The sequence below is a fragment of the Kitasatospora sp. NPDC127111 genome, from assembly GCF_042677465.1.
GTDB lineage: Bacteria > Actinomycetota > Actinomycetes > Streptomycetales > Streptomycetaceae > Kitasatospora.
The window spans coordinates 41,081-81,895 of record NZ_JBHXTG010000033.1 but is presented as its reverse complement, the minus strand read 5'-3'; the positions used below and the strand labels follow the sequence as shown (position 1 = coordinate 81,895).

The 40,815-nt window shown below is 73.4% G+C and carries 32 protein-coding genes and 1 riboswitch; of the genes, 18 read left to right on the top strand and 14 right to left on the bottom strand.

Annotated elements, in window-relative coordinates; genetic code table 11:
• Positions 1-257: 257 nt before the first annotated feature.
• From ACFVHB_RS21060 to ACFVHB_RS21050, 3 genes are read right to left on the bottom strand one after another with little or no spacing between them, the layout of a single operon-like run.
• Positions 258-1,346: a threonine aldolase family protein gene (locus ACFVHB_RS21060; RefSeq protein ID WP_380324178.1), complete on the bottom strand. Its 1,089-nt coding sequence runs from the start codon at positions 1,344-1,346 to the stop codon at positions 258-260.
• A complete protein-coding gene (locus tag ACFVHB_RS21055; RefSeq protein WP_380324160.1) occupies positions 1,343-2,101 on the bottom strand; it encodes an SDR family NAD(P)-dependent oxidoreductase in 759 nt (252 codons plus the stop codon). Before ACFVHB_RS21055 ends, ACFVHB_RS21060 begins: the two co-directional genes overlap by 4 nt.
• Positions 2,098-3,498, bottom strand: a complete 1,401-nt coding sequence (locus ACFVHB_RS21050; RefSeq protein WP_380324157.1) for a DUF6421 family protein — start codon at positions 3,496-3,498, stop codon at positions 2,098-2,100. The genes ACFVHB_RS21055 and ACFVHB_RS21050 overlap by 4 nt, the downstream gene beginning before the upstream one ends.
• Positions 3,499-4,010: 512 nt before the next feature.
• On the opposite strand from ACFVHB_RS21050, the gene ACFVHB_RS21045 reads away from it, so the two are divergent.
• The 5 genes from ACFVHB_RS21045 to ACFVHB_RS21025 all read left to right on the top strand — a co-directional run bounded on the left by ACFVHB_RS21045 (position 4,011) and on the right by ACFVHB_RS21025 (position 8,569).
• Positions 4,011-4,877 carry an ABC transporter substrate-binding protein gene (locus tag ACFVHB_RS21045; RefSeq protein WP_380324154.1) on the top strand — a complete coding sequence of 289 codons (867 nt, stop codon included), beginning with the start codon at positions 4,011-4,013 and terminating at the stop codon, positions 4,875-4,877.
• A gap of 11 nt (positions 4,878-4,888) precedes the next feature.
• Complete coding sequence (locus ACFVHB_RS21040; RefSeq protein ID WP_380324151.1) at positions 4,889-5,854, top strand: amino acid ABC transporter permease; 966 nt, start codon at positions 4,889-4,891, stop codon at positions 5,852-5,854.
• Positions 5,851-6,654, top strand: a complete 804-nt coding sequence (locus tag ACFVHB_RS21035) for an amino acid ABC transporter ATP-binding protein (protein WP_380324148.1) — start codon at positions 5,851-5,853, stop codon at positions 6,652-6,654. Before ACFVHB_RS21040 ends, ACFVHB_RS21035 begins: the two co-directional genes overlap by 4 nt.
• Positions 6,655-6,894: 240 nt before the next feature.
• A complete protein-coding gene (locus ACFVHB_RS21030; protein ID WP_380324145.1) occupies positions 6,895-7,479 on the top strand; it encodes a DUF5134 domain-containing protein in 585 nt (194 codons plus the stop codon).
• A 142-nt stretch (positions 7,480-7,621) separates the two neighbouring features.
• The gene (locus ACFVHB_RS21025; RefSeq protein ID WP_380324142.1) at positions 7,622-8,569 is read left to right on the top strand and encodes a M56 family metallopeptidase; all 948 of its coding nucleotides are present in this window, start codon (positions 7,622-7,624) and stop codon (positions 8,567-8,569) included.
• A gap of 30 nt (positions 8,570-8,599) precedes the next feature.
• On the opposite strand, the gene ACFVHB_RS21020 is transcribed toward ACFVHB_RS21025, so the two are convergent.
• The gene (locus ACFVHB_RS21020; RefSeq protein WP_380324139.1) at positions 8,600-9,031 is read right to left on the bottom strand and encodes a MarR family winged helix-turn-helix transcriptional regulator; all 432 of its coding nucleotides are present in this window, start codon (positions 9,029-9,031) and stop codon (positions 8,600-8,602) included.
• Between the two features lie 87 nt (positions 9,032-9,118).
• Here ACFVHB_RS21020 and ACFVHB_RS21015 point away from each other — a divergent pair, with 87 nt between their 5' ends.
• Positions 9,119-10,633 (top strand): MFS transporter, encoded by a 1,515-nt coding sequence (locus ACFVHB_RS21015; protein WP_380324136.1) that lies wholly within the window; start codon positions 9,119-9,121, stop codon positions 10,631-10,633.
• A gap of 218 nt (positions 10,634-10,851) precedes the next feature.
• Complete coding sequence (locus ACFVHB_RS21010; RefSeq protein ID WP_380324133.1) at positions 10,852-11,457, top strand: TetR/AcrR family transcriptional regulator; 606 nt, start codon at positions 10,852-10,854, stop codon at positions 11,455-11,457.
• Positions 11,458-11,512: 55 nt separating this feature from the next.
• On the opposite strand, the gene ACFVHB_RS21005 is transcribed toward ACFVHB_RS21010, so the two are convergent.
• Positions 11,513-12,379, bottom strand: a complete 867-nt coding sequence (locus ACFVHB_RS21005) for a helix-turn-helix domain-containing protein (RefSeq protein ID WP_380324130.1) — start codon at positions 12,377-12,379, stop codon at positions 11,513-11,515.
• 417 nt (positions 12,380-12,796) lie between these two features.
• Between ACFVHB_RS21005 and ACFVHB_RS21000 the strand changes: the two genes are divergently transcribed.
• On the top strand, positions 12,797-13,327 hold the full coding sequence (locus tag ACFVHB_RS21000) for an ATP-binding protein (protein WP_380324127.1): 531 nt from the start codon (positions 12,797-12,799) through the stop codon (positions 13,325-13,327).
• Between the two features lie 282 nt (positions 13,328-13,609).
• On the opposite strand, the gene ACFVHB_RS20995 is transcribed toward ACFVHB_RS21000, so the two are convergent.
• Positions 13,610-13,864, bottom strand: coding sequence for a DUF397 domain-containing protein (locus tag ACFVHB_RS20995; RefSeq protein ID WP_380324124.1), 255 nt, complete (start codon positions 13,862-13,864; stop codon positions 13,610-13,612).
• A 514-nt stretch (positions 13,865-14,378) separates the two neighbouring features.
• On the opposite strand from ACFVHB_RS20995, the gene ACFVHB_RS20990 reads away from it, so the two are divergent.
• The 3 genes from ACFVHB_RS20990 (at position 14,379) to ACFVHB_RS20980 (ending at position 18,384) form a co-directional block, all read left to right on the top strand.
• Positions 14,379-15,305, top strand: coding sequence for a hypothetical protein (locus ACFVHB_RS20990; RefSeq protein ID WP_380324121.1), 927 nt, complete (start codon positions 14,379-14,381; stop codon positions 15,303-15,305).
• A 1,255-nt stretch (positions 15,306-16,560) separates the two neighbouring features.
• Positions 16,561-16,761, top strand: a riboswitch (cyclic di-AMP (ydaO/yuaA leader).
• On the top strand, positions 16,748-18,004 hold the full coding sequence (locus ACFVHB_RS20985) for a transglycosylase family protein (protein ID WP_380324119.1): 1,257 nt from the start codon (positions 16,748-16,750) through the stop codon (positions 18,002-18,004). Its footprint overlaps the riboswitch before it by 14 nt.
• Positions 18,005-18,183: 179 nt before the next feature.
• Positions 18,184-18,384 carry a hypothetical protein gene (locus ACFVHB_RS20980; protein ID WP_380324116.1) on the top strand — a complete coding sequence of 67 codons (201 nt, stop codon included), beginning with the start codon at positions 18,184-18,186 and terminating at the stop codon, positions 18,382-18,384.
• A gap of 58 nt (positions 18,385-18,442) precedes the next feature.
• On the opposite strand, the gene ACFVHB_RS20975 is transcribed toward ACFVHB_RS20980, so the two are convergent.
• The 5 genes from ACFVHB_RS20975 to ACFVHB_RS20955 form a co-directional block, all read right to left on the bottom strand.
• Entirely contained in the window at positions 18,443-19,462 is a 1,020-nt protein-coding gene (locus ACFVHB_RS20975) for a LacI family DNA-binding transcriptional regulator (protein WP_380324113.1), read from the bottom strand.
• Positions 19,463-19,487: 25 nt separating this feature from the next.
• Positions 19,488-21,188, bottom strand: a complete 1,701-nt coding sequence (locus ACFVHB_RS20970; RefSeq protein ID WP_380324111.1) for a glycoside hydrolase family 13 protein — start codon at positions 21,186-21,188, stop codon at positions 19,488-19,490.
• A gap of 39 nt (positions 21,189-21,227) precedes the next feature.
• The gene (locus tag ACFVHB_RS20965; RefSeq protein WP_380324108.1) at positions 21,228-22,133 is read right to left on the bottom strand and encodes a sugar ABC transporter permease; all 906 of its coding nucleotides are present in this window, start codon (positions 22,131-22,133) and stop codon (positions 21,228-21,230) included.
• Positions 22,134-22,172: 39 nt separating this feature from the next.
• A complete protein-coding gene (locus ACFVHB_RS20960) occupies positions 22,173-23,177 on the bottom strand; it encodes a carbohydrate ABC transporter permease (RefSeq protein WP_380324105.1) in 1,005 nt (334 codons plus the stop codon).
• A 109-nt stretch (positions 23,178-23,286) separates the two neighbouring features.
• Positions 23,287-24,564, bottom strand: a complete 1,278-nt coding sequence (locus ACFVHB_RS20955; RefSeq protein WP_380324103.1) for an extracellular solute-binding protein — start codon at positions 24,562-24,564, stop codon at positions 23,287-23,289.
• Positions 24,565-25,078: 514 nt separating this feature from the next.
• On the opposite strand from ACFVHB_RS20955, the gene ACFVHB_RS20950 reads away from it, so the two are divergent.
• A complete protein-coding gene (locus ACFVHB_RS20950) occupies positions 25,079-27,457 on the top strand; it encodes a right-handed parallel beta-helix repeat-containing protein (protein ID WP_380324100.1) in 2,379 nt (792 codons plus the stop codon).
• A gap of 161 nt (positions 27,458-27,618) precedes the next feature.
• Here the strand turns inward: ACFVHB_RS20950 and ACFVHB_RS20945 are convergent, their stop codons facing one another.
• Together ACFVHB_RS20945 and ACFVHB_RS20940 are read right to left on the bottom strand one after the other, a co-directional pair.
• The gene (locus ACFVHB_RS20945) at positions 27,619-28,701 is read right to left on the bottom strand and encodes an aldose epimerase family protein (RefSeq protein ID WP_380324097.1); all 1,083 of its coding nucleotides are present in this window, start codon (positions 28,699-28,701) and stop codon (positions 27,619-27,621) included.
• Between the two features lie 203 nt (positions 28,702-28,904).
• Positions 28,905-31,895, bottom strand: coding sequence for an ATP-binding protein (locus ACFVHB_RS20940; RefSeq protein ID WP_380324094.1), 2,991 nt, complete (start codon positions 31,893-31,895; stop codon positions 28,905-28,907).
• Between the two features lie 295 nt (positions 31,896-32,190).
• Here ACFVHB_RS20940 and ACFVHB_RS20935 point away from each other — a divergent pair, with 295 nt between their 5' ends.
• The 3 genes from ACFVHB_RS20935 (at position 32,191) to ACFVHB_RS20925 (ending at position 35,608) form a co-directional block, all read left to right on the top strand.
• The gene (locus ACFVHB_RS20935) at positions 32,191-33,141 is read left to right on the top strand and encodes a terpene cyclase (RefSeq protein WP_380324091.1); all 951 of its coding nucleotides are present in this window, start codon (positions 32,191-32,193) and stop codon (positions 33,139-33,141) included.
• 333 nt (positions 33,142-33,474) lie between these two features.
• The gene (locus ACFVHB_RS20930) at positions 33,475-34,998 is read left to right on the top strand and encodes an aldehyde dehydrogenase family protein (protein ID WP_380324088.1); all 1,524 of its coding nucleotides are present in this window, start codon (positions 33,475-33,477) and stop codon (positions 34,996-34,998) included.
• Between the two features lie 286 nt (positions 34,999-35,284).
• Positions 35,285-35,608: a nuclear transport factor 2 family protein gene (locus ACFVHB_RS20925; RefSeq protein WP_380324085.1), complete on the top strand. Its 324-nt coding sequence runs from the start codon at positions 35,285-35,287 to the stop codon at positions 35,606-35,608.
• 25 nt (positions 35,609-35,633) lie between these two features.
• On the opposite strand, the gene ACFVHB_RS20920 is transcribed toward ACFVHB_RS20925, so the two are convergent.
• The gene (locus tag ACFVHB_RS20920) at positions 35,634-36,857 is read right to left on the bottom strand and encodes a serine hydrolase domain-containing protein (protein WP_380324082.1); all 1,224 of its coding nucleotides are present in this window, start codon (positions 36,855-36,857) and stop codon (positions 35,634-35,636) included.
• Between the two features lie 91 nt (positions 36,858-36,948).
• Here ACFVHB_RS20920 and ACFVHB_RS20915 point away from each other — a divergent pair, with 91 nt between their 5' ends.
• From ACFVHB_RS20915 to ACFVHB_RS20905, 3 genes are all read left to right on the top strand, one after another.
• Complete coding sequence (locus ACFVHB_RS20915; protein WP_380324079.1) at positions 36,949-37,458, top strand: NUDIX hydrolase; 510 nt, start codon at positions 36,949-36,951, stop codon at positions 37,456-37,458.
• A 23-nt stretch (positions 37,459-37,481) separates the two neighbouring features.
• Positions 37,482-38,390: a TetR/AcrR family transcriptional regulator gene (locus ACFVHB_RS20910; protein WP_380324076.1), complete on the top strand. Its 909-nt coding sequence runs from the start codon at positions 37,482-37,484 to the stop codon at positions 38,388-38,390.
• 226 nt (positions 38,391-38,616) lie between these two features.
• Positions 38,617-40,743: a hypothetical protein gene (locus ACFVHB_RS20905; RefSeq protein ID WP_380324074.1), complete on the top strand. Its 2,127-nt coding sequence runs from the start codon at positions 38,617-38,619 to the stop codon at positions 40,741-40,743.
• The last annotated feature ends 72 nt before the right edge of the window (positions 40,744-40,815 follow it).

The following is a 40,815-nucleotide window of genomic DNA, read 5'->3' as shown; positions in this document are numbered from 1 at the left end:
CGCTGTTGAGTTCTCAAGGAACGGACACTTCCTTCGGACCGCCTTCCAGCGGGCCCTCCGGGCGCTTCGTTCTTTCGTGTTTCCAGCTTATCAGACGTTTTCCGCCCCGTTTTCCGGAGTTTCATTCATCGGATTCGCTTTCCGCTTGCCCCCGCTCTCTCGCGGCGACTCCGGAACTGTACGGGGCTCGGCCCGCCCCGTGCAAATCGTCCCGCCCTGCCGGAGCAGGACGGGACGATCCGTGGAGCGGGCACGCGTCAGGCGCGTCCCATCTCCTCCGCGATGGCGGCAGCGAAGGCGTCGATGTCCGCCTCCGTGGTGTCGAACGAACACATCCAGCGGACCTCGCCGGTGTGCTCGTTCCAGAAGTAGAAGCGGTAACGCTTCTGCAGTCGCTCGCTGACCTCGCGCGGAAGAATCGCGAAGACCGCGTTGGCCTGCACCGGGCGGACGATCGTCACGCCGTCGATGTCGCGGACCGCCGCCTCCAGCCGGCTGGCCATGGCGTTGGCGTGACCGGCGTTGCGCAGGTAGAGGTCGCCGGCGAGCAGCGCCTCGAACTGGACCGAGACGAAGCGCATCTTCGACGCGAGCTGCATCGAGGTCTTGCGCAGGTACTTGATGTTGCGGACCCGCTCGGGGTTCAGCACCACCACGGCCTCGCCGAAGAGCAGGCCGTTCTTCGTCCCGCCGTACGACAGCACGTCGACGCCGACGTCCGTCGTGAAGGCGCGCAGCGGCACGCCCAGCGAGGCGGCGGCGTTGGCCAGGCGCGAGCCGTCCACGTGCACGAGCATGCCGTGCTGGTGGGCGTGCTCGACGATGGCCCGGATCTCCTCGACGGTGTAGAGGGTGCCGAGCTCGGTGCTCTGGGTGATCGAGACCGCGAGCGGCTGCGCACGGTGCTCGTCGCCGAAGCCCCAGGCCTGCTGGTCGATGAGCTCGGGGGTGAGCTTGCCGTCCGGGGTGGGGACGGTGAGCAGCTTGATGCCGCCCATCTTCTCGGGGGCGCCGCCCTCGTCCACGTTGATGTGGGCGGACTCGGCGGCGATCACCGCGCCCCAGCGGGGCAGCAGGGCCTGCAGGGCGACGACGTTGGCGCCGGTGCCGTTGAAGACGGGGTACGCCTCGGCCTTCTCGCCGAGGTGGCGGCGGAAGACGTCCTGCAGGTGGGTGGTGTAGTCGTCCTCGCCGTAGGCGACCTGGTGGCCGCCGTTGGCCAGGGCTATGGCGGCGAGGACCTCGGGGTGCACGCCGGCGTAGTTGTCGCTGGCGAAGCCGCGGACGGCGGGGTCGTGCCGCCGTACCGCGTCCGTGCTGGGGGTGCCGGAGGTGGGCTCGGTCATCGGGCTGTCAGCCACAGGTGCTGTCCGTTCAGGTCTGCTGCGGGGCGGTCCCAGAGGCCCGCCAGGGATGCGGCGAGGTCGGCGGTGTCCGTGAAGCCGGTGAACTTCGCGTCCGGCTTCTCGGCCCGCATCTCGGGACTGACCAACGCCTTGATCACCAGGATCGCAGCCGCGGCGGTGGGCTCGCCGTCCTCGGCGGTGGTCTCCTTCTTGAAGGAGTCCGCCATGGCGAGCGTCCAGGCCTCGGTGGCGGCCTTGGCGGCCGCGTAGGCGGCGCCGCCGGCGGTCGGCTTGTGCGCGGCGGCGGCGGAGACCATGGCGTAGCGGCCGGACTCGCTGCGGACCAGGGCCGGCTGGAAGGCCAGCGAGGTGTGCTGGAGGGTCCGCACGACGGTGTCGTGCAGGAAGTCCCAGTCGTCGATCCGGGTGTCGAAGAAGGTCTTGCTGCCGCGCCAGCCGCCGACCAGGTGGAACAGGCCGTCGACGTGGCCGTGCTCGGCCTCCAGGTGGTCGGCCCAGTCGTGCACCTCCTGCGGGTCGAGCAGGTCGATGACCTGCCCGCTGACCCGCGCACCGGGGACGGCGACCCGCACGCTGTCGAGCGCCTTGTCGAGGCGCTGCGGGTCGATGTCGGCGCCGATCACCGTGGCGCCGTCGGCGGCGAGGCGGCGCAGGACGGCCTGGCCGGCCGGGCCGCTCGCTCCGGCGACGGCGATGACCTTGCCGGTGAGCGGCTTGTCGGTGGTGGTGGTCACGCGGCGACTCCCTTGATGCCGTTACCGGTGATGCCGGTGGTGGAGGCGATGACGCCGCTCAGCTTCTTGTTGAGGGCCTCGAAGAACATGCTCAGCGGGAACTCGTCCGGCAGCACCGCGTCGCACAGGGCCTTGTTCAGGGCCTTGCCGTCGGTGATGTCGAGCGGCAGCGCCTCGGGGCCCTTGGCCCAGGTGGAGGCCGGGTGCGGGGTGAGGTAGCGGGAGACCAGCTGGTAGGCGGCGATCCAGTGGGCCGGCTTCGGGCGGTCGATGCCCTCCCGGTAGAGGGTCTCGATCTCGCCGCAGAGCGCGTTGGTGACCTGCGGGGCGCGCTCCCAGTCGATGCTGAGGCGGTTGTCGCGCCAGCGCAGCGCGTCGTGCTTGTGCAGGTAGGCGAAGAGCAGCTGGCCGCCGAGGCCGTCGTAGTTGCGCACGCGGTCACCGCTGACCGGGAAGCGGAACATCCGGTCGAAGAGGATCGCGTACTGGACGTCGCGGGCGTGCTTGTTGCCCTCGGCCTCGAGCTTCACGGCCTCCTTGAAGGTCGTGAGGTCGCAGCGGAGCTCCTCCAGGCCGTACATCCAGAACGGGCTGCGCTGCTTGATCATGAAGGGGTCGAACGGCAGGTCGCCGTGGCTGTGGGTGCGGTCGTGCACGAGGTCCCACAGCACGAAGGTCTCCTGCGCGCGGTGCTGGTCCTGCAGCAGGCCCTCGGCGTCGGCCGGGATCTCCAGGCCGAGCTGCTGGACGGCGCTGGTGCTGACGGCGCGGAAGCGCGCGGCCTCGCGGTCGCAGAAGATGCCGCCCCAGGTGAAACGCTCCGGCGCCTTGCGCACGGCCACGGTCTCGGGGAAGAGGACGGCGGAGTTGGTGTCGTAGCCGGCCGTGAAGTCGGTGAAGGTGATCGGCACGAACATCGGGTTGTCGAAGCGGGTGCGCTCCAGCTCGGCCAGCCAGTCCGGCCAGACGACCTTCAGCAGGACGGCTTCCAGGTTGCGGTCCGGGTTGCCGTTCTGGGTGTACATCGGGAAGACGACCAGGTGCTCGAGGCCGTCCTCGCGCTGGTCGGCGGGCTGGAAGGCGAGCAGCGAGTCCAGGAAGTCGGGCTCCCGGTAGCCGGTGTCCGCCCACTTGGCCAGGTCCGCGTCGACGGCGGTGAGGTACTCGGCGTCATGCGGGAACAGCGGGGCGAGCTCCGCGACGGCGCCGCGGACGGTGGCGACCAGCGGGTCGACCGTGTGCCGCTGCACGGTGGCGAGGTCGATCGAGCCGTCCTTGGACTGGAGGGGGCGCAGGGCCTCGACGGCTTCCTTCAGGCGCAGCCAGGCCGGGTGGCCGGCGAGGTCGGAGACCGGAGCGTCGGCCGCCACAGCGAGCTTTGGCGAAAGATTCTGCATCGGGGACTCACTTCGACAGGAGGGTTTTCAACGAGACCACCATAAGTACGAAAGGTTCTCCTGTTCAAGGGGGGGCCGGCCGACAGATCTCCCGTGATCGGGGCCGACGACAGGACAACGGGCGGTGAACGACGGCCCAACGGCCGCGCCGGCGGCCGGATGTCCGACATGTGGACTGCTGTCTGGATGTTCTGGACAGACGCACCGTGGGGATGCGAACCTCCCGCCATGCTCCCGGCGGTGAACCTGGTGGCCCGGTGCCACGTCGACCTGCTCCGGGCGCCCTCGTGTTGTCACGCCTGCGGTGGTGCGCGCGGCCTCTGCCGCCGCTGCCGCTGATCCGGCTCGGGGGTGCCGCGGACGCGGCCCCGTACGCCGACCATGCCGCCTGTGTTCCGGCGCCGCCACCGGGGGGAAGTGACCCGCCTGGGTGCGGCCCCTCCCGGGCCCGGCCCGCGCCCCGCGCCGTTCCCTTCCCGCCCTGCCCGGTCCCTCCCTCCAGGAGCCCCGTCATGACCTCTCTCCGCAAGCCGTTCGCCGCTCTGCTGGTCGCCGCCGCCGCGCTGACCGCGTGCGCCCCGCAGGACAGCGCCTCCGACGCCGGTGCGACCGCGTCGGGGACGGCCGGCGGCTGCGCGCCGGGCGCGCTGGCCACCCGTACGGCGGGGACGCTGACCGTCGGCACCGACAAGCCGGCGTACGACCCGTGGTTCTCCGAGGACGCGCCGGAGAACGGGAAGGGCTTCGAGTCGGCGGTGGCGTACGCGGTGGCCGAGCGGCTGGGGTACCCGAAGGAGAAGGTGACCTGGGTGGTCGCGCCGTTCGGCAAGGCCACCGCTCCGGGGGCCAAGGACTTCGACTTCGACGTCAACCAGGTCTCGATCAGCGCCGAGCGCAAGCAGGCGGTGGACTTCTCCTCCGGCTACTACGACGTGCGGCAGGCGGTGATCGCGCTGAAGAGCTCCAAGGCGGCCTCCGCCAGGAGCATCGCCGACCTGAAGGGCGCCAAGCTGGGCGCCCAGGTCGGCACCACCAGCCTGGACGTGGTGACCGGCACGATCAGGCCGACCGTCCAGCCGGCCGTCTTCGACTCGAACGACCTGGCGAAGGCCGCCCTGAAGAACGGCCAGATCGAGGCCCTGGTGGTGGACCTGCCGACGGCGTTCTACATCACCGGCGCCGAGGTGACGGACGCCCAGGTGGTCGGCCAGTTCGAGGGCGCGGCGCAGGGCGAGCAGTTCGGGCTGGTGCTGGACAAGGGGTCCCGGCTCACCGGGTGCGTCAGCCGGGCGGTGGACGCGCTGCGGGCCGACGGCACGCTGGCGCGGCTGGAGAAGCAGTGGCTGTCCGACGCCGTCGCGGCGCCCGTGCTGAAGTGAGCGATCCCGCGATGAGCACGGATCCCGTGACGGGCACCGGCCCCACGACGAGTGCGGACCTCGCGAAGGGCACTGCCCCCGCGACGAGCACCCGCCCCCGGGCGGCGCTGCGCGAGGACGGGCCGGACGACGGCTACCGCCCGTCCGGGCGCCGGCTGGCGCACGAGGCGTACCGGCGGCGCCGGGCCCGCCGCTCGGCGCTGATCGCCGGGGTGTCGACCCTGGTGACGGCGGTGGCGCTGTACCTGGTGGTGGTCAACTCCCCCGGTTGGGAGGCGACCCGGAAGACGTTCTTCAACGCCGAGTACGCCCGCCAGGCGCTGCCCGAGGTGCTGAAGGGGCTGCGGATCAACCTGGAGCTGATGGTCGGTTGCGGCTCGCTGATCCTGGTCCTCGGCCTGTTGCTGGCGGTGCTGCGGACGCTGCGCGGGCCGGTGTTCCTGCCGGTGCGGCTGCTGGCCACGGCGTACGTGGACTTCTTCCTCGGCGTGCCGATGATCATCTGCCTGCTCGCCATGATCACCGGGGTGCCGGCGCTGCGCCTGACCGGCGTGACCACCGACCCGCTGCTGCTCGGCGGCGCCGCGCTGGTGCTGACGTACTCGGCGTACGTCTCCGAGGTGTTCCGCGCCGGCATCGAGTCGGTGCACCCGAGCCAGCGGGCGGCGGCCCGTTCGCTGGGGCTGAGCAACGCGCAGGCGATGCGGTACGTGGTGCTGCCGCAGGCGGTCCGCCGGGTGGTGCCGCCGTTGCTGAACAACCTGGTCAGCCTGCAGAAGGACACCGGCCTGGTGTCGATCGGCGGGGTGATCGACGCGGTGTACGCGGCGAAGATCATCACCGGCCGGTCGTTCAACTTCACCCCGTACGTGGTGGCGGCGCTGGTCTTCATCGTGCTGACCGTCCCGCTCACCCGGTTCACCGACTGGCTGACCCGGCGGATGAACCGGCGTCAGCACCAGGGAGGTGCGGTGTGACGACCTACGGAACGACGACCACCGGGGCGGCCGGCGGGGCGGCGGCCCGCCCCGACGTGCTGCGGCTGGAGTCGGTGCGCAAGACCTTCGGCGGCCAGGTGGTGCTGCGCGACGTGGGCCTCGCGGTGCCCGAGCACTCGGTGACGGCGCTGATCGGGGCGTCCGGCTCCGGCAAGTCCACGCTGCTGCGGTGCGCCAACCTGCTGGAGCGGATCGACGACGGCGCGGTCTACCTGGACGGCGAGGAGATCACCGACCCGCGCACCGACGAGGACGCCGTCCGGCGCCGGATCGGCGTGGTGTTCCAGTCGTACAACCTGTTCCCGCACATGACGGTGCTGGAGAACGTCACGCTCGCGCCGCGCCGGGTGCACGGCGTCCCCCGGGCCGAGGCCGAGGCCGCGGCCCTGGCGCTGCTGGAGCGGCTCGGCCTGGCGGCGAAGGCGAGGGAGTACCCGGACCGGCTCTCCGGCGGCCAGCAGCAGCGCGTCGCCATCGCCCGGGCGCTGGCCACCGGGCCGCGGCTGCTGCTGCTCGACGAGATCACCGCGGCGCTGGACCCGGTCCTGGTGGGCGAGGTGCTCGCGGTGGTGCGGGACCTCAAGGAGCAGGGCATGACGATGGTCATCTCCACCCACGAGATGGGCTTCGCCCGGGAGGTGGCCGACCAGGTGTGCTTCCTGGACGCCGGCGTGGTGCTCGAACAGGGCCCGCCGGAGCAGGTGTTCGGCGATCCGCGGCACGAGCGGACCAGGCACTTCCTGAGCCGGGTGGTCGCCTCCGGGCGGCTCAACCCGTAGGGCCCGTCCGGCGGCTGCCGGACGGGCCCGGCCCCGGAAGCCCGCGGAACCCGCGGCTCGGTAGGCCCGGGGCCCCCTCGGCCCGCGGCTCCGTAGGCCCGCGACCCGGTGCACGGGTGCCCACCGGAGGGGTTCACTCCGATGGGCACCACCGTGCGCCCCCGTGCGCGCCCTGCTGCGCGCGGCCCCGAGCGGTGATCGTGGACGGTACGCCCGTCCGCGCCGCCCGGGAGGCCGCCGTTGCACGGACCAGTCCTGGTCAGCTGGCTGCTGGCCGCCCTCACCGCGGCCGTCGGCGGCTACTGCCTCAGCCGGCTGCGCCGCTCCCCGTGCACCGACCACGCCCCGGGCCGCGGGGCCACGTCCCCGCACGCCCACGAGTCGGACGCCGCCGAGGCGTTGATGGGGTTCGGGATGGCGGCGATGGCCGTCTCCGGGAGCACCGTGCCGGCCGCCGTCTGGGCCTGGTTGTTCGGCGCCCCGGCCGTGGTCTTCCTGCTGGCCGCGGCCAGCGGTCCGGCCCACCGGGCGCACCGGCTGCACCACGCCGTGGGCGGGCTCGCGATGACCTACACGGCGCTGGCGATGGGCGCCGGATCCGGGCACGGCCACCACCACCCGGCCGGCGCGGGGGCCCCGCTGCTGACCGGCGCGCTGCTGCTGTACTTCGGCGGCTACTCGCTCTGGACGGGGGTCCGGCTGCTGGGCGCCCCGGGCGGCGGCGCGCCGGCCGCCGCGGGCCTGCCGCCGGCCACCGCGGGGCTGCCGCGGGCCTGCCGGCTGTCGATGGGCATCGGCATGTTCGCGATGCTCCTGACGATGTGACGGGGGCCGGTTTCGCACGGTGCGTGGCGTTGGTCACTGGGTGCCCGAAAGTGGCCGAAAGCCGTTCCACCGGGCGGCCCCACCGCTTAGGTTGGCAGGGAGCGCGCTGCCGCGTTCCGTGCGTACTCGGGGAGCCCATGCCATGACGGCCCTGCTCGGCCTGCTGCTGCTCGGACTGCTGCTCTCGACCGTGGCGCCCCGGCTGCTGGCCCGGGCCCGCTGGGTCGAGCGTGAACCCGTGCTGGCCCTGCTGGTCTGGCAGTGCCTGGTGGTGGCCGTGCTGCTGTGCTGCGCACTGAGCCTGGTCCTGGCCGCCTCGGCCGCCCTGCCGGAGCTGCGGGCGCTGCTGTTCTCCGGTGCGCCGCACGGCGTGGAGGCCGCGTACGGGTTGCAGGGCGCCGAGGGCTGGGGGCGGCTGTGCGCCGCGGTGCTGGCGGCGGGCGGGCTGCAGACCGTGCTGGCGCTGACCCGCGAGGTCCGCTCGGCGAAGGCGCTGCGTGACCGGCGTCATGCCCAACTGGCACGCCGAGCACCCGAATTGCCGGAGTCGATCGGCAGCCTGCGGAGCCGCCGGGAGCGGCTGGTGGTGCTGGAGAACGTCCGCCCGGAGGCGTGGTCGCTGCCGGGGCACAACTCCCGTCTGGTGGTCACCACCGGGGCCCTCCAGCAGTTGACGGACCGCGAACTGGCGGCGGTCCTGAGCCATGAGCGCGGGCACGTCCGGGCCCGGCACCACTGGCTGTCGCAGTGCTCCCAGGCGCTCGCCTCGGGCTTCCCCGGGGTCGGCGTCTTCAGCGCCTTCCGGGACCAGGTGGGCGAGCTGGTGGAGCTGGCCGCGGACGACCGGGCGGCGCGCCGGCACGGGCGGCACACGACCGCCCTCGCGCTGGCCGAACTCAACCTGGGGAGCGGGGTGTTCGGCTCCTGCCCGCCCGGTCAGGCGCAGTCGCCGAAGCGGGTGGACCGGCTGCTCGCCGGACGGCCGCGGCTGCCGGTGACGCACCGGCTGCGGCTCACCGTGGCGGCGCTGGCCGCCCCGGCCGCCGCCGTCCTGCTGGCCGCCGCGCCGGGGCTCTCGACGCTGTTCTGACCGGCCCGGCGACCCGCCGGGGGCGAGCCCTCAGCGGGACCCGGCGCAGCCACCCTCCAGCGGGCCACCGAGCGTCAGCGCGAGCACCTCGCGGTGCAGCGGGCGGGCCTCGGCGTAACGGCGGCAGCCCTCCTCGGTCAAGGCGACCTGGATGCCGCGCCGGTCGTTCGCGCACATCGCGCGGGTGACCAGACCGGCCTTCTCCAGCCGGCCGATCAGCCGGGAGAGCGCGCTCTGGCTCAGGTGCACGGTGTCGGCGAGTTCCTGCACCCGCAGGATGTGCGAGTTGTCGGCGTTGCGCACCTCGACCAGGCGTTCCAGCACCTCGAACTCGCTCATGCCGAGCCCGTGCTTCTCGCCCAGCTCACGGTCGAGCAGGCAGGTGGTGGCGGCATGCCGGGCCAGCAGGTCACGCCAGGACGCGACCAGCGCCGCATCCGCGTCGGAGTCGAGTTCAGCCACGGCGCCACGCTACCACATGCGCATGAAACTTATGTGTCCACATTTAATTCATTTGCATTGAATGCACGTGCATGTAGTGTCCTCCCCATGACCACCGCGACCACCGCTCCGACTGACGACTCATCAACCGGCGGGCTGCACTGGACTCCCCGCCTCTGGGGCACGCTGATCGTGCTCTGCGCCGCGATGTTCCTGGACGCCCTGGACGTCTCCATGGTGGGCGTCGCCCTGCCGTCCATCGGCTCCGAGCTCCACCTCTCCACCTCCACCCTGCAGTGGGTGGTCTCCGGCTACGTCCTCGGCTACGGCGGCCTGCTGCTGCTCGGCGGACGCGCCGCCGACCTGCTCGGCCGCCGCCGGGTCTTCCTGGTCGCCCTCGCCGTCTTCGCCGCCGCCTCGCTGCTCGGCGGCCTGGTCGACGACGGCGGCCTGCTGATCGCCGCCCGCTTCCTGAAGGGCGTCGCCGCGGCCTTCACCGCGCCGGCCGGCCTGTCGATCATCACCACCACCTTCGCCGAGGGCCCGGCCCGCAACCGGGCCCTGTCGATCTACACCACCTGCGGCGCCAGCGGCTTCTCGCTCGGCCTGGTGCTCAGCGGCCTGCTCACCTCGGTCGGCTGGCGCTGGACCTTCCTGATGCCCGTTCCGGTCGCCCTGCTGGCCCTGGCCTTCGCCGTCCGGCTGCTCCCCCGGCCCACCGAGGAGCGGGCCAAGGGCGGGTACGACGTGCTGGGCGCGATCACCGGCACGGCCGCCGTCCTGCTGCTGGTCTTCACCGTCACCGAGGCGCAGGGCGCCGGCTGGGCGAGCCTGCGCACCCTCGGCTCGCTGGCCGTGGTGGCCGCGCTGATCGCCGCCTTCCTGGTGGTCGAGAGCCGCACCGCGCACCCGCTGGTCCGGCTCGGCATCTTCCGCAACGGCTCGGTGGCCCGGGCCAACCTGATCGCGTTCGTGATCTTCGGCTCGTACGCGGGCTTCCAGTTCATCGTCACGCTCTACCTGCAGCGACTGCTCGGCTGGTCGGCCCTGGAGATGGCGCTCGGCCTGCTGCCGGCCGGCGCCCTGGTCGCCCTGTCGGCGACCCGGATGGGGGCGATCGTGGACCGCTTCGGCACCGGGCGGCTGCTGCCGATCGGCGTGCTGGCGCTGGTGCTCGGCTACGCCGTCTTCCTGCGACTGGACGAGCACAGCTCGTACCCGGCGCTGGTGCTCCCCAGCATGGTCCTGCTCGGGATCGGCTTCGCGCTCGCCTTCCCGTCCGTGAACATCGCCGCCACCGCCGGAGTCGCCGACGAGGAGCAGGGGCTCGCCTCGGGCCTGGTCAACACGGCCTTCCAGGTCGGCAGTGCGATCGTGCTGGCCGTGGCCACGGCGGTGATCACCGCCGGCAGCGGCGGCGGCGAGAGCGCCTCCGCCCAGCTGGACGGCTACCGGCCGGCGCTGGTCCTGGTCACCGCGGTCGCGCTGGTCGGCTTCGTGGTCGCCGCGGTGGGCGCCGTGCTCGACCGGCGGAAGAAGGCAACTCCCGTGCCGGTGCCGGACTATGATTATGCGTCAGTCGACCTGGCCGATCGGCGGGGCGAGATGCTGACCAAGCGCTGACGGGCTCCGGGACCGACCCCTCGTCCCCGGGCGGGCGCCGGCTCCACCAAACCCCCGTGTTGGTGGAGCCGGCGTCTCCGTACGAACCGGCCCGGCTTCTCCCGCCGCGCGCGGGGATTCCCGGTCCGGCCGCTCGCCCCGTCAGTATATTGGCCGGGAGCCAACGGATGTACGGAGCAGACACGATGGCACCTCGCGGGGATTCGGTCAATGAGGAGATGCGTCAACGCTCCCGCCGGCGCATCATGCGAGCCACCGTCGAACTGGTCGACCAGCACGGCTACGCCGGCACCACCCTGACCGACATCGCCGAACGGGCCGGGCTCGCCCGCGGCCTGCTCTCCTACTACTTCGACGGCAAACGGCTGCTGATGCAGTCCGCCACCCACCGGCTGATGCACCAGGCGCTCTCGGAGGCGCTGGGCGAACTCGCCCCGGAGGCCTCGCCCGAGGCCCGGCTGGCCCGGGCGATCGACACGGTGCTGGGGCTGGCGATGGACCACCCGCGGGTGATGCGCTCGCACCTGGCGCTGATCCTCGACCCGGACACCGGCGCGTTCGTGCAGGACCCGGAGCAGCGGCAGCTCGGTGCGATCCTCCAGGGACTGCTGCGCGACTGGGGCGCACCGGACCCGGTCGCCGAGCACGCGGTGCTGCGCAGCGCGCTGATGGGCGGCTGCATCGGGGTGCTGCTGCCGGGCGTCGAGCTGCCGCTGGCCCCGATCCGGGCCGACCTGTTCCGCCGCTACGACCTGGACTGGCGGCTGGGCCGGCCGCCGCAGCCGCTCCCGCCGGAACGCGAACGGCCGCCGGAACGCGGCTGAGCGCGGTCCCGGCGGCCGTGCGCGTCGCGGCGCCGGCGTGGTGGCGCCGGCGGGGTCAGCGCTCCTTGAGGATCGACGACAGCAGGTCGATGGTGCGCTCGGGCGTCAGGCTGTCCACGCAGAGCCGCTCCATGACCTGGATGTACGCGTCCACGTCGTCCCGCTTGTCGAGGTAGAGCGCGCTGGTGAGCTGCTCCAGGTAGACGACGTCGGCGAGGTCCTGCTCGGGGAAGCGCAGGATGGTGAAGGCCCCGGACTCCCCGGCGTGCGCGCCGAAGCGGAACGGCATCACCTGGATCACCACGTTGGACTCCTCGGCGGCGTCGATCAGGTACTGCACCTGACCGCGCATCACCTTGGGCCCGCCGACCGGGCGGCGCAGCGCGGCCTCGTCGATGACGGCCCAGAGCCGGGGGCTGCTGCCCTCGGTGAGCAGCTTCTGGCGGCGCAGCCGCAGGCTGACCCGGCGCTCGACCTCCTCCTCACTGATCACCGGCCGGCTCTGGCCGAAAACCGCCCGGGCGTACTCCTCGGACTGCAGCAGGCCGGGGATGAACTGGACCTCGTAGGTGCGGATCAGTGCGGCGGCCTCCTCCAGGCCGACGTAGGTCTGGAACCAGCCCGGGAGCACGTCGTTGAAGCTGTGCCACCAGCCGGACTTGTTGGCCTCGCGGACCAGGCCGAGCAGCGCCTCGCGCTCGGCACCGTCGTCCACGCCGTAGAGGCTGAGCAGGTCGGCGACGTCGCGCTCCTTGAAGCTGACGCGGCCGAGCTCCATGCGGCTGATCTTGGACTCGGAGGCGCGGATCGCGTAGCCCGCGTCCTCGCGCGTGATGCCGCGCGCCTCGCGCAGCCGGCGCAACTGGGAGCCGAGGAGGATCCGGCGGACCATCGAGCCGCCGCCCGGCTGAACTGTGGTCATGCGGTCGAAACCTCCACCTAGGGCAAACAGCGCACAGTCTGCCATCAGTTGAGCGCTCACGGTGCCGATACTGACGGATGTTCCTATCAGTTCTGCACCCCGCACACCAGGATGCACGTGCATTCGGCGTTTGCATATGCCATTTGAACGACTGCACGTGAATCGACTCTTGCATCTGCAGTGAGCGCAGAGGACCATGGTGCACGTGCACCTGCACATCCCTGGCAATCCCGCGGGCTCCGCGTCGACCCCACGCGCGACTCCGCGCACCAGCCCGGCAGCGCCCCCGCGCCACCGGGCGCTCGTGTGCGCGCGCGCCTGGTCGAGGGGGCGGCCGCGCGGCCGAGCGAGTCGGAGGTGACCGGCATGACCCCGGCGGGTCCAGCCGTGTCCGCCCCCTTATGGGAGGAGCTCTTCATGAGCACGGGTACGGCCTTGGCAGTCGATCCCCATGTGGTCACCTGTACGCTCGCCCCTCGCTTCGAAGCCGTCAGAACCGCGCGCGACTTCGCCAGAACCGCTCTTCAGCGCTGGGGGCTGGGCGAGCTGTTCGACGATGTCGCGCTGGTGGCCTCGGAGTTGGTGACCAACGCCCTGCGGCACGCCATCGGCGCGTGCCCCGGTGCGGCGGGCGGCGCGCTCGACGACTACGACTTTCCCACCCAGCCGTCGTCCGATGCACGGCTGCCGATCCGCATAAGCCTGGTGCACCGGGCCCCGCAGGTGGTGTGCGCGGTCAGCGACCCCAGCAGCACCGGGCCGGTGGCCCGGGAGGCGGACTTCGTGGCCGAGTCGGGGCGCGGACTGCACCTGGTGGACTCGTTCAGCCACTCCTGGGGCTGGCACCCGCTGGGCGGCGGCAAGGTGGTCTGGGCCCTGTTCGAGGCGGCGGCGGACACGGCGGACGCGGCTCCCGGACTCGGCGGCCGGCACCGACGCTCGGCCTGACCACGGGGCGACCGGCACCACCACGGGCCGGCGGGACGGCAGGAACACCGTCCGGAGCGCACCACGACTCCCGGACGACCACGGCGCACAGCCACGGCACCACGACGGCGGCGGACCGGCGACCCTCGGGCAGCGGGCACCGGTGACCCCCTCGGCGGGGCCGCGCGACCACGGCGGCGGGCCGCGGGGCCGCGCACGCGGCGGCGGGCCGCGGACGAGACATTAAAGGCCGTCGTGGTGTCAGCACCCACGACGGCCCCCCGATGGCGAAGGCGCGGCCGGTCAGACCGCCAGGTGGTCGAACTCCCCGTCCTTGGCCCCCAGCAGCAGCGCCGCGATCTCGGCCCGGGTGTAGATCAGCGCCGGACCGTCCGGGAAGCGCGAGTTGCGCATCGCCACCTCGCCCCCCGGGAGGGCGGCGAACTCGACGCAGTTGCCCTGAGAGTTGCTGTGCAGGCTCTTCTGCCAGACCACGTCCTTGAGGTCCGCAGCCGCCATCCCGTTGTACGGGCCGCCCGTGTCGTAACTGTCGTGCATAGAAATCTCCCGAAGAGCTCCGGAGTGGTCGTCCAGCTCAGCGCCCCGGCCCTCAGCCGAACGAAAGGGGCCGGCCCCGTACCGGCCCGGCACAACGCCTCACTTGACGTGATGATAGCTCCAGTGCACGTGCATCAGCACGGGACGTTGCAGGTGCACGGGTCGTTCGCCGCCAAACCGCAACTCTTCACGACTCGGACACCTGACGGTACGCAAGCGGACAAAGCCGACCGAACCGGCAGGTCCGCGATAACGGCCCGTAGGCGACCCCCCGCTGAATGTTGATCTTCGAACGCCGGGAGTCGCGCCGCCGTGACCCTCCGTCAGACGACGCCCGGCCTGTGAGACATCTCACGCGGGACGCGTGCAACGCGCCAGTCTGTTCGACACGTTGAAGAAGCTGTTTCGGCCACGCGGAGATTTGGCAGAATTTGTCCGGTTTTCGGGCGGGCCACCCACCCCGGTTCGGTAGCCGACTTAAGGCCGGGCGGCCCGATGTCCTACGATCTCCGCCATGAGCACCGCAGCCATCCCGGGCGCGCCACTGCCCGTCCGCACCCCAGGCTCCCGTGCGCGGGGGCGCCACCGCCGCCCCGAGCGCCCCGAGATCCCGGCCGGATCCCCGGCCCTGGTGCTCGCGGTGCCCGCGCCCGCCGGGCCCGAGTCCCGCTCCGTCGTCGAGGAACTGCTCTCGATCGTACGCAGCGAACAGAACGGCGTGCAGACGGCGGCCGGCTACCTCCCGGGCGACGAGACCGAGGGCGCCTCCGCCGGTGACGAGCACACCGTCGCCGAGCTGCTCGCGCACGCCGCCGAGGCCGGCCTGCCCGCGCCGGTCGTGGTCCCGCTGGTCCCCGGACCGCACGGCTTCCTGGCCGGGCTGCACGAGCTCGCCGCCGAGTACGGCGCGCTGGTGACCGACGCGCTGGGCCCGCACCCGCTGCTGGCCGAGGCCGTCCACGTCCGCCTCTCCGAGGCCGGGCTGGCCCGGGCCGACCGCGCCCGCCTGTTCGCCATCGCCACGGCCGCGGACGGCGTCGTGCTCACCACCGTCGGCGGCCAGGACGCGGCCGACGCCGCCGGCATCACCGGCATGCTGCTGGCCGCCCGGCTCGCCGTGCCGGTCGTCGCCGCCGCGCTCGACGTGCCCGGCTCGGTGGCCGACGCCGTCGCCCACCTCAAGGAGATGGGCTCCCAGAACCCGGCGCTGGCCCCGCTGGTGATCGGCCCCGAGGCCGACTCCGAGCTGCTCGCCACCGCCGCCGAGGAGAGCGGCTGCCCGTCGGCCGCGCCGCTGGGCGCGTACCCGGCCGTGGGCCAGCTGATCGCCTCCACCTACCTGGCCGTGCTGCCGGCCGTCGACCCCGGGGCGCAGGCCGAGGAGGCCGCCGCCGAGGAGGGCGCCGGCGAGTCCGGCGGCGGGCGGCACGCCGCCCAGTAGCGGAGCCGCACCAGACCGTCCGAAGGGGCCCGGAACGCATCCGTTCCGGGCCCCTTCGCGCCGTCCGCGGGCCCTACCGCCCGGCGGGGCTTCCCGCTCTCCTTCGTCCCGGCGCGCGGGCCGACCCGGCGCAGGGCGGCGTGCCGGGCGTCGGCGTGCCGGGAGCCGGTGATGTGGACGGGGGCGCGGCCCTCGGCGCCGCCCTCGACCCGGACGTCGCGGGTCGGGTTGAGTGCCTCGGCGCCGACGGTGACGCCCCCTCCGGCGGAGACCCGCGGGTGGGCGTACCCGGGCGGCGCCTCCGGGGTGACGGTGGATCCGCTGACGGACCGGACGACGGCCGGGTCGTAGCGGGTGGAGGAGCCGCCATCGTTCGGCGGGCCGGTCGGGGGCGGTCGGGGTGACGGCCAGTTCGTCGCCCGGTCGCCAACCGGCGGGCGGGGCGGCCGGGCTGACGGTGGTGTCGCCGGAGCAGCTCGCCGGCCGCGCGGTTCCGGGCGGTTCCGGGCGGTGCGGACGGCGCCGTCCAGCCGCGGATAGCCGGCGCCGTGCCCCAGAGGCCGACGTCGGTGTCGGCCGCCTTCATGCCGTCGCCCTGGAACCGCTTCTCGTCGACGGACGGGAACCGCACGGTGTGCACGGCGGCGCCGTCGGGGGCGAGGGCCAGGCAGCCGCGGATCTCGACGTTGCCGGCCGAGGCGAGGGTGTGGGCGCGGTCGGCGGCGAAGAGCAGCGTGCCGCCGGGCTCGACCAGCAGGGAGGCGAGGCGACGGCGGTGTCGGTGTCGGTGTCGGTGTCGAGCACCAGCTCGTCGCTGATCCGCACGGCGCCCTGCGGGCCGGGCGCCCCAGCCGACCGCGGAGCGCCGCGAAGACCGCGCCGACGGCGAGCCAGCGCGGCATTGTGCGGTGTCTTACGGGAGTTCGGGATCCTTCGGGCGGGATGTCCGCTCTGCCAGGTTTTGCCCGGCGATGCGTTCCGCCGGCCCCGGCGGCCTCGCGACCGGCGGCCGGCTCCTCGTCCCTGGCCGTCGTCGCGCAGCCCTCCCCCCGGACGGCCGCGTCGGTCCCGGCCCCCTGAAGCACACGCAGGTGCGTTGGCCCCCAAGGGCGTTGCGCGAAATCGGTCATTTCTGATCATGATGGACAGCACTCCGCCAGGCCGTTCGCAAACCGTGACGAGCGTCACACATGTTTGCGGTTTGAACTTGAGTCTGCTTAACGTGCTCCCCGTTCGTGGCCACACGGACCCAGTTCATCCGCAACGCCGAGTCCTGCCGTCGGGTGCGCTGGCAGCGCAGAAACGCACCACGGCAGGAGCGGGGGAACCACAGGTAAGTCGCCCCGGACCGGTCCGCGTACCGGTTCAGGGCTAGGGGTGAAGCCGCGTCCACAGCGCGGCCGGGCAACTCCAGCCCGAATCCGACAGCTCACCTCGCAGGCGTGGGAGAGGACCGCATCTTCATGCTGCCCACCAACGGCACCCGCCTGTCCAGCCGTACCCGCCGCGCCATCGCCGCGCTCGGAGTCGCGGGTATCGGCCTCACCATCCCCTGCCTGACCACCACCACCGCCTCCGCCGCCTCGGTCGCCACCTGGGACAAGGTCGCCCAGTGCGAGAGCAGCGGCAACTGGAGCATCAACACCGGCAACGGCTTCTACGGCGGCCTGCAGTTCACCAACAGCACCTGGGCCGAGTTCGGCGGCACCGCGTACGCGGCCCGCGCCGACCTCGCCACCAAGGACCAGCAGATCGCGATCGCCGAGAAGGTGCTCGCGGTCCAGGGCCCCGGCGCCTGGCCGGTCTGCTCGGTCCAGGCCGGCCTGACCAAGGGCGGCACCCCGGCCGCCGTCGACACCGCCGCCAAGCCGGCCGCCCAGACGCCGGCCCCGGCCGCGGCCCCGGCCGCCAAGCCCGCCGCCCAGGCGCCCGCCCAGGCCGCGCCGAAGGCCGCCCAGGCCCCGTCCGCCGACTCCGCCAAGGGCACCTGGTCCCAGAACTGGCAGGACAAGGACCGGAACTGGGCCGACTACACCGTCGCCGAGGGCGACTGGCTCTCCGCCATCGCCGACAAGCACCACGTCCAGGGCGGCTGGGAGAAGCTCTACGAGCTCAACCGCGACGTCCTGACCCAGGGCGCCGACGTCATCTACCCGGGCCAGCACCTGCACCTCGGCGACCGCGCCCAGGGCACCGCGGAGCAGAAGTCGGACCAGCAGTTCGACTGGTTCAACCGCGGCTCCGGCCAGGGCTCCACCGCCGCCAAGCCGGCCGCGCAGACCCAGGCCGCCAAGCCCGCCGCCCAGGCGCAGGCCGAGGCGCCCGCCCAGGCCGCCACCGGCAGCATGGCCGCCGCGGTGTCCTTCGCCCTGTCGAAGGTCGGCCAGGCGTACGTCTACGGCGGCACCGGCAACGGCGGCTGGGACTGCTCCGGCCTGACCCAGGCCGCGCTGCGCGCCGCGGGCGTCTCCGTCCCGCGCGTCGCCGCCGACCAGGCCGCCGCCAGCACCCACGTCTCGCTGGACGCCCTCAAGCCGGGCGACCTGCTGTTCTGGTCCAACAACGGCCAGGACTCCGGCGTCTACCACGTCGCGCTCTACACCGGCGACGGCAAGTACGTCGAGGCCGCCAACCCGAGCGCGGGCGTGCGGGTCCAGACCATCGCCAACTTCGCGCCGGACTTCGCCGGCCGGGTCTGACCCCACCCGCCGGGCGCGCACCGGTGCGCCGGAGCCCCCGGGGAGCGTCTGGTCGCTCTCCCCGGGGGCTCCGGCCTGCCCGCACGCCGGGCCACGGCGCACACCGGCGGGCGGTCCGGTCATGGTCAAATCGGCGCGCAGCGGGCATCCTGCTGCTTCGCACCCGAGAAGGAGTCCCCATGGCCCAGATCACCGTCACGCTCGACGCCAATCTCGCCATCGACGTGATGATGCTCTCCGGTACCAAGAACCCCCAGGACGCCGTCGAGCTGGTCCTGCGCGACTACCTGGCCCGGGGCCGGCGCACCGAGACCACGACCGGCGAGGCCGCCGACGGGCAGCGGCTCGACCCGCACCGCCCGGCCGCCCAGGAGGGCTGAGACGCACACGACCGGGGCCCGGAGAGCAATCCGCTCTCCGGGCCCCGGTCGTGGTCGTTCAGCGGGCGCAGGCGCCCGTGGAACCGCGCATCACCAGCTCCGGCTGGAACATGAACTCCCCGCGCTGGGCGGCGTTCCCGCCGACCTCCTCCAGCAGGGCGTCGACGGCCGCGGTGGCCATCGCCTCGACCGGCTGGCGGATGGTGGTCAGCGGCGGCTCGGTGAACGCGATCAGCGGCGAGTCGTCGAAGCCGACCACCGAGACGTCCTGCGGGACGCTCAGGCCGCGCTGGCGCACCGCCCGGATCGCGCCGAGCGCCATCATGTCGCTGCCGCAGACGATCGCCGTGCAGCCCTTGTCCAGCAGCGCGCCGGCCGCCGCGTGCCCGCCCTCCACGCTGAACAGCGTGTGGTGGACCAGCGCCTCGGCCTCCTCCCGCGTCTTGCCGAGCACCTCGCGCATGGCCGCGGTGAAGCCCTCGATCTTGCGCAGCACCGGCACGTACCGGCGCTGGCCGACGGCCAGGCCGATCCGCTCGTGACCGAGCTCGGCGAGGTGCTGGACGGCCATCCACATCGCCGACCGGTCGTCCGGCGAGATGAACGGCGCGTCGATCTTCTCGCTGAAGCCGTTGATCAGCACGAACGGCACCTGCCGGCCGGTCAGCCGGGCGTACCGGTCGTGGTCGGCGGTGGTGTCGGCGTGCAGACCGGAGACGAAGACGATGCCCGCCACACCCCGGTCGACCAGCATCTCCACCAGTTCGTCCTCGGTGGAGCCGCCGGGCGTCTGGGTGCAGAGCACCGGCGTGAAGCCGTGCCGGCTCAGCACCTGCTCGATCACCTGCGCCAGGGCCGGGAAGATCGGGTTGCTCAGCTCGGGGGTGATCAGCCCGATCAGGCCCGCACTGCGCTGGCGCAGCCGGGTCGGACGCTCGTAGCCGAGCACGTCCAGCGCCGCCAGCACGGTCTGCCGGGTGGCGGCGGAGACGTTCGCCTTGCCGTTGAGCACGCGGGAGACGGTGGCTTCGCTGACCCCCGCCTGTGCCGCGATGTCTGAGAGTCGCGCCGTAGTCACGGCCCCAGAGCCTATTGCAACCACGTCAGACCGCCCACCAGTCGGTGCTGTCCGGTGCCAGCACGGTCTCGCCGCCGTCCACCACCGCGTCGGCGGAGGAGAGCAGCAGCCGCCCGGGCGCGGCTATCCGGACGGGCTCACCCGTCGTGTTCACCGTACAGACGAAGGCGCCGCGGCGGAACATCAGGGTGCCCTCGGGGCTGTCCAGCCACTCGACGTCCGTGCCGGCGCCGAGGTCGGGCCGCGCGCGGCGGACGGCCAGCGCGCTGCGGTACAGCTCCAGGGTGGAGGTCGGGTCGCCGGTCTGCGCCTCGACGCTGAGCTGCGCCCACTCGGCGGGCTGCGGCAGCCAGCTCGGGCCGCCGGCCACCGGGCCGAAGCCGTACGGGGCCTCGGTGCCGGACCACGGGATCGGGACGCGGCAGCCGTCGCGGTAGCCGTCCTGGCCGGCCTGGCGGAAGAAGGACGGGTCCTGGCGGACCTCGTCGGGCAGGTCGGTGACGTCCGGCAGGCCGAGCTCCTCGCCCTGGTAGAGGTAGGCGGAGCCGGGCAGGGCGAGCATCAGCAGGGTGGCGGCGCGGGCGCGGCGCAGGCCGAGCGCGCGGTCGCCGGGGGTGCGGATCTGGGTGCCGAGGCCGGGCTCGTTGGCGAACCGGGTGGCGTGCCGGGTGACGTCGTGGTTGGAGAGCACCCAGGTGGTGGGGGCGTCGACCGGGCGCATCGAGTCGAGCGAGAGGTCGATCACCGTGCGCAGCTCGGCGGCGTCCCAGGAGGTGCCCAGGTACTGGAAGTTGAAGGCCTGGTGCAGCTCGTCGGGGCGGACGTAGTTGGCGGTGCGCTGGACGGTCGGGGTCCACGCCTCGGCGACGCCGATCCGCTGGCCCGGGTACTCGTCGAGGATCCGGCGCCAGCTGCGGTAGATCTCGTGCACGCCGTCCTGGTCGAAGAACGGCATGACGTCGTTGCCGAGCAGCTTGAGCTGGTCGCCGCCGCCGATGTCGGGCAGGCCGGGGGCCTTGACCAGGCCGTGGGCGACGTCGATCCGGAAGCCGTCGACGCCCATGTCCAGCCAGAACCGCAGGATCGAGCGGAACTCGTCGGCGACGGCCGGGTTCTCCCAGTTGAAGTCGGGCTGCTCGGGGGCGAACAGGTGCAGGTACCAGTCGCCGGGGGTGCCGTCCGGGTTCTCCGAGCGGGTCCAGGCCGGGCCGCCGAAGATGGACTCCCAGTCGTTGGGGGGCAGTTCGCCGTTCTCGCCCTTGCCGGGACGGAAGTGGTAGCGCTCGCGCAGCGGGGACGCAGGACCCTCGCGCAGGGCGCGCTGGAACCACTCGTGCTGGTCCGAGGAGTGGTTGGGGACGAGGTCGACGATGATCCGCAGGCCCAGGTCGTGGGCGTCCCTGATCAGGCCGTCGGCGTCCAGCAGGGTGCCGAACATCGGGTCCACCGCGCGGTAGTCGGCGACGTCGTAGCCGGCGTCGGCCTGCGGCGAGGCGTAGAACGGCGAGAGCCAGACCGCGTCCACGCCGAGGTCGCGCAGGTAGGGCAGGCGGCTGCGGATGCCGGGCAGGTCGCCCATGCCGTCGCCGTTGGAGTCGGCGAAGCTGCGCGGGTACACCTGGTAGATGACCGCGTCCCGCCACCAGCCTCTGGACGCGCCGGCGCCGGCCTCGTGAGCAGTGGCGTCGGCGGCGGGCCGGGAGGTGTCGGCCAGGTTCTGGGTCATGGACGGTATCCCTCGGGGATCAGAGGAGCGGGGTGGCGGTCAGGACTTGGAGGCGCCGGCGGTCAGGCCGGTCACCAGGTGACGCTGCACCAGGTAGAAGAGGACCGACGACGGGATCGCGATCAGCACCGCGGTCGCGGCCATCAGGTTCCACTGGGCGTCGTGCTCGCTCACGAAGGTCTGCAGGCCGACGGCCAGCGTGTACTTGTCGGAGCTGAGCATGAAGGTGGAGGCGAAGGCGACCTCGGCCCAGGCGGTCAGGAAGGAGTAGAACGCCGCGACGGCCAGGCCCGGGCGGGCGAGCGGCAGCACCAGCCGCCAGAAGGTGCCGAGCGGGGTGAGTCCGTCGACCCGGCCGGCCTCGTCGATCTCCACCGGGATGGTGTCGAAGTAGCCCTTCAGCAGCCACGCGCAGTACGGCACGGTGGTGGTCGAGTAGACCAGGATCAGGCCGAGGTAGCTGTCCAGCAGGTCGAGCTCGGAGAGGATCGTGTACATCGGCACGATCAGGACCGCGATCGGGAACATCTGGGTGACCAGCAGCGACCACATCAGCGGCCGGTGGCCGGGGAAGCGCATCCGGGAGACGGCGTAACCGGTGGAGGCGGCGATGAACACGCCGAACACCGTGGTGATGCCGGAGACCAGGAACGCGTTGCCGAACCAGGTGAAGAAGTCGGTGTCGGACAGCACCGTGGAGTAGTTCGCCAGCGTCATCTTGTCGAGGATGTCGCCGGGGTGGAGGTAGTCGGTCTTGTCCGGGCCGAGCGAGACGTAGAGGATCCACGCCACGGGGAAGAGCGCGATCAGGCTGGCCAGGATCAGGGCGCCGTGGGAGAGCGCCTTGGCCAGCGGGGACGCCTCGCCGCGGCGGCGGGCCTTGGCCGGCTGGGCGGCGGGGGCCGCGGCGGCGATCGGGGCGGGTCGTTCGGTGGTGGTGCTCATCAGGGTTACCTGCCTTCGTCAGTCACGTGGTCCGGGGCCTCAGCCGTTCGCGCGCTCGTTGCGGGCGAGCCAGCGGCGGTAGAAGGCGGTGAAGACGATCAGGATGGAGAGCAGGATGACGCCGTAGGCGGCGGACTGCGCGTAGTCGCGGGGCTGCTGGCCGAAGCCGAGTCGGTAGGCCCAGGTGACCAGCAGCTGGGCGTCGGGCGCGCCGGTGCCGCCGAACAGCAGGAAGATCACGGCGAACTGGTTGAAGGTCCAGATCACGCCGAGCAGCACGACGGTGGAGGAGACGGTGCGCAGCCCGGGCAGGGTGACGTGGCGGAACCGCTGCCACGCGGTGGCGCCGTCCATCTCGGCGGCCTCGTACAGCTCGGCCGGGATCGACTGCAGGCCGCCGAGCAGCGAGATCATCATGAACGGCACACCGACCCAGGTGTTGACCAGCACCGCGGCCGCCTTCTGCGCCAGCGGGTCGTCCAGCCATCCGGGTTCGGGCAGGTGCAGGGCGGAGAGCAGGCCGTTGACGGCGCCGCCGTCGGCGAGCATCAGGCGCCAGGAGAAGACGGTGACGAAGGTCGGCACGGCCCAGGGCAGGATGAGCAGCATCCGGTAGACCGCGCGGCCGCGCAGCTTCTGGTTGAGCAGCAGGGCGAGGCCGAGGCCGACGGTGTAGTGCAGGAAGACGCAGAGCACCGTCCAGCTGATGGTCCAGACGAAGTGCGACCAGAAGCGGTCGTACGAGCCCGGTCCCCAGAGGATGTCGGCGTAGTTGTCGAAGCCGACGAACTTGTAGCTCGCCGGGATCTCGTTGACGCCGATCTTGCGGGCCGAGTTGAGGCTGTTGGCGTCGGTGAGGGTGAGCCAGACGCCCTCGACGAGCGGGTAGAGCACCAGCACCCCGAGCACCAGCACGACCGGCGCGATCATCGCGTAGGCGTACCAGTGCTCGGCGTACGAGCGCTTGAGGCGCTCCATCAGGCCCGGACGCGGATCGCGCTCCCGGCTGCCCTGGCCGGTGGCGCCCTGCACGGCGACTGACATGTTCGACACCTTCTCGGGGAGGTCCGCCGCCTCGCTACGGCGACTGCTGCTACGGGTCCGGCCGTCCGGCCCGCCGGGGGGTGGCGGCGGGCCGGACGGCTGCTGGGTGTTACTTCGCGAAGCCCGGGAGGAGCTTGGCGTAGTCGGTGGCGACGGTGTTCAGGCCGTCCTGGGTGCCGGCACCCTGGACGATCTTGCCGAGGTTGGTGCCCAGCGAGGCGAACAGCGAGCTGTACTCGGCCAGTTCGGGGCGGGGCTTGGCGCTGGCGAGCACGGCCTGGAAGCCGGCGATGCCGGGGTCGCCCTTGACCTCGGGGGTGAAGGCGTCGGCGCGGGTCGGCAGGGTGGAGTTCTTCTGCGCGATGAACGCCTGGCTCTCGGCGGAGGTCATGAAGGCGGCGAACTTCTCGGCGGCGGCCTTGTGGGCCTTGTCGGCGCCGGCGTAGACCGAGATGTTGTGGCCGCCGGTGGGGGCGCCGGCCTTGCCCGCGGAGCCGGCCGGGACGGGGGCGATGCCGAGGTTGGTCTTGTCGGCGAAGGCGCTGCCCTTGTAGATGTTGGTGATCTCCCAGGGGCCCTGGATGATCGCCGCGACCTTGCCGCTGTTGAAGGCGTCCATCATGTGCGCGTAGGCGTCGGTGGTGACGTCGGCCTTGGCCAGGCCGGCACCGTTGAACATCGACTTGTAGGTCTCGACGCCCTTGACGGCCTCGGGCGAGGTGATGGTGATCTTCTTGCCGGCGGCGTCGACGGTGTCGGTGCCCTCGCCGAACAGGAACGGCATCGCGTAGTAGCCGTCCGCGGCCTTCAGCCAGAAGCCGTCCACGCCGGCCTTCTCCTTGACGGCGGCCGCGGCGGTCTTCAGCTCGTCCCAGGTCTTCGGAGGGGCGGTGATGCCGGCCTTGGTGAAGAGCTCCTTGTTGTACATCAGGCCCAGGGTGTCGGTGACCAGCGGGACACCGTAGATCTTGCCCTCGTACTTGGCCTGCTGGATCAGGCTGGGCTGGAAGGAGCCGGCGTCGGCGGCGGCCGGGGTGCCGTCCAGCGGCTCCAGGAAGCCGGCCTTGGCGAAGGCGGCGGTCCAGCCGACCTCGGAGCGGAACACGTCCGGAGCGCCCTTGGCCCCCATGGCGGTCTGGAGCTTGTTCTGCGCCTGGTCGAACGGCACGTTGACGAAGTCGACCTTGACGTTCGGGTTGGCCGCCTCGAACTTCTTGACGAGCTCCTGGTAGTTCGGCGCCTCGTTGGTGGCGTTCGACGTGTCCCAGTAGGTGAGGGTGACCGGCCCGTCGGCCTTGCCGTCCGAGCTGGAGCCGCTGCTGCCACAGGCAGCCATCGAGACCGCGAGGGCCACAACGAGGGCAGAGGCCGCGATGCCACGCCGCATGAGAACTCCTTGGGAGGGGTGGGGGTGCCCGAGATGTTGGGAGACAGGCGCATAATGGCTGCCTCGTGCCGACCGCACCGTTGCTGCCGTCGAGCTGGAAGGAAGTTAACAGCGGGGCAATCACCACGGAAAGTCCTTGCAGCAAGTTTCTGCAAGAAAAGGGGATCGTTACGCCCGCGTGTCCTTGACGTTGCCGCACGGTAGTTGACGGGCGACGCAATCCGGACCGATTGTCCGTTTTACCCCCATCTGAACCCCGGCTATTAATACGCTGCGTTTCCGAAATCCCTTGCAGCGGACCTACAGCACACCCCTACCGAGAGCCCGGACCATCGACCCGGGCTCTTCGCACGTCCGGCAGGGTCCCACCGGAGTCCCGGCAGGCCGCCGAATCACGGTGGCCGCCACGGTCTCCCATGGCTACTGTGGCCCCGCGCCGCAGTGATCATCGACTGTCATGCGTTCCCTCGGGGGGAGCACCCGGCGCCCTAACCTGACCATGGGGGGATCAGTAGTGCCCATCCGTCCGCGTGGCGGCGTCGCCGCCACGATCGTGAGTCTCACCGTCCTCGGGACGGCGCTGCCCGCCCTGGCGGCGCACGCGGACTCCGCCTACCTGTACGTCTCCGGTTACGCCGGCAACAACTGCTCCGACAGCGGCACCGGCACCCAGGCCCAGCCGTTCTGCAGCATCCAGGCCGCCGCCGACGCCGCACAGCCCGGCCAGACCGTCCTGCTCTTCGGGGAGTTCGACGGGCAGACCGTCATCCGGCGGTCCGGCACGCCCGAGCACCCGATCACCTTCACCCACGCCAACGCCGGCCCCCAGCTGAGGTCCAGCACGGATCCGCACGTGTTCACGGCCACCGGCGTCCACGACATCGTGATCAAGAACATCACCTTCGGGCGGACGCCCAAGGAGGCCGTGCTCATCACGGACTCCGACCGGGTCACGGTGACGGGGAACACGTTCACCTGGGCCGGGGTCCGGAACAGGCCCGAGGCGGAGCCGGCCCCGGGCATCCGGCTCACCGGGAAGACCACCGGCACCACGATCAGCCGCAACCGGATCGGCGGCAGCGGGACGGCCGGCATCGCCGTCGACGCGGGGGTGGCCGGCACGGTCATCACCACCAACGCCATCACCGCCAGCGCGAGCGGCGCGATCGTGGTCACCGACGCCCCCGGCACGGTCATCACGAGCAACTCGATCGCCGACAACTGCCACCGCGGCATCGAGCTGGCCGGCGACTCCTCCGGCGCCAGCATCAAGAACAACATCATCACCCACGACTTCTGCAACGACACCGGCACGGTGGAGCTGGCGGTCTCGGCGGACTCCGCCACCGGCACCAAGGTCGACCACAACGTCGTCTACCCGGCCGCCGGCGCCACCGCCTACACCTGGGGCGGCGCCGCCTACGCGTCTCCGGCGGAGCTGGCGGCGGCCACCGGCCAGGGCGTCCACGACCTCAGGGTCGACCCGAAGTTCTCACTCGGCGGCGGAGCCAACGAGGAACTCGTCCCGACCGCCGACACCGCCGCGATGGACTCGGCCGACGAGAGCGCCCCCGGCCAGCTGGACACCGACCTGAACGGCACCGCGGCGGTCGACGACCCGGTGGAGCCCGACACCGGCACCGGCAGCGGCCACCGCGACCGGGGCGCGTTCGAGTACCAGAACCCGTTCCGGGCCACCTTCGACGCGTACCCCAGCACCAACCCCGGTCACCCGCCGCAGGAAGCCACCATCACGGGTGAGGTCTACTCCCCGTGGCACCCCGCGGTGACCACCCTGGACTTCGGCGACGGCAGCGCCCCGGTCGTCTCCCCGGTCTTCCCGCTGACCCACGCCTACGCGCCGGGGTCGTACACCCTGACCCTGACCTCCACGGACGGCAGCGGCGCCTCGGCCAAGCTCACCCGCACGGTCGGCATCGTCCCGGCCGGCCCCATCGAGCCGAGCCTGGTCGTCTACCACAACCGGCAGGGACCGGCCCACGTCGACGCCGGCGTGTGGCGCCTGTCGAGCCCGTGGCCGGTGAGCGGCTACAGCTTCGACTTCGGTGACGGCACCCCGGCCGTCGTCCGCAGCGGCCCCGCCGATCCGGGCCTCGTGCCGCACGACTACACGGCCCCCGGCTCCTACCCGGTCAAGATGACGGTGACCGACGACCACGGCCGCTCCGCCGTCGCCACCGGCACGTCCACGATCAACTTCGCGGTACCGGGCGACATCCCCGTCGCCGGCCGCTGGGCGTCCGGCAAGGGCGCGTCCAACGGCATGTTCAACTCCGGCTCGTGGGTCCTGCGCTCCACCGTCCAGGGCGGTCCGGCCAGCCTGACGAAGCTCTCCTTCGGCCAGGCCGGCGACCTCCCGGCCGCCGCGGACTGGGACGGCGTCGGCCACGACCAGCTGGGCATCTACCGGAACGGCCTCTTCGCCGTCCGCCACGACGACGGCAGCGTCACCACCGCCGCGTTCGGCGCGGCGGGCGACCTCCCGGTGCCGGGCCCCTGGGACCACAACGGCCACGCGCAGCTGGCGATCTACCGGCCCAGCTCCCGCACCTTCGCCGTCCGGCACGACGACGGCAGCGTCACCACCGCCGTCTTCGGCGACGCGGGCGACGTCCCGGTCGTCGGCGACTGGGACGGGGTCGGCCACACCCAGCTCGGCATCTTCCGGCCCAGCACCGCGGCCTTCGCGCTGCGCCACGACGACGGCAGCGTCACCAGCACCGTGTTCGGCTCGCCCGGTGACGTCCCGCTCGTCGGCGACTGGTTCACCATCGGGCGCACCACCTGGGGCGTCTACCGCCCGAGCATGGCGACGTACGCCTTCACCGGTGCCTACACCTCCAACTGGGGTGCCGCCAACCAGCTCTACTGACCGGGGCGGGCACGGCGCACCGAAGGAACAGCGGTCCTGGGAGAGCGGGCCCTGCCGGATCCCTCCGGCAGGGCCCGCGGCGTTCTCCGGCGTCGTTGCGCGCCGCCCGGAGGGTCAGGCCGCCCGGGAACGGGTCACCCGGGAACGGGCCACCCCGAGACTCAGGCCACCCCGAGGCGCAGCACGGTGACCGAGCGGAACTCCTCCCCCGGCCGCAGCACGGTGCCGGGGAAGTCCGGGTGGTGCGGGGAGTCCGGGAAGTGCTGGGTCTCCAGCGCGACCCCGGCGAACGGGCCGTAGGGGACGCCGCTCGCACCGGTCACCGCGCCCTGGAACTTGTTGGCCGTGTACACCTGCAGGCCCGGCTCGGTGGTCAGCACCTCCAGCGTGCGGCCGCTGACCGGGTCCTCCAGCAGCGCCGCCCGGGCCGGGGTGCCGTCGGCCGGGCGCGGGCGGAGCACCCAGTTGTGGTCGTAGCCGCCGGGACCGGCCAGCTGCGGGTGCTCGTCGTGCACCGACTTGCCGATCGGCCGGGCGGCGGTGAAGTCGAACGGCGTGCCGGCCACCGGCTCCTGCCGGCCGTACGGGATCTGCCGGTCGTCCGCGGGGGTGTACGCGTCGGCGTCCAGGGTGAGCAGGTGGCCGAGGACGTCGCCGCTGCCCTCACCGGCCAGGTTGAAGTAGGCGTGGTTGGTCAGGTTGAGGACGGTCGGCTTGGTGGTCACCGCCCGGTAGACGATGGTCAGCTCGCCGGCCGCGCTCAGGGTGTAGTCGACGGTGACGTCGAGCGCGCCGGGGAAGCCCTGGTCGCCGTCCGGGCTGTGCAGGTGCAGCCGGACGCCGTCGGGCAGCGGCCCGGCCTCCCACATCCGGTGCGCGAAGCCGTCCGGGCCGCCGTGCAGGGTGACGCCGCCGCCGGTCGGGGCGAGCGGGTGCTCCTCGCCGTCGATGGTGACCTTGCTGCCGTCGATCCGGTTGGCGTACCGGCCGACCACGGTGCCGTGGTGCCGGGCCGGGCCGAGGATGTGGGCGAGCCGGTCGCTGGAGAGCAGCACCTGCCCGGGCCGGCCGGTGCGGTCGGGGGCGGTGAGGGTGTGCAGGGTCGCGCCGAGGGTGAGCACGCTCGCCTCGTACGGACCGGCCCGCAGCGTCCAGCGCTCGATCGCGGCGCCCGCGCCCGAGGGTTCGAGGGGTTCGTGCCGCACACTGGTCGTCTGCGACCCGTTCGCCGGGGGCGTCGCCATGGCCTGCTCCTCACTGGCGGCCGCGGCGCACCGCCACGGCCCCTGGTACCGGGTCCGACCGGGGCCCCGCGCGACGCGGTCCCCGCAGGTGAAGCGTAGTCAGCCCGAGCAGCGGCGGGGCGTACGGGCGCCCCCGCGCGCCGCCGTGGCGCCTCCGTCCGCCGGCGGTCCGGAGGCACCCCCGGACCGCCGTCCCCCGGACGTCATTCCCCCGCTCCCTCGCGCTGCTCGGGCGGCAGGCCGAGCGCCGAGGCGAGCCCGTCCGGGCCGCTGCCCGCCTTGCGGTAGACGGCCGCCAGGCGGCGGTTGACCAGGCTCAGGTGGACGCCCAGCTCCTCGGCGATCCGCTGCGGCGGCACGCCCCGGACGGCCAGCCGGGCGACGTCCCACTCGGGCTGGCTGAGCATCTCGCGCACGTCTCCCAGGCGGTTGGGCCGCAGGCCGTAGTTGGCCAGTTCGCGGCGGGCCCGCTCGACCAGGCCGTCGGCGGCGCAGTGCTGGGCCAGCTCGATGCCCTGGTACAGGAACTCCTGGGCGTCCTCCAGGCGGCCGACCCGGCGCAGCGCGGCACCCAGGTCCACCAGGGCGACGGCGTGCTCGTAGCCGGCGGGCGACTGCCCGAGGTGGCGGACGGCCTCCTCCAGCAGCTCGACCGCCTGCTGGCCGTCCTCGATCTCGGCGTGCAGCCGCAGCGCGGTGCCGATCGCCGAGGCGGTACCGAACCGGCGCGCGTCCTGCACGGACCGCCGGGCGTACACCCGGGCGCGCTCCGGCTCGTCCTCGGCGAGGGCCACGGCGAGGTGGCCGGCCCACGGCGCCCAGACCGTGTTGTGCCAGCCGCGGGCATCCAGCTGGGCACCGGCCTCGATGAGCGCGGCCGCGGCCCCGGCCCTCCGGCCCTTGGCGAGCAGCAGCTTGCCGTACAGCGAGGCGGCGTCCGGCAGCACCATCGCGGTGGCGTGGTACGGCGGGCCGAAGCCGAAGCCGGTGGCGAGGTCCCAGGCCTCGTTGATCCGGCCTCGGGCGATCAGGGTGTCCACCAGGACGCCGACCGCGTCCCAGGCGAGCGGCAGCTTGGGGCCGATCCGCTCGGACAGCCGCAGCGCGCGGCGCAGGAAGTCCTCGGCCTCGGCGAGCAGGCCGCGGCGGAACCGGGCCAGGCCCATCAGGAAGTACGCGAAGCCGCGGTGGGCGCCGCTCCAGCCCGCGATCTCGAACTGGACGATGGCGTCCCCGAACAGCCGCTCGGCCTGCGCGATGCGGTCGCTGTAGGTGTAGGAGAGGCCGAGCGTGGCGGGCAGCTCGAAGCCCCAGGTGCTGTCCGTCCAGCCGAGGCCCTTGGGCAGCCGGCCCTGGTCGAGGACCTGGTCCGCGTGCCGCAGCACCTCGGCGGAGGGTTCGCCGCGCAGGGTGAGGTCCCAGGCGCGCAGCGCCAGGACGGCCCGGTCGGCGGCCTCCCGGCCGGTGAGGCTGCGGCAGAGCGCGCCCAGTCGCGCCGAGCGGCCGGGCCCGTCCTCCTCGGACTTGCGGTAGGCGTGCCACATGAAGGCGGCGGCCTCCAGCCGGAGCCGGCCCGCCGGGTCGTCGAAGGTCCGCTCGGCCTCCTCCTGGCAGACCCGGGCGGCCTCGCCGAGCTGGCCGCTGTGCGCGAGCACCTCGGAGAGCCGGAACGTGGCGTCGACGCGGAGCGAGGGGCGCAGCGGCCCCTCCTCGGGGTCGAGCGCGAGCCGGAGCTGGTTGACGGTGGCGTGCGGGTCGGTGAGCAGCGCGGAGCAGCCCAGTTCGTACAGCACCTCGGCGCGGATGTCGTCGTCCGGCGGCTCGGCGAGGGCGCGGTGCAGGCAGCGCTGGGCGGCCTCGGGCGCGCCGATCAGCTGGTGTTCCTGCGCCGCGCGGCGGAGCTTGCGGACGGTGCGGTCGTCGCCCTCGCCGGGGAAGGTCTCGACCAGGTGCCGGGAGGCGGCGAGCAGGCCGAGCCCGGCGTTCTCGATCTCGGCGGCGGCCACGCCGTGCATGCCGGTCCGGGTGGACTCCGGCATGGTGTTGTAGATCGAGCTGCCGATCAGCGGGTGGACGAACTCGAGGTTCCCGCCGGGCGTCTGGGTGAGGATGCGCTGCCTGCGCAGCTGCTTGACGGACTCGCGGGCGCCCTCGGTGCTCTGGGTGGAGATCCGGGCGGCGAGGTCCTGGCGGATGTCGGTGCCGAGCATCGCGCAGGCCCAGGCGAACCGCAGGGTGGTGGCGCCGAGCTTGTCCAGCCAGCCCTTGAGGGTCATCCCGATGACGTCGACGGCGAGCTCGCGCAGCTGCTGGGAGTTCTCCTCGACCGGGTCGAGCTCCTGGTCCCGGACCTGGTCGAGCAGGGCGACGGCCTCGAACGGGTTGCCGTTGGCGACGTTCCAGAACTCGTAGCAGAAGGCGTCCTCGGCCTTATCGCCGAGCTCCGCGCGGATCATGTCGGTGACGGAGACCAGCGAGAGCCGGCTGAGCTCGTGCCGGCGGGTGGCGAGCTCGGAGACGGCGGCCCGGTGGTCCTGCGCCTCGGGCTGCCAGTCGTTGACGTCGTCGCGGTAGGCGAAGACCAGCAGGACGGGCAACTCGCGGGCGCGGACGGCGAACTGGGCGAGCCAGGCCAGCGATTCGAGGTCGGACCAGTGCAGGTCGTCGACGATCATCACCAGCGGGGCACGCCGCGGGGCGAGCTGGGTGAGCACGTAGTCGAGGCCGTCGCGCACGCCCTGCGGGTCGAGGCGGCGGGCCCCGGCCTTCGGCTGCTTGAGGCCCATCGCCGGTCCGACGACCTCCTCCCAGGTGCCCATGACCTGCCGGAACTCGCTCGGCGCGAGACTGCCGAGGACGGGCTGGAGCAGCTGGCGCAGGACGTGGTACGGCTCGTTGGACTGGCGCTCGCCGCCGCGGGCGAACAGCACGGTGGCGCCCTCGCGGAGCTTGGCGAGCCGGCGGACCTCGTGCAGCAGGCTGGTCTTGCCGATGCCGGGACGGCCGGAGAAGGTGAGCAGTTCGCCGATCTCGGTGCCGCCGGCCGCGAACTCCCGGCAGAGCTTGTCCACCGCGGCCTCGGCCGAGCGGACTTCGGCGTCCCGGTCGCGCAGCCTGACCCGGGGCGACACGGCGTCCGCGTCCCGCGCGCCGGCGCCCTCCCCCGCCCGAAGTTCGTGTCCCTGCTCGGTCACCGTCACGCCTCCGCCTCGCCGTTCCCTGCTCGTGGAGCCGAGATTAGCGCCGTGGGGGGCGCGCTGTTCGGCATTCGCCCAGGCTGGGGCGGAGATTGAGGGTTCGGACGGGTTGCCAAGGGCAATTGCCCTATATCCCTAACGTCCGATCATTGCATCGGATACTCTACGGCCCCGAATTAAGTTGATCTTGCCATGGCGCCCCCGCCCACTTCGACCCCCCCGGCTGCTCAACTCCCCCACATGGCTTATCAGTAGCACCAGCACCCCCACCATCCGCCACACCGGGAGTCCGATGTCTGACGACACCTCACTTCAGATTCCGTTCCCGCACCGTCGAAGCCCGCACGGGCAGTACGCCACCGAACTCCACCGGGACTGGCTGACCCGCCATCCGCTGCTCCCCGACCCCGCCCACCCCTCCTACGCGCACTGGGACGTGGTCGCCCTCGCCGCGCTCGGCTACCCCGACGCCGGGCCGGACGAACTCGCCCTGGCCGCCGACCTGATGGGCTTCTACTTCCTCTTCGACGACCAGTTCGACGGCCCGCTCGGCCGGCGGCCGACCGAGGTGGCCCCGATCTGCGAGCGGCTGATCGCCATCCTGCACGGCGCGGGCCGGCCCGACCCCGCCTCCGCCGTGGAGACCGCCTTCGCGGACCTCTGGCGCCGCAGCGCGCGCGGCATGCCCGCGCGCTGGCAGGCGCGTGCCGCGTACAACTGGGAGTGGTACCTGGCCAGCCACCCCGCCGAGGCCGCCGGCCGGATCTCCGAGCGCCCGCCGGACCGGGACGGCTACCTGGTCCTCCGGCGCGGCACCGCCGCGATGGAGACCATCTTCGACATGGTGGAGCGGCTCGGCCAGTTCGAGGTGCCCGCCGCCGTCCTGCACCACCCGGTGCTGCGCCAGATCCGCCAGCTCGCCGCCGACATCCCCTCGCTCAGCAACGACGTCCGTTCCCTCCCGCTGGAGGCGCCGCGCGGCGACGTGAACAACCTGGTGCTGATCGTGCAGCGGGAGCGCCACTGCTCGGCCGAGGAGGCCTGCGCGGTGGTGCTGGCCGAGGCCCAGATGATGGTCGAGCGCTGCCACGAGCTGTACGAGCGGCTCCCCGACGTCCACCGCGAGCTGGGCCTCTCCCGGGTGGAGCGGACCGTCGCCCAGCGCTACGCCGACGGCCTGGTCACCTGGCTGGCCGGCTACCTCACCTGGGAGTCCCGCACCGGGCGCTACCTGGCCGCCTGAGCCCCGGCCCGGGCCGGCGGCGGGGAAACGGCGCGGCAACGGCGCGGCGGCGGCGGGCCGTTGGCGGAGCAACGGCGCGGCGGCGGCGGGCCGTTGGCGGAAAACGGCCGGATCGCCCACCCTCCGTGGACGGCGGCAGCACGGACCGTAGCCACACCCGCCGGTCCGCGGCTAGGGTGCCGGACGGCGGGGCGCCCCGGCGGCGCCCGGCCCGCGTGCGCGTGACCGTACCCTCCGCCGGACCGCCGGACCCCGTCCGGTCCGCGGTCCGGCGCGCCGCCCGGCCCGCGCGGCCGCGGCGGTGCCCCGACAACGCGAGGAGGCACCCCGAGCATGACGGTCTACCAGCCCCCCGGCCGACCCGGAGCCATCGTCAACTTCCGCCACCGGTACGAACACTGGATCGGCGGGGAGTGGACCCGGCCGATCCGCGGCGAGTACTTCGAGAACCCCACCCCGGTCACCGGCGAGGTCTTCACCGAGGTGGCCCGCGGCACCTCCGAGGACATCGAGGCCGCCCTCGACGCCGCCCACGCCGCCGCCCCGGCCTGGGGCCGCACCCCGCCCGCCGAGCGCGCCCAGGTCCTGCTGCGGATCGCCGACCGGATGGAGGCGCACCTGGAGGAGCTGGCCGTCGCGGAGAGCTGGGAGAACGGCAAGCCGGTGCGCGAGACGCTGGCCGCCGACCTGCCGCTCGCCGTCGACCACCTGCGCTACTTCGCCGGCGCGCTGCGCGCCCAGGAGGGCGGCCTCTCCCAGCTGGACGAGGACACCGTGGCGTACCACTTCCACGAGCCGCTGGGCGTGGTCGGCCAGATCATCCCGTGGAACTTCCCGATCCTGATGGCGGTCTGGAAGCTCGCCCCGGCCCTGGCGGCCGGCAACGCGGTGGTGCTCAAGCCCGCCGAGCAGACCCCGGCGTCCGTCCTGCTGCTGGCCGAGCTGACCGCCGACCTGCTGCCGCCCGGCGTCCTCAACGTGGTGAACGGCTACGGCCTGGAGGCCGGCCGCCCGCTCGCCTCCAGCAGCCGGATCCGCAAGATCGCGTTCACCGGCGAGACCACCACCGGGCGGCTGATCTCCCAGTACGCCAGCGCCAACCTGATCCCGGTCTCGCTGGAGCTCGGCGGCAAGAGCCCCAACCTGTTCTTCGCCGACGTCGCGGCCGAGCAGGACGCCTTCTACGACAAGGCGCTGGAGGGCTTCGCGATGTTCGCCCTCAACCAGGGCGAGGTGTGCACCTGCCCGAGCCGGGCGCTGATCCAGTCCGACGTCTACGACCGGCTGCTGGCCGACGGCCTGGAACGGGTGCGGGCGATGCGCCAGGGCAACCCGCTGGACACCGAGACCCAGGTCGGCGCCCAGGCCAGCATCGACCAGCTGGAGAAGATCCTCTCCTACATCGACATCGGCCAGGCCGAGGGCGCCAAGGTGCTGACCGGCGGCGACCGGGCCGACCTCGGCGGCTCCCTGACCGGCGGCTACTACGTGACGCCCACCGTCTTCGAGGGCGTCAACGGCATGCGGATCTTCCAGGAGGAGATCTTCGGCCCGGTCCTCTCCGTCACCCGCTTCGAGGACTTCGAGGACGGCGTCGCGCTGGCCAACGACACCCCGTACGGCCTCGGCGCGGGCGTCTGGACCCGGGACGGCAGCACCGCGTACCGGGCCGGGCGGGCGATCCAGGCCGGTCGCGTCTGGACCAACTGCTACCACGCCTACCCCGCCCACGCCGCGTTCGGCGGCTACAAGAACTCCGGCATCGGCCGGGAGACCCACAAGACCGTGCTGGAGCACTACCAGCAGACCAAGAACCTGCTGGTGAGCTACTCCCCCGACGCGCTCGGCTTCTTCTAGCGGAGGAACGCGGGGTGGGAAGCCGGCCGGCTTCCCACCCCGCCACCACTCCCCGTGGTCCGCTCCCCGTGCTGCGCTCCCCGGGTGTGCCGCACCTCCGGCGGGTCGCCCGAACCGCACCAACCGACGGGTCACCCGAACCGCATCAAACGGGGGCGAATCGCCAGTAACGGGATCTAAGCACATCAATGCCGAAAATCGCCGACGCGCCGCCGACATGCCCGGACACGCCCGGGCGACGCAATAAACAGGAGGTCCGAGCCCCTAGCCCCACCCGGGAGATCCCATGACCATCGCCGTCGCCAAGCTCACCGACCCGGCCGTGCGCGCCTTCGTCACCGCGGTCAACGCCAACGACCGGGCCGCCCTCTTCGCCGTGCTCGCCCCGGACGCCACCATGTCCGACGACGGCTCCGACCGGAACGTCGCCGACTGGACCGAGCGCGAGATCTTCGCCAGCCGCGGCCACATGGACGTCCAGTCCGAGGGCGACCACGGGCGGGCGCTGGTGGCCAACTACAGCAACGAGACCTGGGGCGAGATGCGCACCGCCTGGCGCTTCACCGTCGACGACGGGAGGATCACCCGCTTCGAGACCGGTCAGGCCTGAGCCCACCGGCCGGTCCGCCCCGGGCTCAGGACAGCCCCAGGCAGCCCCGCACCGCGCGGATCAGGTTGCGGGAGCGGATGTCCCCCGTCACCCCGGGCTGCATGCCGTTGGTGACGTAGCCGAAGCCCAGCCCGAGGTCCGGGTCGGCGAAGCCGAGCGAGCCGCCCCGGCCCGGGTGGCCGAAGCTCGCCGGCGAGGCCATCAACGCGGTCGGGCCGTGCCGGAAGAAGCCCAGGCCGAAGGTCGAGTTGACGATCAGCACCCGGTCCGGCCCGCTGACCACCGGCCCGACCGCGCGGCTCAGCACCTCGGGCCCGAGCAGCGGCGGCACCGGGTCACCCGGCCCGGCGCCGTGCCGGTCGGCCGCGCCGACCAGGGCGGCGTAGAAGCGGGCCACCGACCGGGCGGTGCCGATCCCGCCCGCGCCGGGGATCTCGGCGGCCTGCACCGCCGGGTCGTTGAGGTCCACGCCGGGCCGCACCGAGGCGAAGGCCCGGGCGGTCAGCGAGTCCGGGTTCTGGTAGGCGTCCCGCACCGACTGCTTGGGGCGCAGCCGCAGGCCGCTCGGGCCGGTCCGGGCGGCCTCCGGCGCGGGCAGGTCGACCAGCCGGCCGACCCGGGGCGCGGCGCCGGCCGGCAGCCCGATCCACAGGTCGAGGCCGAGCGGCCGGGCGATCTCCTCGGCGAAGTACTGGCCGACCGTGCGCCCGCTCACCCGCCGGACCACCTCGCCGACCAGCCAGCCGAAGGTGTACGGGTGGTAGCCGTGCGCGGTGCCGGGCTCCCAGGCGGGCGTCTGGGCGGCGACGGCGGCCGCGGCCCGCTCCCAGGTCAGCACGTCCTCCAGCCGCAGCGGCACGTCCAGCGCGGGCACGCCCGCCTGGTGCGAGAGCAGCCAGCGCACCGGCACCCGCTCCTTGCCGGCCGCCTTGAACTCCGGCCAGTAGGAGGCGACCGGCGCGTCCAGGTCGAGCTGTCCCCGCTCGGCCAGCAGCAGCGCGGTGGTGGCGGTCAGGCCCTTGGTCACCGAGCGCAGCACCTGCGCGGTGTCGGCCGTCCACGGCACGGCCGGCGCGGGCCGGCCGCCCACCTCCGGCCGGGCGTCGCCGCCCCACAGGTCGACCACCTTGCGGCCGCGCACGTACAGCGCGAAGGCCGCACCCAGCTCGCCGTACTCGTGGAAGTTGCGTGCGAAGGCGTCCCGCACCGGCTCGAAGCCCTCGGCCGTCTCGCCCCAGATCTCCACCACCGCGCCGCCCTCAGCCCGTCTCGTCCGGTCGGTACCCGCGCCGGTGCGGAAAAGCGTTCGCACCGGGCCCGGAAACCCTAACCTGTCCGTCATGACCACGAACCCCGCCGAGGAACTGCTGGACGTCGTCGACGAGCACGACCGGGTGATCGGAACGGCCCCGCGCGGGGAGGTGTACCGGGACGGCCTGATCCACCGCTGCGTCTTCGTCCTGGTCCGCGACCCGGCCGGGCGGATCTTCGTGCACCGGCGCACCGACACCAAGCTGTTCGCCCCCGGCGCGTACGACATGTTCGTCGGCGGCGTGGTCGGCGCCGGCGAGACGTACGCGAGCGCCGCCGTCCGCGAGGCCGAGGAGGAGCTGGGGGTGAGCGGGATCGAGCCGCGACCGCTGTTCAAGTTCCTGTTCCGGCAGGAGGAGCTGTCCTGGTGGTGCGACCTGTACGAGGCGCGCTGGGACGGCCCGGTCGCACCGCAGGAGTCCGAGGTCGCCTGGCACGCCTGGCTCACGCCCGGGGAGCTGGACGAACGGCTGGCCCGCGACCCGTTCGTCCCGGACGGCCTGGAGGCGTACCGCCGCTACCGGCAGCTGCGCGCGTAGCGCGGCCGGATAGGGTGGCGCGCATGGCCTCCCGCACGCCGTCCGCCCCGATCCCGTCCGCGCCGTCCCCGGCCGCGCGCCCGCACCGGGGCACCGACAAGGGCGCCGCCCCGGGCAAGGGCACCGACGGCAGGGGCACCGACGGCAGGGGCACCCCGGGCAAGGGCACCGGGCGCGCCGCCGACCAGGGCGCCGAGAAGCAGCGCCGGCGGCTCAGCGTGGACGAGCGGCGCGAGCAGCTGATCGCGGTGGCGCTGGAGCTGTTCAGCCGCCGCCCGCCGGAGGAGGTGTCGATCGACGACATCGCGGCCGCGGCCGGTGCCTCCCGGCCGCTGGTCTACCACTACTTCCCCGGCAAGCAGGCGCTGTACGAGGAGTCGCTGCGCCGGGCGGGCCGGGAGCTGGCCGGGCGGTTCGAGGAGCCAGCCGAAGGCCCGCTCTCGGAACGGCTGTACCGGGTGATGGGCCGCTACCTGGACTTCGTGCAGAGCCACGGTCCCGGTTTCGCGGCGCTGCTGCGCGGCGGTTCGGTGGCGGCCAGCGCCGGGACGTCCGCGGTGATCGACGAGGTCCGGCAGGCCGCGGCCGACCAGATCCTCGCCCACCTGGCCGTCCCCGTGCCCAGCCCGGGCCTGCGGCTCACCGTCCGCGCCTGGATCGCCAACGCCGAGATCACCTCGCTGGAGTGGCTGGCCGAGCGCTCGGTGCCGCTGGAGGAGCTGCAGCTCCACCTGGTCCAGGAGTTCGTGGCCGCGCTCACCCTGACCGCCGCCCGGGAGCCCGCGCTGGCGGCCGAGCTCGCCGGGTTCTTCGCCGGGGAACGCCCGGACGGCCCGACCGGCCTGCTGGTGCGCGACCTCGCCGGGCTGTTCGCCGTCCCGGGCATCGCGGACTCGCTCGCCGCACTGGCCGCCGGGCCCACCGCGGACTGACCGGCCGCGCACGGAGCGACGCCGCACGGACGCCCGCCGCCGGGACGGGACGGGCAGCACCCGCCGGTGCACACAGCGCGGCCACAAGGGCTGCACCGGCCGCCGGTTCTGCCCTGACGGCGGCCTCTGATAGGAATGTGCACGGATCTGACGGCGCGACGGCCACCGGCGTGCCCGGACCACCGGACCACCGAACGCACACGCAGGAGAGCGGGGGGCTCATCAGTTGACCCAGGACGGCCAGTTCACCGCGGAGGCCAATCCCTTCGCCGCCGCGGAGCAGGTATCCGCGACGCTCGGCGCGCTCACCGAGGCCCTGTTCGAGACGCACACCTCGCGCCACCCGGCGGCCGCGCTCACCGCGCTGCGCCCGGGCTCGCACCCGTCCGCCGAGACCCTGTTCAACCTGCGGCTCGCCCCCAACGGCCCGGTGTACGACGCCGTCGACCGGCTCGGCACCGTGGTCACCGCCGGAACGGCCCGGCCGGGCACCGGCGCCCCGGTGGCCGAGCTCGCCACCGACGCCCTGCTCGCCCGGTACGGCGGTGGCCCGGTGCGCGGTGCGGTGGCCGACCGGGGCACCACCTCGGCCGCGCTGTTCGGGCTGCCGGTGACCGGCGAGCCCGCCGACCCGCAGCTGCGCCCGCCGTTCGCCGCCGCGCTGGCCGCGCTCGCCGCCGGGCAGCAGACCCGGCAGCCGGTCGAGCTGGCCACCGGCGCCGGCACCGAGGTCCGCCTGGTCGTCCCGCCCGGCTTCCACCCGCTGACCTCCCCGGGCGGCCCGCCCGGCGTCTCGGCCCGCACGGTGCCCACCGGCCCGGCCGCCGCGGGCGGCGTCGCCACCGCGAAGGGCGGGGACCCGGGCGCCGCCGCGGCCGCGGGCGAGCTGACCACGCATCTGGCCGAGGTCGCCGAGGAGCTGTTCAGCGGCACCGGCACGGCGCCGCGCCGCGACTTCGCGGTGATCGCCGCCACCCTGGCGGACGCCGTCACCGCCTCCGGCACGGTCTACGCGGGCGTCTGCGCGGTGCAGGTGGACGGCCGCCCGAGCGACGCCACGCTGGTCGTCTCACTGGCCCAGCACCCGCTGCCGATCACCGGGCTCGCCACCGAGCTGGCCACCGTCCGCCGGCACGCCGAGGTCTGGACGGTCCTGCTGCCGGCCGGCCCGGCCGCCGTCCTGGTCGAGGGCCGCAGCGTCCCCGTCCCCGGCGCGCTGTCCGCCGACGGGCAGCCGCGCCGGGCGGTCGCCGCGGTGGCGGAGGCGTTCGTCCCGCTGCCCGACGGCGTCACGGTGCTCTGCGTCCAGCTGACCACCGGCCGGGCGCAGGACTGGGACCTGTACACCGAGGCCTTCGCCGAGCTGCTGCGCAGCGTGCAGTTCGGGTGGGACGGCGTGGCCGGCAAGCTGACCGCGCCGGCCGTGCCGGTGCCGGCCGCCGCCCCCACGCTCACTCCGACGCCGGCCCGCGGCTTCCCGGCCGAGCCCGCCCCGGCCGCACCGGCGCCCGCCGCCCCGGCAACCGCGGAGCCGCTCGCGGCCGTGCCGGCTCCGGTGGCCGCGGCGGGCGCGCCCGCGTCCGCCGGCCTCCCGACGGTGTTCACCGAGCCCGGCCCGGCCGACCCCACGCCGCTGCCGGTGCACCTGCGGGGCACGCCGGTGCACGTCCCCCCGGCGGACTTCAACCCCTTCGCCCCGGTCGCCGACCCGACGCCCGCCCAGCCGATCCTCGTCCCGACCGACGGCCCGGCCGACCCGTTCGGCGGTCCGTTCGAGGACCCGTTCGGCGGACCGTCCGCCGGTGGCACGGCCGGCTCCGGCACCGCGCTGCTCGCCGAGGACCCGGACCGCACGCCCAAGGGCACCCCGGTGATGATCCCCCCGCCGGACTTCAACCCCTTCGCCCCGCAGGCGCCGACGCTCACCGACACCACCGTGCCGGGCGCCGAGGCGGACGACCGGCCCAAGGGCACGCCGGTGATGATCCCGCCGCCGGACTTCAACCCGTTCGCCCCGCAGCCGTCCGACACGCCCGCCCCGGCCGCCGCGCCCGCCGTCGCGGCCCCGGTCACCGATCCGTTCGGCACGGTGACCGCGGACCAGCCGAGCGACCCGTTCGGCACCACCGTCCCGCAGCAGGCCGCGCCGGTCCCGCCGCCGCCCACGGCCCCGCCGGCCGTCCCCGCGCCGGCCGCCGACGCCGGCTCGCCGGGGGAGGAGCGGAAGCCCAAGGGCACGCCGGTGATGATCCCGCCACCGGACTTCAACCCGTTCGCCCCGCAGCCGTCCGACACGCCCGCCCCGGCCGCCGACGCCCCCGCGGCGGCCCCGGAGACCAGTCCGTTCGGCTGACCGACGCCCACCCGGTGGCCGCCTCCTCCCCGGAGGGGGGCGCCGGGGGGTTGGGGGCCGCCGGGGCCGCCG

What these genes read in the sequence shown, in the direction of transcription:
- ACFVHB_RS21060 (WP_380324178.1), bottom strand. Translation starts at nt 1,346, where the DNA reads ATGACCGAGCCCACCTCCGGCACCCCCAGCACGGACGCGGTACGGCGG.
- ACFVHB_RS21050 (WP_380324157.1), bottom strand. Translation starts at nt 3,498, where the DNA reads ATGCAGAATCTTTCGCCAAAGCTCGCTGTGGCGGCCGACGCTCCGGTC.
- ACFVHB_RS21045 (WP_380324154.1), top strand. Translation starts at nt 4,011, where the DNA reads ATGACCTCTCTCCGCAAGCCGTTCGCCGCTCTGCTGGTCGCCGCCGCC.
- ACFVHB_RS21040 (WP_380324151.1), top strand. Translation starts at nt 4,889, where the DNA reads ATGAGCACGGATCCCGTGACGGGCACCGGCCCCACGACGAGTGCGGAC.
- ACFVHB_RS21025 (WP_380324142.1), top strand. Translation starts at nt 7,622, where the DNA reads ATGACGGCCCTGCTCGGCCTGCTGCTGCTCGGACTGCTGCTCTCGACC.
- ACFVHB_RS21015 (WP_380324136.1), top strand. Translation starts at nt 9,119, where the DNA reads ATGACCACCGCGACCACCGCTCCGACTGACGACTCATCAACCGGCGGG.
- ACFVHB_RS21010 (WP_380324133.1), top strand. Translation starts at nt 10,852, where the DNA reads ATGCGTCAACGCTCCCGCCGGCGCATCATGCGAGCCACCGTCGAACTG.
- ACFVHB_RS21005 (WP_380324130.1), bottom strand. Translation starts at nt 12,379, where the DNA reads ATGACCACAGTTCAGCCGGGCGGCGGCTCGATGGTCCGCCGGATCCTC.
- ACFVHB_RS21000 (WP_380324127.1), top strand. Translation starts at nt 12,797, where the DNA reads ATGAGCACGGGTACGGCCTTGGCAGTCGATCCCCATGTGGTCACCTGT.
- ACFVHB_RS20995 (WP_380324124.1), bottom strand. Translation starts at nt 13,864, where the DNA reads ATGCACGACAGTTACGACACGGGCGGCCCGTACAACGGGATGGCGGCT.
- ACFVHB_RS20990 (WP_380324121.1), top strand. Translation starts at nt 14,379, where the DNA reads ATGAGCACCGCAGCCATCCCGGGCGCGCCACTGCCCGTCCGCACCCCA.
- ACFVHB_RS20980 (WP_380324116.1), top strand. Translation starts at nt 18,184, where the DNA reads ATGGCCCAGATCACCGTCACGCTCGACGCCAATCTCGCCATCGACGTG.
- ACFVHB_RS20970 (WP_380324111.1), bottom strand. Translation starts at nt 21,188, where the DNA reads ATGACCCAGAACCTGGCCGACACCTCCCGGCCCGCCGCCGACGCCACT.
- ACFVHB_RS20965 (WP_380324108.1), bottom strand. Translation starts at nt 22,133, where the DNA reads ATGAGCACCACCACCGAACGACCCGCCCCGATCGCCGCCGCGGCCCCC.
- ACFVHB_RS20960 (WP_380324105.1), bottom strand. Translation starts at nt 23,177, where the DNA reads ATGTCAGTCGCCGTGCAGGGCGCCACCGGCCAGGGCAGCCGGGAGCGC.
- ACFVHB_RS20955 (WP_380324103.1), bottom strand. Translation starts at nt 24,564, where the DNA reads ATGCGGCGTGGCATCGCGGCCTCTGCCCTCGTTGTGGCCCTCGCGGTC.
- ACFVHB_RS20945 (WP_380324097.1), bottom strand. Translation starts at nt 28,701, where the DNA reads ATGGCGACGCCCCCGGCGAACGGGTCGCAGACGACCAGTGTGCGGCAC.
- ACFVHB_RS20935 (WP_380324091.1), top strand. Translation starts at nt 32,191, where the DNA reads ATGTCTGACGACACCTCACTTCAGATTCCGTTCCCGCACCGTCGAAGC.
- ACFVHB_RS20930 (WP_380324088.1), top strand. Translation starts at nt 33,475, where the DNA reads ATGACGGTCTACCAGCCCCCCGGCCGACCCGGAGCCATCGTCAACTTC.
- ACFVHB_RS20925 (WP_380324085.1), top strand. Translation starts at nt 35,285, where the DNA reads ATGACCATCGCCGTCGCCAAGCTCACCGACCCGGCCGTGCGCGCCTTC.
- ACFVHB_RS20915 (WP_380324079.1), top strand. Translation starts at nt 36,949, where the DNA reads ATGACCACGAACCCCGCCGAGGAACTGCTGGACGTCGTCGACGAGCAC.
- ACFVHB_RS20910 (WP_380324076.1), top strand. Translation starts at nt 37,482, where the DNA reads ATGGCCTCCCGCACGCCGTCCGCCCCGATCCCGTCCGCGCCGTCCCCG.